Annotated in this window: 56 protein-coding genes (2 of these 56 only partly in view); 49 read left to right on the top strand and 7 right to left on the bottom strand. The window is 46.1% G+C overall.

Annotated features, from left to right (window positions below; genetic code table 11):
• The 45 genes from CBX98_RS16805 to CBX98_RS16585 form a co-directional block, all read left to right on the top strand.
• On the top strand, nucleotides 1-734 hold the 3' portion of the coding sequence (locus tag CBX98_RS16805; protein WP_006741693.1) for a flagellin. The gene continues 397 nt to the left of window position 1, outside the view; the window shows 734 of its 1131 coding nt (coding positions 398-1131); the start codon falls outside the window, past its left edge; it ends in the stop codon at nucleotides 732-734.
• A gap of 92 nt (nucleotides 735-826) precedes the next feature.
• Nucleotides 827-1261, top strand: coding sequence for a flagellar protein FlaG (flaG, locus tag CBX98_RS16800; RefSeq protein WP_048625857.1), 435 nt, complete (start codon nucleotides 827-829; stop codon nucleotides 1259-1261).
• Between the two features lie 21 nt (nucleotides 1262-1282).
• Nucleotides 1283-3274, top strand: coding sequence for a flagellar filament capping protein FliD (fliD, locus tag CBX98_RS16795; RefSeq protein ID WP_109169801.1), 1992 nt, complete (start codon nucleotides 1283-1285; stop codon nucleotides 3272-3274).
• Between the two features lie 3 nt (nucleotides 3275-3277).
• On the top strand, nucleotides 3278-3583 hold the full coding sequence (locus CBX98_RS16790; RefSeq protein WP_109169800.1) for a flagellar protein FliT: 306 nt from the start codon (nucleotides 3278-3280) through the stop codon (nucleotides 3581-3583).
• A 12-nt stretch (nucleotides 3584-3595) separates the two neighbouring features.
• Nucleotides 3596-4006, top strand: a complete 411-nt coding sequence (gene fliS / locus CBX98_RS16785; RefSeq protein WP_012841524.1) for a flagellar export chaperone FliS — start codon at nucleotides 3596-3598, stop codon at nucleotides 4004-4006.
• A gap of 289 nt (nucleotides 4007-4295) precedes the next feature.
• The gene (locus tag CBX98_RS16780) at nucleotides 4296-5762 is read left to right on the top strand and encodes a sigma-54 dependent transcriptional regulator (protein ID WP_006741695.1); all 1467 of its coding nucleotides are present in this window, start codon (nucleotides 4296-4298) and stop codon (nucleotides 5760-5762) included.
• A 197-nt stretch (nucleotides 5763-5959) separates the two neighbouring features.
• Complete coding sequence (locus CBX98_RS16775) at nucleotides 5960-6991, top strand: ATP-binding protein (protein ID WP_046875535.1); 1032 nt, start codon at nucleotides 5960-5962, stop codon at nucleotides 6989-6991.
• Nucleotides 6992-7027: 36 nt separating this feature from the next.
• Nucleotides 7028-8437 (top strand): sigma-54 dependent transcriptional regulator, encoded by a 1410-nt coding sequence (locus tag CBX98_RS16770; protein WP_046875536.1) that lies wholly within the window; start codon nucleotides 7028-7030, stop codon nucleotides 8435-8437.
• 122 nt (nucleotides 8438-8559) lie between these two features.
• Nucleotides 8560-8871: a flagellar hook-basal body complex protein FliE gene (gene fliE / locus CBX98_RS16765; protein WP_012841525.1), complete on the top strand. Its 312-nt coding sequence runs from the start codon at nucleotides 8560-8562 to the stop codon at nucleotides 8869-8871.
• A gap of 14 nt (nucleotides 8872-8885) precedes the next feature.
• Entirely contained in the window at nucleotides 8886-10628 is a 1743-nt protein-coding gene (gene fliF / locus CBX98_RS16760; protein ID WP_006741698.1) for a flagellar basal-body MS-ring/collar protein FliF, read from the top strand.
• Nucleotides 10621-11676 (top strand): flagellar motor switch protein FliG, encoded by a 1056-nt coding sequence (gene fliG / locus CBX98_RS16755; RefSeq protein WP_012841526.1) that lies wholly within the window; start codon nucleotides 10621-10623, stop codon nucleotides 11674-11676. Before fliF ends, fliG begins: the two co-directional genes overlap by 8 nt.
• Nucleotides 11677-11747: 71 nt before the next feature.
• On the top strand, nucleotides 11748-12548 hold the full coding sequence (gene fliH / locus CBX98_RS16750; protein WP_109169799.1) for a flagellar assembly protein FliH: 801 nt from the start codon (nucleotides 11748-11750) through the stop codon (nucleotides 12546-12548).
• Nucleotides 12549-12551: 3 nt separating this feature from the next.
• Nucleotides 12552-13871 (top strand): flagellar protein export ATPase FliI, encoded by a 1320-nt coding sequence (fliI, locus tag CBX98_RS16745; protein ID WP_006741701.1) that lies wholly within the window; start codon nucleotides 12552-12554, stop codon nucleotides 13869-13871.
• 6 nt (nucleotides 13872-13877) lie between these two features.
• Nucleotides 13878-14321, top strand: coding sequence for a flagellar export protein FliJ (gene fliJ, locus CBX98_RS16740; protein ID WP_012841527.1), 444 nt, complete (start codon nucleotides 13878-13880; stop codon nucleotides 14319-14321).
• A 183-nt stretch (nucleotides 14322-14504) separates the two neighbouring features.
• The gene (locus CBX98_RS16735; protein WP_109169798.1) at nucleotides 14505-16388 is read left to right on the top strand and encodes a flagellar hook-length control protein FliK; all 1884 of its coding nucleotides are present in this window, start codon (nucleotides 14505-14507) and stop codon (nucleotides 16386-16388) included.
• Between the two features lie 85 nt (nucleotides 16389-16473).
• Nucleotides 16474-16977 (top strand): flagellar basal body-associated protein FliL, encoded by a 504-nt coding sequence (fliL, locus tag CBX98_RS16730; protein ID WP_012841529.1) that lies wholly within the window; start codon nucleotides 16474-16476, stop codon nucleotides 16975-16977.
• A gap of 7 nt (nucleotides 16978-16984) precedes the next feature.
• Complete coding sequence (gene fliM / locus CBX98_RS16725) at nucleotides 16985-18031, top strand: flagellar motor switch protein FliM (RefSeq protein ID WP_006741703.1); 1047 nt, start codon at nucleotides 16985-16987, stop codon at nucleotides 18029-18031.
• 59 nt (nucleotides 18032-18090) lie between these two features.
• Complete coding sequence (gene fliN, locus CBX98_RS16720) at nucleotides 18091-18501, top strand: flagellar motor switch protein FliN (protein ID WP_012841530.1); 411 nt, start codon at nucleotides 18091-18093, stop codon at nucleotides 18499-18501.
• A gap of 1 nt (nucleotide 18502) precedes the next feature.
• Nucleotides 18503-18916: a flagellar biosynthetic protein FliO gene (fliO, locus tag CBX98_RS16715; protein WP_104969689.1), complete on the top strand. Its 414-nt coding sequence runs from the start codon at nucleotides 18503-18505 to the stop codon at nucleotides 18914-18916.
• Entirely contained in the window at nucleotides 18903-19772 is an 870-nt protein-coding gene (fliP, locus tag CBX98_RS16710; protein WP_006741704.1) for a flagellar type III secretion system pore protein FliP, read from the top strand. The genes fliO and fliP overlap by 14 nt, the downstream gene beginning before the upstream one ends.
• Before the next feature lie 24 nt (nucleotides 19773-19796).
• Complete coding sequence (fliQ, locus tag CBX98_RS16705; protein WP_012841532.1) at nucleotides 19797-20066, top strand: flagellar biosynthesis protein FliQ; 270 nt, start codon at nucleotides 19797-19799, stop codon at nucleotides 20064-20066.
• A gap of 8 nt (nucleotides 20067-20074) precedes the next feature.
• Entirely contained in the window at nucleotides 20075-20857 is a 783-nt protein-coding gene (fliR, locus tag CBX98_RS16700; RefSeq protein ID WP_005384463.1) for a flagellar biosynthetic protein FliR, read from the top strand.
• 3 nt (nucleotides 20858-20860) lie between these two features.
• Nucleotides 20861-21991 (top strand): flagellar biosynthesis protein FlhB, encoded by a 1131-nt coding sequence (gene flhB, locus CBX98_RS16695; protein WP_006741705.1) that lies wholly within the window; start codon nucleotides 20861-20863, stop codon nucleotides 21989-21991.
• 210 nt (nucleotides 21992-22201) lie between these two features.
• Entirely contained in the window at nucleotides 22202-24301 is a 2100-nt protein-coding gene (gene flhA, locus CBX98_RS16690) for a flagellar biosynthesis protein FlhA (protein ID WP_041853026.1), read from the top strand.
• 28 nt (nucleotides 24302-24329) lie between these two features.
• The gene (gene flhF, locus CBX98_RS16685; protein ID WP_012841533.1) at nucleotides 24330-25847 is read left to right on the top strand and encodes a flagellar biosynthesis protein FlhF; all 1518 of its coding nucleotides are present in this window, start codon (nucleotides 24330-24332) and stop codon (nucleotides 25845-25847) included.
• A gap of 14 nt (nucleotides 25848-25861) precedes the next feature.
• Nucleotides 25862-26749 carry a MinD/ParA family protein gene (locus CBX98_RS16680; protein WP_005380498.1) on the top strand — a complete coding sequence of 296 codons (888 nt, stop codon included), beginning with the start codon at nucleotides 25862-25864 and terminating at the stop codon, nucleotides 26747-26749.
• Nucleotides 26742-27476, top strand: a complete 735-nt coding sequence (locus CBX98_RS16675) for an RNA polymerase sigma factor FliA (protein WP_006741708.1) — start codon at nucleotides 26742-26744, stop codon at nucleotides 27474-27476. The genes CBX98_RS16680 and CBX98_RS16675 overlap by 8 nt, the downstream gene beginning before the upstream one ends.
• 45 nt (nucleotides 27477-27521) lie before the next feature.
• Complete coding sequence (gene cheY, locus CBX98_RS16670; RefSeq protein ID WP_017635949.1) at nucleotides 27522-27890, top strand: chemotaxis response regulator CheY; 369 nt, start codon at nucleotides 27522-27524, stop codon at nucleotides 27888-27890.
• A gap of 120 nt (nucleotides 27891-28010) precedes the next feature.
• On the top strand, nucleotides 28011-28751 hold the full coding sequence (locus CBX98_RS16665; protein ID WP_006741709.1) for a protein phosphatase CheZ: 741 nt from the start codon (nucleotides 28011-28013) through the stop codon (nucleotides 28749-28751).
• Nucleotides 28752-28760: 9 nt separating this feature from the next.
• A complete protein-coding gene (locus CBX98_RS16660; RefSeq protein ID WP_109169797.1) occupies nucleotides 28761-31001 on the top strand; it encodes a chemotaxis protein CheA in 2241 nt (746 codons plus the stop codon).
• 29 nt (nucleotides 31002-31030) lie between these two features.
• Nucleotides 31031-32143 carry a chemotaxis response regulator protein-glutamate methylesterase gene (locus CBX98_RS16655; protein WP_109169796.1) on the top strand — a complete coding sequence of 371 codons (1113 nt, stop codon included), beginning with the start codon at nucleotides 31031-31033 and terminating at the stop codon, nucleotides 32141-32143.
• 8 nt (nucleotides 32144-32151) lie between these two features.
• Complete coding sequence (locus CBX98_RS16650) at nucleotides 32152-32931, top strand: ParA family protein (protein WP_006741712.1); 780 nt, start codon at nucleotides 32152-32154, stop codon at nucleotides 32929-32931.
• Nucleotides 32921-34039, top strand: coding sequence for a chemotaxis protein CheW (locus CBX98_RS16645; protein WP_109169795.1), 1119 nt, complete (start codon nucleotides 32921-32923; stop codon nucleotides 34037-34039). Before CBX98_RS16650 ends, CBX98_RS16645 begins: the two co-directional genes overlap by 11 nt.
• Before the next feature lie 35 nt (nucleotides 34040-34074).
• Nucleotides 34075-34569, top strand: a complete 495-nt coding sequence (locus CBX98_RS16640) for a chemotaxis protein CheW (RefSeq protein ID WP_005380507.1) — start codon at nucleotides 34075-34077, stop codon at nucleotides 34567-34569.
• A 14-nt stretch (nucleotides 34570-34583) separates the two neighbouring features.
• Entirely contained in the window at nucleotides 34584-35078 is a 495-nt protein-coding gene (locus CBX98_RS16635; protein ID WP_046875563.1) for a DUF2802 domain-containing protein, read from the top strand.
• Nucleotides 35079-35364: 286 nt separating this feature from the next.
• Nucleotides 35365-35982, top strand: coding sequence for a cytochrome c biogenesis heme-transporting ATPase CcmA (gene ccmA, locus CBX98_RS16630; RefSeq protein ID WP_012841536.1), 618 nt, complete (start codon nucleotides 35365-35367; stop codon nucleotides 35980-35982).
• 1 nt (nucleotide 35983) lies between these two features.
• Nucleotides 35984-36652: a heme exporter protein CcmB gene (ccmB, locus tag CBX98_RS16625; protein ID WP_006741714.1), complete on the top strand. Its 669-nt coding sequence runs from the start codon at nucleotides 35984-35986 to the stop codon at nucleotides 36650-36652.
• Between the two features lie 109 nt (nucleotides 36653-36761).
• Nucleotides 36762-37505, top strand: a complete 744-nt coding sequence (locus tag CBX98_RS16620) for a heme ABC transporter permease (RefSeq protein ID WP_005394301.1) — start codon at nucleotides 36762-36764, stop codon at nucleotides 37503-37505.
• A gap of 11 nt (nucleotides 37506-37516) precedes the next feature.
• Entirely contained in the window at nucleotides 37517-37723 is a 207-nt protein-coding gene (gene ccmD, locus CBX98_RS16615; RefSeq protein WP_005380515.1) for a heme exporter protein CcmD, read from the top strand.
• Nucleotides 37720-38205, top strand: coding sequence for a cytochrome c maturation protein CcmE (gene ccmE / locus CBX98_RS16610; protein WP_005380516.1), 486 nt, complete (start codon nucleotides 37720-37722; stop codon nucleotides 38203-38205). The genes ccmD and ccmE overlap by 4 nt, the downstream gene beginning before the upstream one ends.
• The gene (locus CBX98_RS16605) at nucleotides 38202-40178 is read left to right on the top strand and encodes a heme lyase CcmF/NrfE family subunit (protein ID WP_053808770.1); all 1977 of its coding nucleotides are present in this window, start codon (nucleotides 38202-38204) and stop codon (nucleotides 40176-40178) included. The genes ccmE and CBX98_RS16605 overlap by 4 nt, the downstream gene beginning before the upstream one ends.
• A 1-nt stretch (nucleotide 40179) precedes the next feature.
• On the top strand, nucleotides 40180-40734 hold the full coding sequence (locus tag CBX98_RS16600; RefSeq protein WP_005380518.1) for a DsbE family thiol:disulfide interchange protein: 555 nt from the start codon (nucleotides 40180-40182) through the stop codon (nucleotides 40732-40734).
• Complete coding sequence (locus CBX98_RS16595) at nucleotides 40731-41216, top strand: cytochrome c-type biogenesis protein (protein WP_109169794.1); 486 nt, start codon at nucleotides 40731-40733, stop codon at nucleotides 41214-41216. Before CBX98_RS16600 ends, CBX98_RS16595 begins: the two co-directional genes overlap by 4 nt.
• Nucleotides 41216-42430 (top strand): c-type cytochrome biogenesis protein CcmI, encoded by a 1215-nt coding sequence (ccmI, locus tag CBX98_RS16590; protein WP_109169793.1) that lies wholly within the window; start codon nucleotides 41216-41218, stop codon nucleotides 42428-42430. The genes CBX98_RS16595 and ccmI overlap by 1 nt, the downstream gene beginning before the upstream one ends.
• A 216-nt stretch (nucleotides 42431-42646) precedes the next feature.
• Entirely contained in the window at nucleotides 42647-43420 is a 774-nt protein-coding gene (locus CBX98_RS16585) for an MlaA family lipoprotein (protein ID WP_005394290.1), read from the top strand.
• 75 nt (nucleotides 43421-43495) lie between these two features.
• Here CBX98_RS16585 and CBX98_RS16580 read toward each other — a convergent pair whose 3' ends face one another.
• The 4 genes from CBX98_RS16580 to CBX98_RS16565 form a co-directional block, all read right to left on the bottom strand.
• Nucleotides 43496-44824 carry an outer membrane protein transport protein gene (locus CBX98_RS16580; protein ID WP_046875549.1) on the bottom strand — a complete coding sequence of 443 codons (1329 nt, stop codon included), beginning with the start codon at nucleotides 44822-44824 and terminating at the stop codon, nucleotides 43496-43498.
• 309 nt (nucleotides 44825-45133) lie between these two features.
• Complete coding sequence (locus tag CBX98_RS16575) at nucleotides 45134-46393, bottom strand: outer membrane protein transport protein (protein ID WP_109169792.1); 1260 nt, start codon at nucleotides 46391-46393, stop codon at nucleotides 45134-45136.
• A 297-nt stretch (nucleotides 46394-46690) separates the two neighbouring features.
• Nucleotides 46691-47422 (bottom strand): DUF3379 domain-containing protein, encoded by a 732-nt coding sequence (locus tag CBX98_RS16570; RefSeq protein WP_109169791.1) that lies wholly within the window; start codon nucleotides 47420-47422, stop codon nucleotides 46691-46693.
• On the bottom strand, nucleotides 47415-47990 hold the full coding sequence (locus tag CBX98_RS16565; RefSeq protein WP_029836529.1) for a sigma-70 family RNA polymerase sigma factor: 576 nt from the start codon (nucleotides 47988-47990) through the stop codon (nucleotides 47415-47417). Before CBX98_RS16565 ends, CBX98_RS16570 begins: the two co-directional genes overlap by 8 nt.
• Nucleotides 47991-48708: 718 nt before the next feature.
• On the opposite strand from CBX98_RS16565, the gene fadI reads away from it, so the two are divergent.
• Nucleotides 48709-50016, top strand: coding sequence for an acetyl-CoA C-acyltransferase FadI (gene fadI / locus CBX98_RS16560; RefSeq protein WP_109169790.1), 1308 nt, complete (start codon nucleotides 48709-48711; stop codon nucleotides 50014-50016).
• Entirely contained in the window at nucleotides 50016-52127 is a 2112-nt protein-coding gene (gene fadJ / locus CBX98_RS16555) for a fatty acid oxidation complex subunit alpha FadJ (RefSeq protein ID WP_109169789.1), read from the top strand. The genes fadI and fadJ overlap by 1 nt, the downstream gene beginning before the upstream one ends.
• Before the next feature lie 62 nt (nucleotides 52128-52189).
• On the opposite strand, the gene CBX98_RS16550 is transcribed toward fadJ, so the two are convergent.
• Together CBX98_RS16550 and CBX98_RS16545 are read right to left on the bottom strand one after the other, a co-directional pair.
• Nucleotides 52190-52444, bottom strand: coding sequence for a hypothetical protein (locus CBX98_RS16550; protein ID WP_005397900.1), 255 nt, complete (start codon nucleotides 52442-52444; stop codon nucleotides 52190-52192).
• A gap of 168 nt (nucleotides 52445-52612) precedes the next feature.
• Nucleotides 52613-55390: an insulinase family protein gene (locus CBX98_RS16545; RefSeq protein WP_109169788.1), complete on the bottom strand. Its 2778-nt coding sequence runs from the start codon at nucleotides 55388-55390 to the stop codon at nucleotides 52613-52615.
• A 375-nt stretch (nucleotides 55391-55765) separates the two neighbouring features.
• On the opposite strand from CBX98_RS16545, the gene sixA reads away from it, so the two are divergent.
• Nucleotides 55766-56230 carry a phosphohistidine phosphatase SixA gene (gene sixA, locus CBX98_RS16540; protein WP_109169787.1) on the top strand — a complete coding sequence of 155 codons (465 nt, stop codon included), beginning with the start codon at nucleotides 55766-55768 and terminating at the stop codon, nucleotides 56228-56230.
• A gap of 99 nt (nucleotides 56231-56329) precedes the next feature.
• Here sixA and smrB read toward each other — a convergent pair whose 3' ends face one another.
• The gene (gene smrB, locus CBX98_RS16535; protein ID WP_046875553.1) at nucleotides 56330-56860 is read right to left on the bottom strand and encodes an endonuclease SmrB; all 531 of its coding nucleotides are present in this window, start codon (nucleotides 56858-56860) and stop codon (nucleotides 56330-56332) included.
• 63 nt (nucleotides 56861-56923) lie between these two features.
• Between smrB and prmB the strand changes: the two genes are divergently transcribed.
• On the top strand, nucleotides 56924-57671 hold the 5' portion of the coding sequence (prmB, locus tag CBX98_RS16530) for a 50S ribosomal protein L3 N(5)-glutamine methyltransferase (protein ID WP_005397909.1). It continues 185 nt past the right edge of the window; the window shows 748 of its 933 coding nt (coding positions 1-748); it begins with the start codon at nucleotides 56924-56926; the stop codon falls past the right edge of the window.

Genomic DNA, 57671 nt, shown 5'->3' with positions numbered 1-57671 from the left:
GTGGTAACAAGTTGCTAAACGGTACATACGGTACGCAATCTTTCCAAATCGGTGCAGACTCAGGTGAAGCAGTGATGCTTTCTATGGGTAGCTTGCGCTCAGACACTTCTGCAATGGGTGGCAAGAGCTACGCAGCAGAAGAGGGTAAAGATGCATCTTGGACTGTTGGTGAGAAAACTGAGTTCAAAATGAGCTACACCAACAAACAAGGTGAAGAGAAAGAGCTATCGATCAGCGCAAAACAAGGCGACGACATTGAGCAGCTAGCAACGTACATCAACGGTCAAAACGATGATGTAAAAGCGTCTGTTGGTGAAGATGGCAAGCTACAAGTATTTGCTTCTTCTCAAAAAGTTCAAGGTGATGTTGAGTTCTCTGGCAACCTAGCGGACGAGATCGGCTTTGGCGGCCCGAAAGACGTAACAGTGAAAGACATCGACGTAACAACAGTAGCAGGCTCTCAAGAAGCCGTGGCTGTTATCGACGGTGCGCTTAAGTCAGTAGACAGCCAACGTGCGTCACTTGGTGCTTTCCAAAACCGCTTCAACCACGCAATCAGCAACTTAGACAACATTAACGAGAACGTTAATGCGTCTAACAGCCGTATTAAAGATACTGATTACGCGAAAGAAACCACTGCGATGACTAAGTCGCAAATTCTTCAGCAAGCAAGTACTTCAATCCTGGCTCAAGCGAAGCAGTCTCCATCTGCAGCGCTAAGCTTGTTGGGCTAAGTGGTTGACCCAGCCTGAGGTAAACACCTTAGTGCTGGGGTACCAAAGCGATAGATTCTATCGTTAGCCCATAAGGTGGAAGGGAGATTGTAATGGATATATCCTCCTACGCATCGAACATCCAGCCTTACGGCACGCCAAGTGGCACAAAGTTTGCAAATAAAAATGGCAATGATATAGGCACGTCTAGCCCAGCAAATTCAAATGGTGAGGTTTCGCCGCAAAAAGCGAAAGACACCGAATACGACTTCTCTGTTCAAGCAGCGATCGAGATGGCAGAAAGCCGTCAAGAGCTGAACAAAGAAGAACGTGAAAAATTGGTCGCGCAAATGAATGAGTTTGTGACGTCCATAAACAAAGGAGTCGCGTTTCGAGTGGATGAGGAATCCGGGAGAGATGTGGTGACGATTTACGAAGCCAAAACGGGCGACGTGATTCGTCAAATTCCTGATGAAGAAATGCTAATGGTATTGCGTCGCCTAGCTGAGCACACAGCCAACAGCGGGTTGTTGACTGAAAAAGTGTAAGTCGTTTTTAGAGGTGATTTGATGAGTTTAGGCCCTTTGGGGATGTCTGGCGGCATGGATATCAATTCCATGGTCAGCAAAATTGTGGATGCCGAACGCGTACCAAAGCAGCAACGCATTGACAACGAGCGCACGACAATTAATGCCAGTATCAGTGCCTATGGGCGACTCAGAGAATCACTGGATACGATGAAAAATCTCATGGCGAACTTTCGTCAAGAGAAAGCGTTTGCCGTTCGTACTGTTGAAACGACAGACGACAATATCGTATCTGCTACGGCAACCACAGATGCTATCGCTGGCAAATATGCTATCGATGTGTTGCAGCTTGCCCAGAGCCACAAAGTCGCTTCTGACGTACTGCCAGAAGACGCAAAGTTTGGCCCTGGTAAGCTGCAGATTTCGCTTGGTGATGACACCTTCAACGTGAACGTTCGTTCGAGCTCCAAGCTCGCAGATGTCGTACGCGGCATCAATGGCTCAAAAGACAACCCCGGTGTTCGTGCATCTCTCATTAACGACGTTGAAGGACCACGCCTTATCCTTGCCTCAAATCTCTCTGGTAAGGATCATCAAATCAGAGTCAGTGTGGAGGCCGACAAAGGCAACCCTCTAAAATATTTCGAGTATCAAACACTTGAAGACCGTGTTAACGCGCTTGAAGAAGCTCGTTCAGCGGCGGAAGAAGTGTTAGGTCCTCTTCAATTCTCCGAGCAACCAGTAGAACTGGATGCAAACGGCAATCCTCTACCTCCAGAAGAGCAAAAAGCGGCAGAAAATGGACAAGATGATGGCTCCCAAGAGCCAATCTCTGCTGCGGGTGCAGAAGCCGCTAAAGCTGGGCAGGAAGCGATTGATGAAGCCAACCGACGCGCAAGTTTGCGCCCTGAAGACCGAATTCCAGGGTGGACAGAAACTGCGTCAGGCACTTTGCTGGATTCTTATGAAGAGCCAGAGCTCGAACTCGACGAGAAAGCAATAGAGAAGGCACCAGATGTTCCGGGTTGGAGCAATGCGGCATCAGGCACATTAACCGACTCTTACGTTACGACGAAAGAGGCCAAGCAGCTTCTTGAGCAAGAAAAAGCTGAAATTGAGCAAAAAACTGCGAGTGAAAAACAAGCGCTAGACGCAAAAGTTGAACGTGGTGAATTGACCGAAGAGCAAGCGAAAAAAATTCATCGCGCTAAGCTGGATCCTCAAGAGCGTGAACGTTTAGAAAAAATTGATGAAGCAGAAGCGAAAATCGCAAAAGCGCAATCTGCTTTTGAAGAATACCTTGGGATGACAGAAGTACAAGCAGGGCAAGATTCAGAAGTTCTGCTTGATGGAGTAGCAAAGCTTTCTAGTCACAACAATGTGATTGAAGATGCCATAGAAGGTGTTGATTTAACACTTAAAGGCAAATCAGAACCGAACAAGCCACCTGCTGAAATTGGCGTCGAATACGACCGTCAGAGTGTGCGTAACGACATCGAAAACTTTGTTGCGGCGTACAACTCGTTTTACCAAACGTCTCAAGCGTTGGCGAGTGTGGATCCGGTCACTGGTCAAAAAGGACCGTTGTCGGGGGACAGTACCGTACGCAGCGCAGACTCACGATTAAAATCGGTATTTTCCACTCAAATTGATAAAGCGCCTGAAAACCTAAAGTCATTAACTGAATTTGGCATTACTACCACGCGTCAAGGTACCTTAGAAATCAACTATGACATGTTGGATCGTCAGTTGAACAACAACTTCAACGAGCTAGAAAAGTTCTTCGGTGGCAACACAGGTTTTGCTAAACGAGTCGAAGACGCGATTCATGGTATTACAGGCATTACAGGCAGCATTCGTACTCGAGAAAAAAGTCTCACAGAACAAAATTATCGTTTGAGTGATGATCAAGCGGCATTAGATCGCCGCATGGAAAGCCTAGAAAAGCGCACTCACGCGAAGTTTACCGCCATGCAAGATGCGACTGGTAAAATGCAAGGTCAGTTAGGTGCCTTAATGAGTGCGTTGGGTTAATAAATGCAAAAAGAACTCATAGATATTAGTGATATAGATCAACTAATTACGCAAGAATTGGAAAAAGTCGACTTTAATACTGAAGAAATTCTTCGCTTGGTCGATATCAGGGAACGGTTATTGCAAAACCTGTTACCAATTATTCATCAAAATCCTTTGGTTAAGCAGGATGCAGAGTGGCAAGCGTTGCTTACTCGTACCAAAAGAATTGTCGAGCTGATGCAATCGGAAACGTCAAAGATCGGAAAAGAACTTCATAAGTTTCGTTATGGCCAGCGTTCGCTTCAGCAGTACAAAAAATTTATTTAAAAGAGGATTACTATGCGCGGTTCTTTGCAAGCATACAAAAAGGTATCAGTCGACAGCCAGCTAAGCGCGGCTTCTCCGCACAAAGTCATTCAAATGCTTATGGCTGGTGCGATTGAGCGCCTTATTCAAGGTAAAGCGGCCATGCAAGCAGGCAATATTCCAGCAAAAGGTGAGCGTTTAGGTAAAGCGCTAGACATCATCATTGCGCTACGTAGCTGTCTATCGATGGATGACGGTGGTGATATTGCTTCAAACTTAGATTCACTCTATGAGTTTATGATCACGCAAATTTCAGCTGCTAACCATCAAAATGATCCTCAACTGATCGACGACGTTATCGACATTATCCGTGAGATCAAATCCGCTTGGGACCAAATCCCGACAGAGTTTCATAATCTTACAGCAGCTGAAGTCGGTATTTAATAACCAAAACAACGCGTTAAGATATTAGAGGAATATATTTGTCAATTGCGCAACGAGTTGTGTAGCAAAGTTTCTATCAAGCTCACACCTCTTTATTGCTTGGTTGCCTTATTTTTATATTCAAATAAAATAGAAGCCATTAGTAGCCCTAATGGCTTTTTTTGTTGCTGATTTTCCTATTTTGTCTATCGTAAATTGAGTGTGGTGGTTCTGCCTTCTTTTAGCACCCAATTGCGCAAATCAAGGTTTGGCCGCAACGCACCTAAAATAAAGGCAATCATTCTTACTTATGCAAGGTTTGGCAAAGCTGCTTGTAATTGATGATGACGCATCAAGTCGTTTAAATTTAAGCAATATATTGGAATTTGTTGGAGAAAATTGCGAAGCGGTCAGTTCTGATCAGCTCAGCGATGTTGATTGGTCTAGCGTATGGTCGTGCTGTATTGTTGGTAACATTCCAGCAGGTCAAGCGGCGAATACGGTTATCTCTCATTTAAACAGCGCCTACCACATCCCACTTTTAGTCATGGGCCGATTTCCGTTGCCCGTGGATGATCTTCCAAATTTTGTAGGTGAGCTAGAACTACCTCTTAATTACCCACAGCTTAGTGAGGCGTTACGCCACTGCAAAGATTTTCTGGGTCGAAAAGGGGTCAATGTCGTTGCCAGTGCACGAAAAAACACGCTTTTTCGCAGCTTAGTTGGTCAAAGCAGAGGTATTCAAGAAGTTCGTCACCTGATCGAGCAAGTCTCAGACACTGAGGCAAACGTGTTGATCTTGGGTGAATCTGGTACCGGTAAAGAAGTCGTTGCGCGTAACATTCACTATCATTCGTCGTACAGCAGTGGTGCCTTTGTGCCCATTAACTGTGGTGCCATTCCACCGGAGCTTCTAGAAAGTGAATTGTTTGGCCACGAAAAAGGCGCGTTTACTGGTGCGTTAACGGCACGTAAAGGTCGATTTGAGCTCGCAGACGGTGGCACGATCTTTCTTGATGAGATTGGCGATATGCCGATGTCGATGCAAGTAAAGTTACTTCGCGTATTGCAAGAGCGCTGTTTCGAACGTGTGGGTGGCAATAGCACCATCAAGGTCAATGTTCGAGTTGTCGCGGCTACACACCGTAATCTAGAAAGTATGATTGAAGAAGGCACGTTCCGAGAAGACTTGTTCTATCGTTTGAACGTGTTTCCAATCGAGATGCCTGCGCTGAAAGAGCGCAAACAAGATATTCCATTGCTGCTGCAAGAGTTGATGACGCGTCTGGAAGCGGAGGGTGGCCAGCCTATCTGTTTTACCCCTCGTGCGATCAATTCACTGATGGAGCACAACTGGCCGGGTAACGTGCGTGAGTTAGCCAACCTTGTTGAGCGAATGATCATTCTGTACCCAAATAGCTTGGTCGATGTAAATCACTTACCAACCAAATATCGCTACAGTGATATCCCGGAGTTCCAACCAGAAAGTAATCCGTTTATTTCGGTTGAAGAACAAGAGCGTGATGTGTTCCAAGACATCTTCTCAGAAGACTTTAGCTTTGATGATCAAGACGATCTTGACCACAGCATGAACGCTCCGCAAGCGCTGCCGCCTGAAGGTGTAAATCTGAAAGAGCTGTTGGCTGATTTAGAAGTTAATATGATCAGCCAAGCGTTAGAAGCACAAGGTGGGGTCGTGGCACGAGCCGCTGATATGCTGGGTATGCGACGCACAACGTTGGTGGAAAAAATGCGTAAGTACAACTTACAACGCTAGGCAACGTTGAGATTTAAGACGATATCTAAATCATTTGGGCTATTTAGCATCGTTTTTCTGACACCAAAAACCGTTATCTGAGGGTGTCAACTTATTGTCGATGACTTAACGTCATGATAAATATAAAAAAATAGCTTGGTACGCTAATTGCTTACCAAGCTATTTTAGTTTTAGCGGCGATATTTCGACAGGCAGTAATGGATAACAACACCAACCAATCCCATTTAGATTCCGTAGAAAATCAGGTTGAGCGCTATAAGCAGGTGCTTGATGTGATGCCTGCCGGAGTGATTCTGCTCGACACGTACGGCATAGTGCGTGAAGCAAACCCAGAGGCGCACCGAATTCTTGAGATTCCACTGGTTAATGAAAAATGGTTCAACATTATTCAGGCGGTGTTTGATCCTCGTGAGGATGATGGTCACGAAGTTTCCCTGCGGAATGGTCGTAAAGTTCGATTAGCCATTTCGGCTTCTACGACAGGTCAATTGATCCTGATTACCGATTTAACCGAAACTCGCTTACTTCAAGCTCGTGTGAGTGATTTACAACGCTTGTCGTCGTTAGGGCGTATGGTAGCTTCGCTTGCTCATCAGGTAAGAACGCCGCTATCGAGCGCCATGCTATATGCATCCAATTTGGGAGCGCCAAACCTTCCACCAGCGACAAGGGATCGCTTTCAAACCAAATTAATGGATCGACTGCACGATTTGGAAAAGCAGGTTAATGATATGCTGCTTTTTGCTAAAGGTGGTGATAATAAAGTCATTAAGCCATTTACGATTGCTCAGTTGGTGGCGGAATATCAGCCGATGGTCGAAACCGCGCTAAAAAATAACGGTATTGATTACTGCCTAGAAGTGGAAGAAGAACAAACTGAGTTGCTAGGCAATGCGAATGCGATTGCATCCGCGTTGAGCAACCTTGTCATGAATGCGATTCAGATGTCTGGTAAAGAGTCGCAAGTCGATATTTTTTTCCGCCCGGTAAATGGCGAGTTGCGCATTTCAGTGCAAGACAGCGGACCGGGTGTACCTGAAGAACTACAAGCCAAAATTATGGAGCCATTTTTTACCACGCGTTCTCAAGGAACCGGGTTAGGGCTGGCTGTTGTTCAAATGGTTTGCCGTGCCCATGACGGTCGATTGGAACTTATTTCAGAGCAGGGTGATGGAGCCTGCTTTACCATGTGCATTCCACTAGAGCGAGTGCAACCAGAAGCGCAATAAGCAGCTTCTGGTAATAACAATTACTGGAGAATCAGAATGGCGCAAAGCAAAGTGCTGATCGTAGAAGACGATGAAGGTCTTCGTGAAGCCCTAGTGGATACTCTGGCTCTGGCAGGGTATGAGTGGTTAGAAGCTGACTGTGCGGAAGACGCACTACTAAAACTCAAATCGAATACTGTCGATATCGTCGTTTCTGACGTGCAAATGGCAGGTATGGGCGGATTGGCTCTGCTCAAAAACATCAAGCAGAATTGGCCTAACTTACCAGTACTGTTAATGACGGCGTACGCCAACATTGAAGATGCCGTGTCGGCAATGAAAGACGGCGCGATTGACTACATGGCGAAACCATTTGCACCGGAAGTATTGCTGAACATGGTCAGTCGATATGCACCGATCAAAAGCGATGACAATGGTGACGCGGTCGTTGCAGATGAAAAAAGTCTGCGCCTACTTGCATTGGCCGATAAAGTGGCACGTACAGATGCGAATGTTATGGTGCTAGGTCCGAGTGGCTCAGGTAAAGAAGTGATGTCGCGTTATATTCACAACGCATCAAACCGTAAAGATGGTCCATTCGTTGCGATCAACTGTGCGGCGATTCCAGATAACATGCTGGAAGCGACACTATTTGGTTACGAGAAAGGCGCGTTCACTGGTGCGGTTCAAGCGTGTCCGGGTAAGTTTGAACAAGCACAAGGCGGCACAATCTTACTGGATGAAATCAGCGAAATGGACTTAAACCTGCAAGCGAAACTATTACGTGTTTTGCAAGAGCGTGAAGTGGAGCGCCTTGGCAGTCGTAAGAGCATCAAGCTGGATGTACGCGTGCTCGCGACCAGTAACCGTGATCTCAAGCAGTACGTCTCAGAAGGCAACTTCCGTGAAGATTTATACTACCGCCTGAATGTGTTCCCAATTGCGTGGCCAGCACTGAACGAACGCAAAGGCGATATTGCGCCACTTGCCAAGCATCTTGCTGAGCGTCATTGCAGCAAGATGGGGATGCCAGTGCCTCAATTTTCAGCCGTTGCGGTAGAAAAACTGCTGCAATACCCTTGGCCAGGTAACGTTCGTGAGCTGGATAACGTGGTGCAACGAGCTCTTATCTTAAGTGAGAATGGTGATATCGACGCTGAGCACATCTTACTAGAAGGGGTGGATTGGCAAGATGCTAACAGCTTGCAACATGTGGTGCAAAATGCAGAGATGGTGGTACCTAATGTTAAGCCAGTCGCTCAACCTGAGAGTGTGAACCGTCCGGTATCTGGCGGGGAAGGCTTGGGCAGCGAGCTGCGTGACCAAGAATACGCCATTATTTTGGAAACCTTGGTGGAGTGTAACGGCCGACGCAAAGAAATGGCGGAGAAACTGGGCATAAGCCCACGAACCTTGCGCTACAAACTTGCCAAAATGCGTGATGCTGGTATAGATATCCCAAATTAACATGTGCAATCGCCATAAGACAAAAAGTGTAAGCAAACCGCTAACTAATGTCTTATGGCACGTTAATTGCTGTGTTAATAATCAGTTTTGTTAATAGTCAATCTTTTGGCTTAGAGGTGCTAATGAAAGTTGATGGTATTCAGGCAGAAATGCGCGCCATGATGGTAGAAGCAACCAATACTGCTCCTACTGCAAGTGGGGCGAAAGTTGGAGCAGATTTTAATGATCTCCTAACTAAAGCCATCAATAACGTGAACACACTTCAAAAAGCATCCGGTGACTTACAAACCCGTTTTGATCGTGGTGATGCCGATGTTTCCCTTTCTGACGTTATGATTGCTCGTAACAAGTCTAGTGTCGCTTTTGATGCGACGGTTCAAATTCGCAATAAACTCGTTGAGGCGTATAAAGACCTCATGAACATGCCAGTGTAATTTAGGTAATAAGTGTGGCAGACAAGTCTACAGATTTAACCGTCACTGAAGGCGGCTCAGATGGTGCACTGGTAGCAAGTTCCGACGTAGATGTGGAGAGTCAAAATCCAGATCTAGAGGAGCGCAGTGCGTCAAAATTTGATATGGCAGTGGGTGACCTTGATTTACTTCGTCAAGTTGTACTTGTGCTGTCAATCTCCATCTGTGTTGCATTGATCGTGATGCTGTTCTTTTGGGTCAAAGAGCCGGAGATGCGCCCGCTTGGAGCGTATGAGACCGAAGAGTTGATCCCCGTTTTGGATTATCTGGACCAGCAAAAAATCAATTACAAGCTTGATGGTAATACCATTTCTGTTGAATCGAGCGAATACAACTCGATCAAACTTGGCATGGTTCGCTCGGGCGTAAACCAAGCCACAGAGGCGGGCGATGATATTTTGCTGCAAGATATGGGCTTTGGCGTATCACAACGTTTAGAGCAAGAGCGCCTTAAACTCAGTCGAGAACGTCAGTTGGCTCAAGCGATTGAGGAAATGAAGCAAGTTCGTAAAGCGCGAGTCTTATTGGCGCTACCAAAGCACAGTGTTTTTGTGCGTCATAACCAAGAAGCATCAGCGTCCGTATTTTTGACACTGTCGACTGGTACGAACCTCAAACAGCAAGAAGTTGATTCTATCGTCGACATGGTGGCGAGTGCCGTTCCGGGAATGAAAACTTCCCGCATTACCGTCACAGATCAGCATGGTCGTTTGCTCAGTTCAGGCTCTCAAGACCCTGCTTCTGCTGCGCGTCGCAAAGAGCAAGAATTAGAGCGTAGCCAGGAACAAGCGCTGCGTGAAAAAATTGATTCAGTGCTATTACCTATTTTAGGTTATGGCAACTACACGGCGCAGGTCGATATCCAAATGGATTTCAGCGCGGTTGAACAAACTCGCAAACGCTTTGATCCCAATACCCCTGCAACCCGCAGTGAGTACGCATTAGAAGATTACAATAACGGCAATATGGTAGCGGGTATTCCGGGGGCGTTAAGTAATCAGCCTCCAGCGGATGCCTCTATTCCGCAAGATGTGGCTCAGATGAAAGACGGTTCTGTCATGGGACAGGGTTCGGTGCGTAAAGAATCCACGCGTAACTTTGAGCTTGATACCACCATCAGCCATGAGCGTAAGCAGACGGGGACGGTTGCTCGTCAGACAGTTTCTGTTGCGATTAAGGACCGTCGTCAGGTCAACCCAGATACGGGAGAAGTGACCTATACCCCGATGTCCGAATCTGAAATCAATGCTATTCGCCAAGTCTTAATTGGTACGGTCGGTTTTGACCAAGGCCGTGGTGATTTGTTGAATGTACTGAGTGTGAAGTTTGCAGAGCCTGAGGCTGAACAGCTGGAAGAACCACCAATTTGGGAGCACCCTAACTTCAGTGACTGGGTTCGTTGGTTCGCAAGTGCATTAGTGATCATCGTTGTTGTGTTGGTTCTGGTTCGCCCAGCAATGAAGAAATTGCTTAACCCTACCAGTGATGACGAAGACGAAATGTACGGACCAGACGGCTTGCCGATTGGCGCGGATGGTGAAACTAGCCTGATTGGCAGCGACATTGAAAGCAGCGAACTGTTTGAGTTTGGTTCAAGTATTGATTTGCCAAACCTTCATAAAGATGAAGATGTATTGAAAGCGGTTCGCGCTCTGGTTGCGAATGAACCTGAACTTGCTGCTCAAGTAGTGAAAAACTGGATGAATGACAATGGCTAACGATATCGTACCTCAAGATGACAACGCCGCGGGAATGCCAGTTGAGCTGGATGTCTCAACCATTACTGGCGAAGAAAAAGCAGCAATTTTGCTACTGAGCCTCAATGAACAAGATGCCGCTGGCATTATTCGTCACCTAGAGCCAAAACAGGTCCAGCGTGTGGGTAGTGCGATGGCTAAGGCGAAAGATCTCAGCCAAGACAAGGTGTCAGCCGTTCACCGTGCGTTTTTGGAGGACATCCAGAAATACACCAACATCGGCATGGGCAGCGAAGACTTCATGCGTAATGCGCTGGTGGCGGCTCTTGGTGAAGACAAAGCCAACAACTTGGTTGACCAGATCCTACTTGGTACGGGTTCAAAAGGCTTGGATTCGCTGAAATGGATGGACCCACGACAAGTGGCGAGCATCATTGTCAACGAACACCCGCAGATCCAAACCATCGTCTTGTCTTATTTAGAAGCAGACCAATCCGCAGAGATTTTGTCTCAGTTCCCTGAGCGCGTGCGTTTGGATCTGATGATGCGTATTGCCAACCTTGAAGAAGTTCAGCCATCGGCACTGGCAGAGCTGAACGAAATCATGGAGAAACAGTTCGCGGGTCAAGCTGGCGCTCAAGCAGCCAAGATTGGTGGCCTGAAAGCGGCAGCGGAGATCATGAACTATCTAGACAACAACGTCGAAGGTTTGTTGATGGAACAGATTCGCGATCAAGACGAAGACATGGCGACGCAAATTCAAGACTTGATGTTTGTCTTCGAAAACTTAGTCGAAGTGGACGATCAAGGTATTCAGAAATTGCTGCGTGATGTACCACAAGACGTGTTGCAAAAAGCACTTAAAGGTGCCGACGATTCTCTGCGTGAGAAGGTATTTAAGAACATGTCGAAACGAGCGGCTGAGATGATGCGTGATGACATCGAAGCGATGCCGCCAGTTCGCGTGGCGGATGTCGAAGCGGCACAGAAAGAAATCCTGGCGATCGCTCGTCGCATGGCCGATGCAGGCGAACTCATGTTGTCTGGCGGTGCGGACGAATTCTTATAATCTCTATTGCTCCGCGATTATCCTATTGCGGAGCGCCCTCACTTCTTAATCGAATACATAATAGGTAACCCATGGCTGGCGAAAGAAAACGTGGATTTATCCGTCCTGATGAAGATGATTCGATGATCGAACCACAACGTTGGGGGTTGCCTGATTACGGCGAGCCCAAAGCCAAGCAAGCAAAACAAACCGCGTTTAACTATGACCCGGGTTGGGTACCGAATCTTGAAGAGCCAGAAGAAGAGCAAGCACTTGAGCTAACCGAAGAGCAGATAGAGCTGATCAAGCAAGGCGCTTATCAGGAAGGTTTGTATCAAGGTCAAGAGGCAGGCTTTAAGCAAGGTTACGACAAAGGCAAAGAAGAAGGCCTGCAAGCGGGCCATACTGAAGGGCTGGAGCTTGGAAAAGCCGAAGGCGTGACCGCAGGTCAAGAATATATTCAGCAGCAAGTCGAAACCTTTATGAACTTAGCGAATCAGTTTGCTCAGCCGTTAGAGCTAATGAATGCTCAGGTTGAAAAGCAACTGGTGGACATGGTGCTCTGTTTAGTTAAAGAAGTCGTGCATGTCGAAGTACAAACCAACCCTCAGATTATTTTGGACACGGTTAAGCAGTCGGTTGAAGCGCTGCCAATATCAGGTCATCCCATTACCTTGCACCTGAATCCAGAAGACGTTGCGATTATTCGCTCAGCTTACGGCGAAGAAGACCTTGATTGCCGCAACTGGACGTTGGTTGCTGAGCCATCACTCAATCGAGGCGACGTCCAAATTGAAGCGGGTGAATCAAGCATTAACTACCGTATGGAAGAGCGCGTCAAAAGCGTGTTGCACAGTTTTTGTGGTGCAAACCGTCATCAAGAGGGTGAGTAATCCATGCAAGCATTGGCTGACCGTTTAAGAAACTACAAAGTTGAAGGCTTAACGACGCGCCCAGTTGCCTCTGGCAAACTGGTTCGAGTGGTTGGGTTAACGTTGGAAGCGACAGGCTGTCGCGCGCCAATTGGCAGTTTATGCTTAGTGGAAACCATGTCCGGTCAGATGGAAGCCGAGGTCGTCGGTTTTTCAGGTGATAACCTATTTTTGATGCCAAGCGAGCAAATTACGGGCATTTTGCCTGGCGCTAGAGTGACGCCATTAACCAGTGACGCTGGCTTGCCTGTTGGCATGGAGTTGCTTGGTCGAGTGATTGACGGGGTTGGTAATCCGCTTGATGGACTTGGCCCGTTGTATACCGATCATCGCGCCTCTTTTAATGCTGAGCCAATCAACCCGCTGGCTCGAAAGCCAATTTCAGAGCCACTTGATGTGGGCTTGAAAGCGATTAACGGATTATTGACGGTAGGTAAAGGTCAGCGTATCGGTCTGTTTGCCGGCTCTGGTGTGGGTAAATCGGTCACGCTTGGCATGATGACGCGAGGTACAACCGCACAAGTTGTTGTGGTTGGTCTGATAGGTGAGCGTGGACGCGAAGTTAAAGAGTTTATCGAAGAGATTTTAGGTGAGGATGGACGACGTCGCTCTGTTGTGGTGGCTGCGCCTGCCGATGCTTCACCATTGATGCGTTTGAAAGGCTGTCAAACCGCCTTAACCATTGCCGAGTACTTTCGCGATCAAGGTTTGGACGTTCTGTTATTGATGGATTCCTTGACGCGTTTTGCGCAAGCGCAGCGTGAAATCGCCCTTTCTGTTGGTGAGCCGCCAGCGACAAAAGGCTATCCGCCATCTGTGTTCGCCAAGCTACCTGCTTTGGTTGAGCGTGCGGGTAACGGAAGCGCCGAACAAGGCTCAATTACGGCGTTCTTTACCGTGTTGACCGAGGGCGATGATTTACAAGACCCGATTGCGGATGCATCGCGGGCAATTCTTGATGGTCACATTGTGCTGTCCCGTGAAATGGCGGATGCAGGTCATTATCCTGCGATTGACGTCGAAAAGTCGGTGAGCCGTGTTATGCCGCAAATCACCACTGAAGAACATGTTCTGATGTCGAAAGCCGTACGTCAGGTCTTGTCGATTTGCCGCAAGAACCAAGATTTGGTCTCGATTGGGGCGTACAAACCGGGCACCGATCCTGCTATCGATGGCGCGTTTACATTGAAGCCAAAGTTAGACGAATACTTACAGCAGAGCATGAAAGAATCGGTGCCATACGATATGTGCGTCAACATGCTTAGAAACATTTTGGGCGGGTGATAGCGCATGAACAATGCGATGGAGTTCCTACTTGAGCAGACTAAAGAGCGTGAAGATCAAGCCGTACTTGCGCTGAACAAAGCGCGCTCTGAACTTGAAGATTATTACCGTCAGGTTGAGCAAATCGAAAAGTATCGCCTTGATTATTGCCAACAGCTTATCGACCGTGGGCAGGCGGGCTTAACGGCAAGCGAATATGGGCATTTAAATCGCTTTCTCACCCAGCTAGACGAAACGTTATCTAAGCAGAAACAAGCAGAAAGTCATTTCAAAGAACAGGTAGAAAACTGTCAAGAATACTGGTTAACAGTACGCAAAGAACGCAAATCCTATGAGTGGATGATCGAAAAGCGTGAGAAAGAGAAACAGCTTGCTGAAGCCAAACGGGAACAAAAGCAAATGGACGAGTTTTCAACGTTGCTTTACAGCCGTCGAGCGAAGCCTTTTTAATGTTTAAAAGTTGATGTTGCTTCCACTTATAACACTCGTTTTGTCATTGCAGCAATGAGCTTGTTATTGGCGTAATTTTTGCAGATATCTTTGTAGATGATCATCCCAATAACCTAAATTTGCCACCGTGTGCAATTTAGCAGCGGCCTAGCGCTCGAAGCTGCTGATAATGAGAATTTCTATATGAATGTGAATTTGTCCAATGTGTCTGCGACGAGCAAGACCTCAGTGTCTGACTCTGCCGCACAAGCACCTACAGAAAATGCGGAGAACAAGGGATTTTTAGAAACCTTGACGGATGCGTTTTCAGGTTCACAAAAATCAGAAAAAGTAGCAACGAAATCACTAAACGGTGAAGACCAAAATAGTGCCGAGATTAACAAGCTTTCGTCTGGCAAAGCTGATAGTCAAGAAGTGGTCACAGACGTGGCTCAAGCGAGCAGTAACGACGCCGAAGAGTTGCTGGCGCAAGAAAGCCAAGATACTGCTATTCAAGAGCAAAGAAGCTCTGGCGACACTCTGACAGAGCATGCGAACACCATTCAAAGTGATGAAGCAAGCCTACTGGAAGCCAAACAAGGCGCGTACTCGCAAAATGATGCTGATGTCACTGAGAAAGTAGGTTCACTCTCTAACATACCTCCAGCTGCTAATGGCGCAAAAAGCGCGATGGGTGAAGGACAACAGCTGCTTGGTCGTATTGAACAAGCGAATCAAACCTTGAAAGCGAATAATGCATCCATCGATAGTGGCAAAGTTTTGCCTCAACGAGCGGGTTTAGAACACTTGTTCAACGGGCAAACAACAGACATTGATGAACTTGCTTTGAATGACATGCCATCAGCTCAATCGCTTGAACAAGTGCAGGCAATGGCCGGTCAAGGCTTAGAGCCAATTTTAGATAAGCATGGTCAACCTATCGATGTCGATAAGCTCTCGTCTGAGTTTGCTACTTGGCAAGGTCTGGCTAAACAAGTCAGTCACCCAACCGAGAAGGGCATGGTCAGTGGTGACGTTGCCAATGAACTATCGCCACTGGAGATGGGTTTGGATGGCTCTAAAATTGATGGGCTTCAGCGTGTTTCTTTGGATGAACTCGAACTCATAGATACCAAACTGGCGCAGGGAAAACCACTGACTCAGCAAGAAACAGAGATCATAGAAGGGTTGAAAAAAGGGACGGTCATTGCCGATATTCCTGAGCAAGATCTTGCCCAGTTTGTTGCGCTTCCTACTGACGTTAAACAGGTTCTCGCCGAGCAGCAAGTACAACATCATTTGGCTCGCCAGGCTACACCTATGGGGATGTCTCAGCAAGCCCTTAGTTTTGCGCCTCAATCAGCTCAGCCACAAGCTGTTCAGAGTACAGATAAAGTCGCATTATCTCCGGTGCCAGATGCGTTGGCCGCAGCTCATTTGCCGACGGCGCTTCAAGGCGTAAAGGACGGAGAGGTTAACCAGAAAGTTGTGAATGCCGCATTGACTGCTGGTGCACTTAAAGCGACAGCGGATAAGCAAGATAAACCAGAACTTCAACATGGTTTAGCAGGGCAGCTTCAGGCGATGGCGGGTCAACAAGGAACAAACGTGCAGCAACAAGCGCGTATTGATGCCGCGCAGCAAGCTCAGCTTCCGTTGCAACTGACCAAAGAGCTAGCCAATGAGCAAGTGGCGGAAAAAGTGCAAATGATGATGTCGAAGAACCTAAAAAACCTCGATATTCGTCTTGATCCACCAGAATTAGGTCGTATGCAAATTCGTATGACGATGAACAACGATGTGGCTAATGTGCATTTTACGGTGAACAACCCGCAAGCGCGTGACATCATTGAACAGACACTTCCTCGCTTGAGAGAGATGTTGGCGCAGCAGGGCATGCAACTGGCTGATTCTTCTGTTCAGCAACAAAACAGCGGGCAGCAGCAAGGTAGGTATGCTGCTGAGCAACATGGTCAAAGCGCTCAAGGCAGCGGTTTTTCTGGACAACCAGAAGAGAGCTTTGATGCTGACGTCAATCTGGATTTGAATGTGGCTTCAAAGCGTGATGGAATTAGTTTTTACGCATAACAGGCCGTTTAAAGGCAATAATACAAGGTTACCAAACGACTTCCTTAAGCATCTCGGTAACCTAAAAGAATAATAAGAGACAACAATGGCAGAAGAACAGTTACAAGGGGCCGATGCGCCGAAAGGAAAAGGTAAGTTACTTATCATCATAATCGCTGTTGTGGTATTGCTACTTGGCGGTGGTGCAGCAGCGTTCTTTCTCATGGGCTCTGATGAACCAGCTCAGGCTGAAGCGTCTCAACAGGTTCAAGCGAAGGCATCAGATGCCTCGCCCATTGCCTACGTGAATCTTCCTCAGGCATTTGTATTTAACGTTACTGGGGACCGTCGCGACAGACTGGTACAAATTAAAGCGCAGTTAATGGTTCGCGGCGCAGAGAATGAAGAGTTGGCGCGGTACCATTCGCCACTGATTGAGAGCTCTTTGTTATCAACGTTTGCTTCGGCGACGGTTGATCAGTTGCGTTCTCCAACGGGACGAGTGGAATTGCGCGATCGTGCTTCCGAAGATATCAAAGCAGCGCTAAACGCTGCGGTCGGTAAGCCAGTGATTGAAAAAGTACTGTTTACAGATTTTGTTATTCAATAGGTAAAACGTGACCGATCTATTAAGCCAAGACGAAATTGATGCGCTATTGCACGGGGTTGACGATGTTGATGACGTCGATGAACCGATAGAAAACGACAACGAAGGTGCCGTCAATTTTGATTTCTCGTCGCAAGACAGGATTGTACGTGGTCGAATGCCGACGCTCGAACTTATCAACGAGCGCTTTGCACGACACATGCGTATTAGTCTGTTTAATATGCTGCGTAAAACGGCAGAAGTGTCGATCAATGGCGTGCAGATGATGAAGTTTGGCGAATACCAAAACACATTGTACGTGCCAACTAGTTTGAACATGGTGCGTTTTCGTCCGTTAAAAGGTACAGCGTTGATCACCATGGAGGCTCGCTTAGTTTTTATTCTGGTAGAAAACTTCTTTGGTGGGGATGGTCGATTCCATGCCAAAATCGAAGGGCGCGAATTTACCCCAACGGAACGCCGCATCATTCAGCTGCTGCTGAAGATTGTATTTGAAGACTACAAAGAAGCGTGGTCGCCAGTGATGGGGGTGGAGTTCGAATATCTCGACTCTGAAGTAAACCCAAGTATGGCTAACATTGTCAGCCCGACAGAAGTGATTGTCGTGAGTTCTTTCCACATTGAGGTCGATGGTGGCGGCGGCGATTTTCATGTCGTTATGCCTTACTCCATGGTTGAGCCGATCCGTGAACTGTTGGATGCAGGTGTTCAGTCCGACAAGATGGAGACAGACGTCCGTTGGAGCTCAGCATTACGTGAAGAGATTATGGATTGTCCGGTTAACTTCCGCGTTAACTTGCTTGAAAAAGACATCTCTTTGCGTGATCTCATGGAATTGCAACCGGGTGACATCATCCCGATTGAAATGCCAGAACATGCGACAATGTTTGTGGAAGACCTGCCGACCTATCGCGTAAAAATGGGCCGTTCGGAAGACAAATTAGCGGTGCAAATTTCTGAGGAAATTGAGCGCCCACATGTAGTCAAAACAGATTTAGCTTTCTTGGGCAAAGACATCATGTCTGAGCTTGAGAATGAAGACGATATAGACGATTAAGATACCTTATTGAACAGACATGCTTTGGCATTAAATAAGGCTTAACACAGGATAGAAAAATGGAACCAAGTGACGATCAAAAGCTAGCAGATGAATGGGCAGCCGCTCTTGGCGAAGACCCGTCTGCACCTTCTGTTGACGTAGATGAAGTATTGGCCGCGCCACTGGAAGAGCTAAAAGACACTTCAAGCCCAATTACCGAAGATGAGCGTCGTAAACTCGACACCATCATGGATATTCCGGTGACGATTTCGATGGAAGTCGGTCGTTCACAAATCAGCATTCGGAACTTATTGCAGTTGAACCAAGGTTCGGTTGTTGAGTTGGATCGTCTAGCGGGCGAGTCATTGGACGTATTAGTCAACGGTACACTGATTGCGCATGGCGAAGTCGTGGTCGTGAACGATAAGTTTGGTATCCGTTTGACGGATGTGATCAGCCAAACTGAACGAATTAAGAAGCTACGTTAAGATGAGCTGCTCAATCAAAACGCGATTGACGCAAATCACTGGAGCACTGAGCTTAATGCTGAGTGCTCCTTATGCATTTGCTGCCGCACCAAATAATCTGGATCTTGCGACGACACTGGGCTCGCTTGTGCTTGTGATCGGCGTGATTCTTTTGTTGGCTTGGCTACTTAAACGTATGCAAGTGCCGGCGATGGGACAACAAAAAGGCTTGCGTATTGTGAGTCAGTTGCCAGTGGGCACCAAAGAAAGAATCGCCGTAGTTCAAGTGGGTGAAGAGCAGTTTTTGGTTGGAATTACCAGCCAATCAATCCAAACGTTAGCCAAGTTAGATAAGCCACTGAAAGAGGAAGAGTTGGCGACCAATGCTTTTGCGACTCAATTTAGCCAACTGATCAAAAAACATGACAAAGGGTAACCCGATTCGTTTGCTCCTGAGCACGTTGTTGCTTTTCGTCGGCGTGCTGTTTTCTTCATTTTCGTTTGCTGAGGCAGAGGAGTCTGCTCTGCCTGACAACTTGGCTGATGGAAGTAGCGTCACTGTTCAGGCGATGCAAAGTGATACTGGCGCCAGTCGTGCTATGTCCGTTTCTAGTGGTGGTGGCATCCCTGCGTTTACCATGACCACGAACCCAGATGGCAGTGAAGATTACTCGGTTACGCTACAAATCCTAGCGTTAATGACCATGCTTGGCTTCTTGCCAGCCATGGTGATTTTAATGACGTCGTTTACTCGAATTGTTGTGGTGATGTCGATATTGCGTCAGGCAATGGGTTTGCAACAAACGCCGTCTAATCAGGTCATCATTGGTATAGCGCTGTTTTTGACCTTCTTTGTTATGTCTCCCGTCCTGAACGAAATCAACGATAAAGCCGTTCAGCCTTATTTGAACGAGCAAGTCACGGCTCGAGAAGCATTTGATGCTGCACAAGCGCCAATGAAAGCGTTCATGCTTAAACAGACCCGAATCAAAGACTTGGAGACGTTTGTAACCATGTCAGGAGAGCAAGTTGAGAACCCAGAAGATGTGTCGATGGCGGTGTTGATTCCTGCTTTCATCACCTCGGAGCTAAAAACTGCATTCCAGATTGGCTTTATGCTCTTCTTGCCGTTTTTGATTATTGACCTCGTGGTAGCGTCGGTACTGATGGCAATGGGTATGATGATGTTGTCACCAATGATTGTTTCGTTGCCGTTCAAGTTGATGCTGTTCGTATTGGTCGATGGTTGGAACTTGATACTTTCGACACTCGCGGGCAGTTTTGCCCTTTAGATAAGCGCAGATAGAGGATAAGACATGACACCAGAAATGTTTGTCGAGCTTTTCCGTGAAGCACTTTGGATGGTGCTTATCATGGTCTGCGCCATTATCATCCCAAGTTTGCTTATCGGCCTTATTGTTGCGATTTTCCAAGCTGCGACTTCCATCAACGAACAAACATTGAGCTTCTTGCCGCGTTTGATTGTCACGCTTTTGGCTCTAATGCTATTTGGTCACTGGATGACGCAAATGTTGATGGAATATTTCTATGGCTTGATTGAGCGCTTACCTCAGGTGCTTTATTAGAGGCGCCTATGGAGTACCCCACTAGCGTTGTCTTAGATTGGATCGCAAACTATTTCTGGCCCTACGTTCGTATCTCTTCCATGCTGATGGTGATGACGGTAACTGGGGCTCGATTTGTCTCACCACGAATCCGCCTTTACCTCGGGTTAGCCATCACTTTTGCAGTCATGCCAGCGATCCCTGCAGTGCCTCAAGACATTGAGTTGCTCTCGTTTCGGGGTTTTATGACCATTGCCGAGCAAATGATCATCGGTATTGCGATGGGTATGGTCACTCAATTTATGATTCAAACTTTTGTCTTGTTGGGACAAATATTGGGTATGCAGTCAAGTTTGGGTTTCGCTTCTATGGTTGATCCCGCAAATGGTCAGAACACGCCATTGCTTGGTCAGCTATTCATGTTTTTGACGACAATGTTTTTCCTTGCCACCGATGGGCACTTGAAAATGCTGCAACTGGTCGTGTTCAGCTTTAAAACACTGCCGATTGGCTCCGGCTCGCTCAACGCGGTTGATTTCCGTGAAATGGCAGGCTGGCTTGGTATTATGTTCCAAACGGCACTGAGTATGTCTCTATCTGGCATTATTGCACTACTTACCATTAACTTGTCGTTTGGTGTAATGACCCGTGCCGCACCACAGCTGAATATCTTCTCGCTTGGTTTTGCTTTTGCTTTGATGGTGGGCCTATTACTTTGTTGGTACATACTGGCTGGCCTTTATAGTCATTATGAAATGTTCTGGACAGTGGGTGAGGCGCAGATTTGTCGACTCATTCGCTTGGAGTGCTAAGAATTGGCAGAATCAGACGGTCAGGAACGCACCGAAGAAGCCACGCCCCGACGGTTACAACAAGCCAGAGAAAAGGGGCAGGTTGCTCGGTCTAAAGAACTTGCATCAGCATCTGTACTGATCGTTGGCGCCATTTCACTGATGTGGTTTGGCGAGGCGTTAGCACGTTCATTGTTTTCCATCATGAGCCGTTTATTTGATCTTCAACGAGAAGAGATTTTTGATACGGCAAAGCTATTTGACATTGCTTTAGGGGCGATGACCGATTTGTTGTTCCCTCTATTTTTGGTGCTAGCGACATTGTTTACTGCCGCCATGATTGGTGCTGCGGGTGTGGGAGGAATCAGTTTTTCTGCTCAAGCCGCTATGCCAAAGCTGTCGAAAATGAATCCGCTTAGCGGTTTAAAGCGGATGGTCGGAATGCAAAGCTGGGTAGAGTTGATCAAATCAATTCTTAAAGTGGTTTTGGTTACTGGTGTCGCGATCTATTTGATCCAAGCATCGCAGGCGGATCTAATTCAATTAAGTATGGATGTGTATCCGCAAAACATCTTCCATGCTTTAGATATTCTGCTGAACTTTATCTTGTTGATCAGCTGTTCACTGTTGATCGTGGTTGCCATCGATATTCCATTTCAAATCTGGCAGCACGCTGATCAGTTAAAAATGACCAAGCAAGAAGTCAAAGACGAATATAAAGAAACCGAGGGTAAGCCAGAGGTCAAAGGACGCATTCGTATGCTGCAAAGAGAAGCGGCTCAACGTCGTATGATGGCAGATGTTCCTCAGGCTGATGTTATTGTTACCAACCCAGAGCACTTTTCGGTTGCGCTTCGTTATAAACAGAAGACAGACCGTGCGCCGGTAGTGATCGCTAAAGGCACCGATCACATGGCAATGAAGATTCGAGAAGTCGCCCGAGAGCATGACATCACAATTGTACCTGCTCCGCCACTTGCTCGTGCGCTGTACCATACTACCGAGCTAGAACAAGAGATCCCCGATGGATTGTTTACTGCGGTGGCTCAGGTTTTGGCATTTGTATTCCAGTTGAAGCAATACCGAAAGCGAGGTGGTCAGCGCCCCAAAATTCAGGATTACGATTTGCCAATCCCGCCAGAACACCGGCACTAATGCTAAAAGAAGCCTAATTCTAAAAAGGCTAATTTAATCAGATATTAAGCTCTACTTGAGTGTTTAGTCATTATTTTGGCGTTAATTATGGTACATAGCTTGCTTAAAACGCCTTAATTATCAACCATACCTAAACTTTTAGGCCAAAGCGGTCGCGTATTAATAGTAAGAGCTAACGTGACGCTTCAATCGATTGAGATCTCTCGTAGTATGAAGTTAAGCCTGCCATTTGCAGATAAATTGCCACGAATCCCTCAGCGTGAAATGCCAGCTATTGGCGCGCCGGTGATGGTTTTGGCCACCTTAGCGATGGTGGTGCTGCCTATTCCAGCCTTTTTGCTGGATATGTTCTTCACCTTTAACATCGCGTTGTCGATGGTGGTGTTGTTAGTGACCGTTTACACACGTCGTCCGTTGGACTTTGCCGCTTTTCCGACGGTACTGCTGATCGCGACTTTGTTGCGTTTGGCACTGAACGTTGCCTCGACACGTGTCGTCTTACTGCATGGTCATGAAGGCGGCAACGCGGCAGGTAACGTAATTGAAGCGTTTGGTAATGTCGTTATTGGTGGTAACTACGCGGTCGGCTTAGTGGTTTTCCTTATCTTAATGATCATCAACTTTATGGTGGTGACCAAAGGTGCGGGTCGTATCTCTGAGGTAAGTGCTCGCTTCACCCTTGATGCGTTGCCAGGTAAGCAGATGGCGATTGATGCGGACTTAAATGCCGGATTGATAGACCAAGAACAGGCAAGAGTTCGTCGTTTTGAAGTGACCAAAGAAGCGGATTTCTACGGCTCGATGGATGGTGCCTCGAAGTTCGTAAAAGGTGACGCGATTGCCGGTATTTTGATTCTGTTTATCAACATCATAGGCGGTCTGTCGATCGGTATGGCGCAGTATGGATTGGGTTTCGGTGAGGCAATTGAAATCTATACTTTGCTGACGATTGGTGACGGCCTAGTTGCACAGATTCCATCGCTATTGCTGTCGATTGCAGCGGCGATGATGGTGACACGTCAAAACACCGATGAAGACATGGGTGAACAGCTGGTCTTCCAGATGTTCGACAACCCAAAAGCACTGATGATTACCGCAGCTATTCTCGGTGTGATGGGCATCGTACCGGGCATGCCACACTTTGCGTTTTTGAGTCTGGCGGTCGCAGCTGGCGCGGCGGCGTATTTCATCGATAAACGCCAAAAGCAGAAAGCGAAAGAACCGGCTTTACCAGCGAAAGCTGACGAAGGTGCAGAGCCTTCATCACAACGCGAACTATCTTGGGACGACGTCCAGCCAGTCGATATTATTGGCCTAGAAGTGGGTTACCGCTTGATTCCGCTAGTGGACCGAGACCAAGGTGGAGAACTGTTAGAGCGCGTAAAAGGTGTGCGTAAAAAGCTATCGCAAGATTTTGGGTTCTTAATCCCTGCGGTTCACATACGTGACAACCTTGAACTGACGCCAAACAGCTATCGAATCACATTAATGGGGGTTGCGGTCGGCGAAGCTGAGATTCGTCCGGATCAAGAGCTAGCGATTAACCCAGGTCAGGTGTATGGCATGATTGATGGCGAGCCAACCATTGACCCTGCATTTGGACTGGAAGCCGTATGGATTCGCGAAGATCAGCGTGAGCATGCTCAGGCGTTAGGTTATACGGTTGTTGACTCATCGACAGTATTAGCGACGCACCTGAGCCAGTTATTGACTAACAACGCATCGCAGTTGATTGGTCATGAAGAAGTAGAGAATTTATTAGAAATGTTAGGACGCAGCGCACCTAAGTTGGTTGAGAACTTTGTTCCTGACCAATTACCATTAGGTGTGGTGGTGAAAGTCCTACAAAACTTGTTAAACGAGGCCATCCCAATCCGCGATATTCGCACGATTGTTCAAACTTTGGCTGAGTACTCAAGTAAGAGTCAAGAAGCTGACATATTGACGGCAGCAGTTCGAATTAGTCTAAAACGTCTAATTGTTCAAGAAATCAATGGTATAGAGCCTGAGCTGCCAGTGATTACTTTGATACCTGAGCTGGAACAAATATTGCATCAAACTATGCAAGCATCAGGAGGCGAATCCGCGGGGATTGAACCGGGGCTCGCTGAACGATTGCAGTCTTCACTGAGCCAAGCGACACAGGAACAAGAATTGAAAGGTGAGCCAGCCGTTCTGCTTACTTCCGGTGTATTACGCTCGACGTTGGCGAAATTTGTGAAGAACACAATACCTAATCTCCGGGTACTGTCTTACCAAGAAATCCCGGATGAAAAACAGATCAGAATTGTGCAAGCCGTGGGTAACTGATCTCACGCATCATTAATGGATTCATAGTTTGAAAATAAAGCGATTTTTTGCCAAAGACATGAGAACGGCGCTGCTCCAAGTGAAAGAGGAGTTAGGCGCGGAAGCGGTGATCATGTCAAACAAGAAAGTGGCTGGTGGGGTGGCGATTGTTGCGGCGATAGATAGTGAATCTAACCCGTCTCAAGCAAGCGCAGCGTCACAACAAAATCGCGGTGCTTCTCAATCGAATCGCTATAACGAACATCGTCAAATGTCATCGTCTTCTGCTGATCGTTATCAAGATCGTCATTTAGATGAAGATAAAATTAGCCTGAACAGTAATAACAGTAACAACGAAAAAACAGGCTCGATGACGCAGCGATTCGCTAACATGCTTAAGCAATATAGTGGTGGTGCAGCAGATGCTGACGATCATGTAGCGGAAAATGAAGATTCGCTCTCTGCTTTATTGCAACGCCAGAATAAGCATCGCGACGGCTACAACCAAGAAAAGCCAGCGCCATATCAACCAGATTCACCTTTGGCGAAGTTAATCGCACAAGATAATCGATTTGAGCGTCCAACGCCGAAGTTGGATCCGACACGCTATGATCGCCGCCGTCCAAGTGATGAGCGAGAAGAGTCTGCAGATGAGCTGGAGAGTATGCGCGAAGAGATGACGTCAATTCGTCGTCTTTTAGAGCATCAAGTATCTGGCCTGATGTGGCAGGAAGTGGAACGTCGAGAGCCGCTCAGAGCAATGCTGATTAAGCGCTTAGAGCGTATGGGCGTTTCTCCGGAGTTAGCAGACCAAATGGCGTGCTATATCCCGGAAGATACAAAACCAGCGCGAGCGTGGAAAGCGCTGTTGTCGCTGGTGGCGGATCAAATCAATATTCCTAAACAGGACATTTTAAAACGTGGTGGTGTGGTCGCACTGTTAGGTCCGACGGGGGTGGGAAAAACAACCACCGTTGCGAAGCTCGCAGCACGTGCCGCCATGGAATACGGTGCCGACAATGTGGCCCTTGTGACAACAGATACATATCGCATAGGTGCACATGAGCAGCTCTCAATTTACGGAAGAATCATGGGTTGTCCCGTAAGAGTTGCTAAAGATTCTAACGAGTTAGCCGATGTTATATATCAGCTAAGAAACAGAAGACTGATTTTGGTCGATACGGCAGGGATGGGGCAACGAGATGTCAGGCTTTCTGAGCAGCTCGATACTCTAATGCAAGAGAGCGGAGAAGTGATTCACAGCTACCTTGTTTTGCCAGCTACCGCACAACGTCGCGTTCTACAAGAAACGCTGGATCACTTCCGACGCATACCACTTTCGGGTTGTATTATGACGAAGCTTGATGAGTCATTAAGTCTAGGCGAATTCATCAGTGTAGTGATTCAAAACGCAATGCCAGTGGCTTACATCGCTAATGGTCAGCGCGTGCCAGAAGACATTGTGATAGCGCAACCAAAATATATGCTTGCGAAAGCAAATGAACTGTTAGAGAAGTCGACAGAGAACGAACCTCACTTTTGGAACAGTGACAGTGAAGGACTCTAAGGCGGCGGACTACTATGACTGAGAATATGATACACGATCAAGCAAGCGGCCTCCGTCGCTTAACACAACCATCGTTGACCAAAGTGATTGCTGTTACTGGCGGCAAAGGTGGTGTGGGGAAATCAAACGTAACACTGGGTCTGGCGATTTGTATGGCTCGCCAAGGCAAGAAGGTGATGGTTCTCGACGCTGATTTAGGTCTGGCCAATGTGGACGTGATGCTCGGAATTCGTGCAAAACGCAATCTAGGACATGTCTTAGCGGGTGAATGTGAGCTAAAAGATGCGATTGTCGAAGGGCCTTATGGTATAAAGATAATCCCTGCAACTTCTGGCACACAGAGCATGACAGAGCTTTCTCACGCTCAACATGCTGGACTCATTCGAGCATTTGGTAGTCTTGAAGACGAAATGGACGTCCTGCTGATAGATACCGCCGCAGGCATTTCTGACATGGTAATCAGTTTTTCGCGAGCAGCTCAAGATGTCGTTGTGGTTGTGTGTGATGAACCAACTTCAATCACCGATGCATATGCGTTAATTAAGCTGTTAAGTAAAGAACACCAGGTCCAACGCTTTAAAGTTGTAGCAAATATGGTCAGAAGCTACCGTGAAGGGCGAGAATTGTTTGCAAAGTTGACGCTAGTCACAGAGCGATTCTTGAATGTCAGCCTTGAACTCGTAGCATGTATTCCATTAGATGATAAAGTACGACAGGCTGTAAAAAGACAAAAAATTGTCGTTGATGCGTTCCCTCGCTCACCTGCCGCTTTAGCTATTAGCTCACTAGCAAACAAAGCGTTAACGTGGCCACTACCGAAAACACCAAGTGGACACTTGGAATTTTTTGTGGAAAGGTTGCTAAATCGTACCGAATTCGCAGAGGACCCTTTTGGTGAATAAAGCGATAACCTATGACCAACATGGCAAGTTTAATAGCCAGCAAGCGTTTATAGAGCGCTACTCAGTGTTGGTTAAGCGCATTGCTCACCACCTATTAGGCCGTTTACCGCCGAGTGTTCAGGTAGAGGATTTAATTCAGGCCGGCATGATCGGTCTTATCGAAGCTCAGCAGAATTATGATGGTTCTAAAGGTGCGAGCTTTGAAACTTATGCAGGTATCCGTATTCGTGGCGCAATGTTAGATGACATGCGCAAAGGCGATTGGGTACCGCGTTCTGTTCATAAAAATAATCGAGAGATTAACCAAGCGATTGCGGAACTGGAAGGCGAATTAAATAGAGATCCTACTGATTCTGAAGTAGCCACGCATCTCGGTATGACACTGGATCAATATCATAGTGCTCTGACCGATATCAACTGCTCAAAATTAGTCGGTATTGAAGATTTAGGCGTTTCTGATGATGTGATTTCACCTGCAGATGAAACTGATGACAGTAACCCATTCAAAGGGGTTGCCGATGAATCATTTCGAAAAGCACTGGTTGAATCAATAAAACAGATTCCAGAGCGTGAAGCTTTGGTTCTTTCGCTTTATTATGATGAAGAACTCAATTTGAAAGAAATTGGCGATGTGTTAGGCGTAAGCGAATCTCGCGTAAGTCAAATACTGAGTCAAGCGATGCAACGTTTGCGCACCAAGCTCAGTGCGTGGACACAAAATGACTAAAAACACTGATTTTACGATTCAGTGGAGGCAATTTTGAATAAAAACATGAAGATCCTTATTGTTGATGATTTCTCAACAATGCGCCGTATTGTTAAAAACCTGCTTCGTGACTTGGGTTTCAATAACACTCAAGAAGCGGACGATGGTTTAACCGCATTACCAATGCTGAAAAAAGGTGACTTCGATTTTGTTGTAACTGACTGGAACATGCCAGGTATGCAAGGCATCGATTTGCTTAAACACATCCGCGCGGATGCAGAACTTAAGCATTTGCCAGTTCTAATGATCACGGCTGAAGCGAAGCGTGAGCAGATCATTGAAGCTGCTCAAGCAGGCGTAAACGGCTACATTGTTAAGCCATTTACTGCTGCAACATTAAAAGAAAAATTAGATAAAATTTTCGAGCGTTTATAACTCTCTCTTTTTCTCTTTGTTATTCGAGTCATTCATACCAATTATTAAATACCTATTAAATGACTCGTTTAGCGTTTTTAAAGTGATAAGAAGAACTAAACGTAAAAGGGTCTATTCAGAATGATCTCACTAGAGCAGGCGAAGTCACTCGTTCAAATGCTAGAAAACGGGGAACAAGACCAAGCCAATATGCTTGTTGCCTCGATCTACGAAGGTGCCGAGAATCCAATGCTGCAAGAAATTGGAGCCTTAACTCGAGACCTTCACGAATCACTCAAGCAGTTCAGTCTCGATCAGCGCATGACCGAAATTGCGAAAGACGAAATCCCTAACGCAAGGGATCGTCTTAATTATGTGATCGAGAAGACAGAGCTAGCAGCCAACAAAACGATGGATGCAGTCGACTGCTGCCTTCCTATCGCTGACAACCTGCATGATTGCCTTCAGAAAGTTCGTCCTCAATGGAATGAACTCATGCACGGGCGCATCGAATTAAGCGAATTCAAAGCACTTTGTCACCGAATCGACGAGCTATTAGTTCAAGTCGAAGGTGATAGCACTGAGTTGCGTGGTCAATTGACCGAAATTCTCATGGCGCAAGACTTCCAAGACCTAACTGGCCAAATTATTCGCCGCGTAATTACGTTGGTAAATGAAGTAGAAGGCCGCTTAGTGGAAATCCTAACCGTATTCTCTGGAAATAAACCTGAAGAACACATTCAAGTTTTGTCAGAACCGGCAGATAAAAAGAATACACAAACAAGCGAAGCCGAAGGCCCGATTCTTCATCCAGAACTGAGAGAAGATGCGGTTTCATCGCAGGACGAAGTCGATGACTTGTTGTCCAGTCTTGGATTTTAAAGGTAACGTATGAGCTACGATTTAGACGAAGATATTCTTCAGGACTTTCTCATTGAGGCTGGGGAAATTCTCGAACTGCTTTCTGAGCAGTTGGTTGAATTGGAAAATAACCCAGAAGACAAAGACTTACTTAATGCAATTTTCCGCGGGTTTCACACCGTAAAAGGCGGTGCTGGCTTCCTGTCTTTGGCAGAGCTAGTCGATACTTGTCATGGTGCGGAGAACGTGTTCGACGTTTTACGAAACGGCCAACGCACGGTCACGCAAAACTTAATGGATACGATGCTAAAAGCGTTGGATACGGTCAATACCCAGTTCCAAGCCGTTCAAGATCGTGAACCATTGGAAGCTGCGGATCCTGCCCTTCTTGAAGAACTTCATCGTCTATGTAAACCTGAATCAGAAGATGAAGTCGCTGCAACCGTGGTTGAAGAACCAGTGGTTACTCCTGAACCTGTCATTCCTGAGCCTGTTATTGAAGAACCTGCCGCGCCAGCGTCAAGTGTCGGCTCTGTTGATGAAATTACCCAAGACGAATTCGAAAAGCTGCTGGATGAACTTCATGGTAAAGGCTCAGCTCCAGGCGCTTCAGAACCTGCGACACCAACAACGCCATCAGAGCCCCCTCAATCAAGTGCGCCATCAGTTGAAAGTGGCGATATCACTGACGATGAATTTGAACGTCTACTTGACGAACTTCACGGCGTTGGCAAAAGTCCATCAGCGGCAGAGGCTGCAGCATCTGCACCAGTAGGACCTCCTAAAGCGGCAGAACCAGCTGCGCCAGTTGCATCGTCAGCAAATCAAGATAGTGACTTAATGACGGACGAAGAGTTCGAAAAGTTACTCGACGAGCTACATGGTGCGGGCAAAGGTCCCACGTTGGAAGAACTGGATATGGCAACGAAGCCGGCATCAGCAAACGTAGAGGAAAGCCCTGCGAAACCTGAGCCTGCGGTTAAGCCAGCACCAGCACCAGCAGCGCCAACTCCGGCTCCAGCACCAAAACCAGAATCTAAACCTGTCGCGGTGAAAGAAGAGGCGAAAGCGCCAGCGGTTAAAAAGCCTCAGGCCGAGGCAACCGTTCGTGTCGATACCTCGACGCTTGATACCATCATGAACATGGTTGGTGAGCTTGTATTGGTCCGAAACCGTCTATTAAGCCTTGGTTTGAACAGCGACAATGAAGAAATGTCCAAAGCGGTCGCCAACCTTGATGTCGTAACGGCGGATCTGCAAGGCGCGGTAATGAAAACGCGTATGCAGCCAATCAAGAAAGTATTTGGCCGTTTCCCACGCGTTGTCCGTGACTTGGCGCGCAACTTAAATAAAGACATCGTGCTGGAAATGCGCGGTGAAGAAACCGATCTCGATAAAAACCTTGTAGAAGCATTGGCCGATCCATTGATTCACTTGGTTCGTAACTCGGTTGACCACGGTATTGAAATGCCAGACGATCGCGCGAAAGCAGGTAAATCACGCACAGGTAAAGTGATTTTGTCTGCATCACAAGAAGGGGATCACATTGAGCTATCCATCGTAGATGATGGCGGCGGTATGGACCCGAACAAACTGCGTGGTATCGCGGTTAAGCGCGGCATGATGGACGAAGATGCGGCGGCCCGTTTAACAGACAAAGAGTGCTTCAACCTTATCTTTGCGCCAGGTTTCTCAAGTAAAGATAAAATTTCTGACATCTCTGGCCGTGGCGTTGGCATGGATGTGGTTAAGACGGCGATCAACACCTTAAATGGTTCAATCGATATCGATTCTGAGCTAGGGAAAGGCACTAAGATCACTATCAAAGTACCACTGACGCTTGCGATCCTACCAACACTGATGGTTGGTGTTGGCGGTCATCCGTTTGCGCTGCCACTGGCATCTGTGAGCGAAATTTTCCACTTGGATCTGAGTCGCACAAACGTGGTAGATGGTCAGTTGACGATCATTGTGCGTGAAAAATCTATCCCGCTATTTTACTTACAGAACTGGTTAGCATCCAAATCACAAAACGTCGAAGAGCGTACTGGTCACGGTCATGTGGTTATTGTACAGATCGGTAACCAGCGCGTTGGTTTTGTTGTGGATACGCTTATTGGTCAAGAAGAAGTGGTTATTAAGCCACTCGATAATCTATTGCAAGGCACTCCGGGCATGGCTGGTGCAACAATCACTAGCGATGGCCATATTGCATTAATTCTAGATGTGCCTGATTTACTTAAGCGATATGCTGCGGCTTCACGCCTTTAAGCAAAGCTGACGTTATTAAAAGGAATAAGATGGCGATTAAAGTACTAGTCGTTGATGATTCGAGTTTTTTTCGACGTCGCGTGAGCGAAATCATCAACTCAGAATCGCGCCTAGAAGTGATTGACGTTGCGGTAAATGGCAGAGAGGCGGTTGAGAAAGCCAAATCTCTTAAACCGGACGTCATCACGATGGATATTGAAATGCCAGTGATGGATGGCATTACCGCTGTACGTGAAATCATGGCAGCGGCTCCAACGCCAATCCTAATGTTTTCGTCCCTGACTCATGACGGGGCGAAAGCCACGCTTGATGCGCTTGATGCGGGCGCATTGGATTTCTTACCGAAAAAGTTTGAAGACATCGCACGTAACCGCGAAGAAGCGGTGTCACTGCTTCAGCAACGAGTTATTCAGATTGCTTCGAAGCGCGCTTTTATGCGTCGACCAATCACTCGTGCTGCTGCGAGTACCAATGCGGCAGCTCGTCCACTAGGTTCAAGAACGGCTTCGCCAGCGACTCCAGCTCCTGCTCGACCGGCTGCGGCAAAGTTCCGAGCCTCTGGTAAGAAGTATCAACTGACCGCAATTGGCACGTCGACTGGTGGTCCGGTTGCTTTGCAAAAAATTCTGACGCGTTTACCGATGAACTACCCGCATCCGATCGTGTTGATCCAACATATGCCAGCAACCTTTACTGCTGCATTTGCTAGCCGTTTGAATACCTTGTGTAAGATTCAAGTGAAAGAAGCCCAAGACGGCGATGTCTTACAGCCTGGTGTGGCATACCTTGCTCCAGGTGGTAAGCAAATGATGGTGGATGGTCGAGCGGGGGCTGCTCGTCTTCGTATCATTGATGGCGGCGACCGCATGAACTACAAACCATGTGTGGATGTGACTTTTGGTTCTGCAGCCAAAGTATACGGTGACAAAGTACTCTCTTTAGTGCTGACTGGCATGGGTGCAGACGGTCGTGAAGGTGCTCGTATGTTGAAGTCTGCAGGCTCAACTATTTGGGCTCAAGATGAAGAAAGTTGTGTTGTTTATGGTATGCCCCAAGCTGTTGCTAAAGCAGGCATTTCTTCAGAAGATTTACCGCTTGACCGCATTGCAGAACGCATGTTGGTGGAAGTTGGCCTAGCGTAGGATTCATCATGATTGTTTGGAGTGTAGCTAACCAGAAAGGTGGCGTGGGTAAAACCACCTCAACAGTGACATTAGCGGGTTTGCTGAGTCAAAAAGGTCATCGCGTACTGATGGTCGATACTGACCCTCACGCATCACTGACTACCTATCTTGGTTATGATCCTGACGCAGTAACTTCGAGCCTGTTTGATTTATTCCAGTTGAAGACATTCTCTCGTGAAACGGTGAGGCCGTTAATCCTAGAGACAAAACTGGAAGGGATGGATATCATTCCCGCGCATATGTCCCTTGCGACGCTTGATCGTGTCATGGGGAATCGCAGTGGGATGGGGCTGATCTTAAAACGAGCTCTACAAGCGGTCTCACAAGACTATGATTATGTGTTGATTGACTGCCCGCCAATTCTTGGTGTGATGATGGTGAACGCACTGGCCGCCAGTGACCGAATTTTGATTCCCGTTCAAACCGAGTTTTTGGCGATGAAAGGCTTGGAACGCATGATGCGCACGTTAACCATTATGCAAAAGTCTCGTCCGGGTGGTTTCAAAGTGACTATCGTTCCAACGATGTATGACAAGCGCACCAAAGCGTCTTTGCAGACATTGATGCAACTGAAGAAAGATTACCCAAATCAAGTATGGACCTCTGCGGTGCCGATTGATACCAAGTTCCGTGACGCTAGTTTAAAGCATTTGCCAGCATCACATTTTGCATCTGGTAGTCGTGGTGTGTTTGCGTATAAACAGTTACTGATTTACCTGGAGAGGTTAGCGTTCGATGAGCAGTAACGACGTGCTTTCCAGTGAACAAGCGCTTGATGACTACTTTAATGCGCTACTGGGTGATGAGGCTGAAGCAACGACTCTTGAGGAAGAGCTTGACTTGCTGGCTCAAGAAATATCATCTGCAGAGCCAGAGCCAGAGCCAGAGCCAGAGCCAGAGCCAGAGCCAGAGCCAGAGCCAGAGCCAGAGCCAGAGCCAGAGCCAGAGCCAGAGCCAGAGCCAGAGCCAGAGCCAGAGCCAGAGCCAGAATTGCAGTTTCAATACTCGGAGCCGGAAACTTACCAGTTTCAAGAAGCGTACCCGCCAGAATTGGAAGCCCCAAATCTGGAAGATGTGCAAAGGTTATTAAGTCAGCTTGAAGCAAGCAACCCTGTAGCCGAGTTAGATATTGATAGTATTCTTGAACAAAATACGATTGATATTGCAGCAGAAATAAAAGCGGCTGAGCCAGACGTACAAACCGTTAGTGAGGCGCCCGAGTTACAAACAGTTGAAGAGATACAAGACTGGGTGATTGATGCGCCAGTTTTTGAGGAAACTCAGCCAGAACTGGTTGAACCTCAATCGGTGATTGAGCATGATGTCAATATAGAATCGAACGTTGATACCGAGCTCGAGACACAAACAGGTTCCGAAATACCAACTGACTGGGAAAGCACGAAGCGAAGTGAAGATTTTCAAGTGCTTTACTTTGATGTGAATGATGTCACGTTTGCCGTACCGCTTGATGAGTTAGGTGGTATTCATCGCATCAGCGAGCTTAACCATTTGATAGGAAAGCCCGCCTGGTATTTGGGGCTACAAACAAATCGTGAGCAACAGTTTGATGTCGTCGATACCGCGAAATGGGTGATGGCAGATAAGCTTCGCGATGACAGTTACAAAGATAATTACCAATACGTTGTCATGCTTGGAGAGAGCATGTGGGGGCTGGCCAGTAACCAACTAATGGGGACGGAAACGCTCAATATCGACAAGGTTCGCTGGCGTGAACAGGCGGGTAAGCGCCCTTGGCTAGCGGGCATGGTAAAAGAAAAAATGTGCGCCTTAATTCATGTCCAGGCGCTCATTGACATGCTAAACGCCGGTTTAGATGTCAAATCACTGAATTAGATTTAAGTCGGGAACGACATTAACGAGGATTAACTATGTCTCAAGCTTTTGAAGTAGAAGTGAAGAAAGATGCATCGAATGACGAAGTTCTTCAGTGGGTGACGTTCCAGCTAGAAGAAGAAACGTACGGCATCAACGTAATGCAAGTTCGTGAAGTACTTCGTTATACTGAAATTGCACCCGTTCCAGGTGCGCCAGATTATGTTCTGGGTATCATCAACCTGCGTGGTAACGTGGTTACTGTTATCGACACGCGTTCGCGTTTCGGCCTGATGGAAGGCGAAGTTACAGATAATACTCGTATTATTGTGATCGAGTCAGAGCGTCAAGTGATTGGTATTTTGGTAGATAGTGTGGCAGAAGTGGTTTACCTACGTTCTTCTGAAATTGACACGACGCCTTCTGTTGGTACTGATGAAAGCGCGAAGTTCATCCAAGGTGTGAGCAACCGTGACGGCAAACTTCTTATCCTTGTGGATTTGAACAAGCTCCTAACGGATGACGAATGGGACGAGATGGCTCACCTATAATGGGCTGAATAATGATGGCTGAAGAGACTCTTTTATCTGTTCCATTCCTTGCGGGTGGCGTCGCTTTTATCGTGTTGGTGTTGGTTGTTTTGCAACTGCGCATTCGCTCGGGGTTGCAAAAGCAAGTAGACCAGCAACGAGCACAGTCTCGACATGTAGATAAAGAAGTACAAAAGTTGAGTAAGCAGTTACTCGAAGTGCGTTCGGTTGTCGTTGGTCTTGGACAAAAAGTAACGGAACAACAAGACATTATTCAGCACCTAAACGAGAGAATTCGTGAACTCGAGCACGCTGATACTGATGGTCGCTTGTACAGTCGAGCTTCTAAAATGGTACAGCTTGGTGCAGATATCAATGAGCTCATTGAAGAGTGTGAACTGCCAAAAGCTGAAGCGGAATTGATGCTTTCACTACAGAAAAAACTGGCGGGAAAAGAGAAAATTCCACCACTAAGCGGTCAGCCATCAGATGATGCAGAATACCCGACGCGTGGACGTCGTCGACGCTAAAGGTTTTAAAGCGATAAAAAGAGGCGATAAGCCTCTTTTTTTGTGTTCGGTTACTAATTATCTTTTTGCAATACAGCCCTAGGTTACCTTGAGCTCTCTTCATTCTTAGCACTCGCTCCCCAAGTTAAAATGAGAGCTTATAACTACTTATAGTTAATTTTATTAAAGTGTGACGATTAATTAACAAAAATACATGAACTTACATACATCCCAGCCCTCTTATCCTGTTTTGTCATAACTAAGCTGTGCTAATATAGCGCTTCGTTCATTTTTTAGTTGAAGCTCTATGTTAGAAGTATCTAACCTGACAGCGATCCGTGATGAGAGGGTCCTGTTTGAAAACCTGCAGTTTGAAATTAAGCCTGGTGAATTGGTCCAGATAGAAGGGCGCAATGGTACTGGCAAAACTACGTTACTACGTATTGTGACAGGTTTAGGTGATAGAGAAGAAGGCATCATTAAGTGGAAAGGAGAAGAGGTTGAAAAATCTCGTGATGTTTTCCATCAAGATCTGCTGTTCTTAGGGCATCAAACTGGAGTGAAACGAGAGCTTACCGCACTAGAAAACTTACGTTTTTACCAATCTATTCAAAATAACCGCTCTTCTGACGAAGAAATCTTCACTGCTTTAACTCAAGTTGGTTTAGCTGGTCGAGAAGATGTGCCTGTAGCACAGCTTTCCGCAGGTCAGCAACGACGAGTGGCACTAGCAAGGTTATGGCTCAGTAAGCAAATTTTATGGATTTTAGATGAACCGTTGACCGCCATCGATAAGCAAGGCGTCAAAGTGCTTGAATCTTTGTTCGCAAGTCACGCTGATAATGGCGGTATTGTCGTGTTGACTACGCATCAAGATATGTTTTCGGACAGCCCGAAACTTAGAAAAATAAAGTTGGGTGATTGATATGATTCCATCTATGACCACCATCATTCGCCGCGAGCTATTGATAGCATTTCGCCGTCAGGCAGACATTCTGAACCCGCTTTGGTTCTTTATTATTGTTATTACTCTGTTTCCTCTTAGTATCGGGCCTGAACCAAATTTGTTAGCACGTATTGCAGCGGGCATTGTTTGGGTTGCCGCATTGCTATCCGCCTTATTATCATTAGAGCGTCTATTTCGTGATGATTTTCAAGACGGTGCATTGGAACAAATGATGCTAATGCCGATTCCATTGCAACTTGTAGTGGTTTCAAAGGTCATAGCACATTGGTTGTTAACAGGGTTACCTCTGATCCTAATTAGCCCATTATTGGCGGTTTTACTTTCGCTCGATTTCAATACTTGGCTATCTGTTGTACTAACCTTGATGATCGGTACACCGACACTAAGTTTTATTGGAGCTATTGGTGTGGCTTTGACGGTTGGGTTGCAAAAGGGGGGCGTTCTTTTGAGTTTGCTTATTCTTCCGCTCTACATCCCAATTTTGATTTTCGCAACATCAGCAATTGATGCCGCCGCGCTTGGTATGGCGTATAACGGTCAACTAGCAATTTTAGGTGCGATGCTAATGGGAGCGATGACGTTAACGCCTTTTGCCATTAGTGCCGCATTGAGAGTTAGTGTTAACTAACTCAATAAAGTGCCAATGAAGCGGCGCTTGATCAAAGAATTATTATTAAAGCACTGCTACGGTCTCAACCCTTTAGACAGTGTCCCTGAAGTAAGAGTGAGAACAAAACATGTGGAAATGGCTACATCCTTATGCCAAGCCAGAAACCGCTTACCGTTTGAGTGGTAAGTTTCTGCCTTGGTTTTCTGTATTGGCCCTCGTATGCTTATCGGTTGGTACGGTTTGGGGGCTTGCATTTGCGCCTTCAGATTACCAACAAGGTGACAGTTTCCGAATCATCTACATTCATGTCCCATCAGCTATTTGGTCTATGGGCGTTTATATGTCGATGGCGATTGCGGCATTTATTGGCTTAGTATGGCAAGTACGTCTATCTGATATGGCGGCGCTTGCGATGGCGCCGATTGGTGCGGTATTTACCTTCATTGCTCTACTTACTGGTGCCGTTTGGGGTAAGCCAATGTGGGGCACTTGGTGGGTATGGGACGCCCGTCTTACTTCAGAATTGATTCTTCTATTTCTCTACCTTGGTGTTATTGCGCTTTATCACGCGTTTGACGATCAGAAAACAGCCGCAAAAGCGGCGGGTATTTTAGCGATCGTAGGCGTCGTGAACCTACCTATCATTCACTTTTCCGTAGAATGGTGGAACACGCTTCACCAAGGCGCGACGATCACGAAATTTGAACAACCTTCTATTTCATCCGACATGCTTTGGCCGTTATTGCTAAACATCTTTGGCTTTGCGTTCTTCTTTGGTGCAGTGACGATGGTACGTTTTCGTAACGAAATCATCAGTAAAGAAAGTCACCGCCCTTGGGTGCGCAAACTCGCAACAGAACAAACTCAGTGAGGTAATTGATTATGCATTTTGAATCTCTGAGCGACTTTTTTGCCATGGGTGGCTACGCATCATACGTATGGAGTGCGTTTGGTATTACTTTCTTATCCATGCTGATTCTTCTGATCACTAGCCTTCGCCGCGGTGATGCATTATTGAAAGAAGTGAAAGCAAAAATTGACCGTCAAGCTCGTATCGACGCAGCGAAGAACATGGAGAACACCTTATGAACCCGAGACGTAAAAAGAGGCTAGGTATCGTACTAGCGATCTTTATCGGTATTAGTGCCACCATTGGTTTGATACTTTATGCGCTTAACCAAAATATGGACCTTTTCTACACTCCAACGGAATTGGTTAATGGTAAGCCAGATGGCACCAAGCCAGAAGTAGGCCAGCGTCTGCGTATTGGTGGTATGGTGGTTGTGGGCTCGGTTCGTCGAGATCCTAATTCTTTGAAAGTGAGTTTTGACCTGCACGATGTCGGTCCTAAAGTGACGATTACTTATGACGGTATTCTTCCTGACTTGTTCCGTGAAGGGCAGGGTATTGTGGCTCAAGGTGTACTGAAAGATGCCACGACAGTTGAGGCATTTGAGGTCCTAGCGAAGCACGATGAAGAATACATGCCACCAGAAATTGCAGAAGCGATGAAGAAAACGCATGAACCGCTTCAATACAGCACCGAACAGAAACAAGGAAGCGGCCAATGATTGCTGAAATCGGTCACTTTGCTCTCATTCTTTCGCTTGCAATGGCTGTGCTGCTGAGCGTATTGCCATTGTGGGGAGCATCGAATAATAACACCATGCTCATGAACACAGCGCGACCGCTATCTTGGTCTATGTTCCTGATGCTGTTGTTCTCTTTCGCCATTTTATGTTGGGGATTTTATACCAACGACTTCACGTTACAGTATGTAGCGAGCAACTCGAATAGTCAGCTTCCTTGGTACTACCGTTTAACCGCAGTATGGGGTGCACACGAAGGTTCACTGTTGCTATGGGTTTTAATCCAAGCTGCTTGGACTGTCGCTGTAGCGACATTCAGTCGTGGTATGCCGCAAGAGTCGGTTGCACGTGTACTTGCCGTAATGGGCATGATCTCAGTGGGTTTCCTACTGTTTATCATCTTAACGTCAAACCCATTCTTACGTACGTTGCCTTTCTTCCCGGTTGACGGACGTGATTTGAACCCTCTGCTTCAAGACCCTGGTTTGATTGTTCACCCGCCAATGCTTTACATGGGCTACGTTGGTTTCTCGGTTGCCTTCTCTTTTGCGATCGCATCCCTAATGACTGGACGCCTTGATACGGCTTGGGCCCGTTGGTCTCGTCCTTGGACAACCGCTGCATGGGTATTTTTAACACTCGGTATCGCACTAGGCTCTTGGTGGGCTTACTACGAACTTGGCTGGGGTGGCTGGTGGTTCTGGGACCCAGTAGAAAACGCATCATTCATGCCTTGGTTAGCGGGTACCGCATTAATGCACTCTCTTGCCGTGACAGAAAAACGCGGCACATTTAAAGCGTGGACGGTACTATTGGCAATCTCTGCATTTTCGTTGAGTTTGTTGGGCACATTCTTAGTCCGTTCCGGTATTTTAGTATCGGTGCACGCGTTCGCGTCTGACCCGTCGCGCGGTATGTTTATTCTAGGTTTCTTAGTTTTCGTTATCGGTGGTTCTTTACTGCTGTTTGCCGTGAAAGGGGCGGCAGTGCGTGTACGAGGTAACTTCGACTTAGTCTCTCGTGAAAACGCGCTCTTAGCCAACAACGTATTACTTATCGCAGCACTTGTTGTGGTGTTAGTGGGGACACTGTTGCCGCTCGTACATAAGCAGCTTGGTTTGGGGTCGGTTTCTATCGGTGCGCCATTTTTCGACATGCTGTTTGCGTGGTTGATGATGCCATTTGCTTTCCTACTTGGTATTGGTCCACTTATCCGTTGGAAGCGAGACAATTTATCTAAACTTGTGAAACCAATGCTCATTTCAGGTGTGCTTGCTTTCGCCTTGGCTGCGGTATGCGTGTTCCTGTTTGCCGACTTCTTCTCAACCATGGCTTACATTGGCTGGGTAATGGCGATTTGGATTATTGCAATGCATGGCTTTGAACTATATGAGCGTGCAACGCACCGTCATAGCTTTAGTGAAGGCGTTCGCAAGCTGCAGCGTAGCCACTGGGCGATGATGTTGGGTCATGTTGGTCTGGCGGTATCTGTTATCGGTATTGCGATGGTACAGAACTACAGCATCGAGCGTGATGTACGTTTAGCACCTGGCGAACATTTCCAAATTCAAGGTTATGATTTCTACTTCTCAGGCCTGCGTGATAAAGATGGTCCAAACTACGATGGCTACATCGCGGATTTTGAGATCACACATGATGGCAAATACGTGAATACGCTTCACGCTGAGAAGCGCTTCTACCGTACGGCTAAGTCTATGATGACTGAAGCTGCCATTGACCGTGGTATTAGCCGCGACTTATACATTGCAATGGGTGAACGTTTAGACGACAACCGATCTTGGGCTGTTCGTATTTACTATAAACCGTTCGTTCGTTGGATTTGGGCTGGCTCTTTGATTATGGCATTAGGCGGCGCACTAGCGATTTCTGATAAACGCTACCGCTTCCGTAAATCGCCGAAGAAAAACGCGAAGTCAAAAGAGCAGGAGGCATAACATGAATAAGAAAATCTTATTTATTCCGCTTGTCGCTTTCATGATTCTAGCGGGCATTTTCGCAACCCAATTAATGCGTAACCAAGAGGGCGATGATCCAACTAAATTGGAGTCGGTTTTGGTTGGCAAGCCAGTTCCTGAATTTCATTTAGAAGACCTGGCTGAGCCTGGAAAACAGTACGACCAATCAATTTTTAAAGGTGAACCGTTGCTCTTGAACGTTTGGGCAACGTGGTGCCCAACGTGTTATGCAGAGCATAAATACCTAAACGAATTGGCGGGTAAGGGCGTTAAGATCATCGGTATGAATTACAAAGATGATCGTAATAAAGCAATAGGTTGGCTGAATGATCTCGGCAACCCGTACTTGATCAGCCTATTTGATGGCAGTGGTATGCTTGGCCTTGACCTTGGCGTTTATGGTGCTCCAGAAACATTCATTATTGATGCAAATGGTGTGATTCGCTATCGCCATGTAGGGGATGTAAACCCACGTAATTGGTCAGAAACACTGGAGCCGCTTTACAACAAATTGGTTGAGGAGGCGAAGCAATGAGAAAGCTGATCCTTGCAGTTTTTGCTGCCATGACATTATCTCTTGCTGCTCACGCGGCCATTGAAGTGTACGAGTTCGATAACTTGGAACAAGAACAGCAGTTCAAAGAGCTAAGCCATACGCTCCGTTGCCCTAAATGTCAGAACAACACGATCTCGGATTCTAACGCTGAACTTGCTCAAGACTTACGCCATAAGGTGTACGAAATGACCAAAGAAGGTAAGTCCAAAGATGAGATTGTTGATTACATGATCGCCCGTTACGGTAACTTCGTGACTTACAACCCACCATTTACGGTCGCGACTGCGATTTTGTGGCTAGGGCCACTCGCTGTAGTGCTGGGTGGTTTTGGTTTGATTGTGCTTCGCAGCCGTAAATCTAAAGTTAAGGTAAAAGCGAGCAGTGACGAGCAATGGGATGAGCAAAAAGAGGCTCGTTTAAAAGCATTGCTTGAAGAAGAGAACAACGGAGATAAGAAGTAATGACACTATTTTGGATTTCCACCGTTGCTCTTACGCTTATTGCTTGTGCGCTGGTGGCTTTGCCGCTGCTTAAACAAAAAGCGAACAATGATGATGTGTTACGCGATGAGCTCAACAAGGCATTTTATAAAGACCGACTATCTGAGCTTGCAGAAGAAACTGACGAAGGCCTGGTTGAAAGCGAAGACGAACTGATTTCTGATCTAAAGCAGTCTCTCCTTGACGATATCCCTGGTGATAAAGCGCAAAAAGAAACCAAGGTTTCCCCAATCGCGGTTTTAGTTCCATCGGTAATTCTGACGGTGGTGCTGAGCTATGGTTTGTATTATAAATTTGGCGCGTCAGAAGATATTGTTCAGTGGCAAGAAGTGTCTGCTAATCTACCTGAGTTATCGAAAAAGCTGATGTCGGCTTCTTCTGAGCCGTTGAGCGACGACGAAATGGCGGACTTGACTCTAGCCCTTCGAACTCGCTTACATTACCAGCCGGAAGACTCGACAGGTTGGTTACTGCTAGGTCGTATTGCGTTAGCAAATCGTGATGTCACGACTGCTATCGATGCGATGGAAAAGTCATATCGCCTAGAGCCCAAAGATCCTGATGTGATGTTGGGTTATGCACAAGCTCTGATGCTGTCTCAAGAGGAAATGGATCAAGCGACGGCTCGCTCATTACTTGGCAAGCTGATGCAGCAAGACTATGTCGATCTGCGTGTGTTTTCTTTGTTAGCGTTCGATGCGTTTGAGCGTCAAGACTTCCCGGCAGCCATCAAGTACTGGGGAATCATGCAGCAAATGATTGGTCCAGAAGATAGCCGCTACGAGATGTTGTCACGCAGTATTGAGAGTGCTCGTAAGCAAATGGGCGAAGCGGTTTCACCGGATAAGAGTGTAGCTGTGACAATTGATGTGGCACCAAATGCTCAGTTGGATCCAAACGCAGTTCTCATTGTGTCAGTACATCGTTCTGATGGCTCCCCAATGCCTGTGGCTGCTGCTCGTTATCCGCTAGGTACTTTCCCTCGCACAGTCGTATTAGATGATGGCAATGCCATGATGCAAGGGCAAAAGTTATCTTCACTCGATAAGCTAATCGTCCGTGTGCGTGTAGATTCTGACGGTAACGTAGCAACGCGTGATCAAGATTGGCACGGAGAAAGTGACGTCGTTGAATTTGGCGCACCAGTAGAAGTGACCATTGATCAGCAGTATTAATTGTTAACATCTGTCTCTGAAACATGACAACGAGGTAGAGTCAGTTGCCTTTAGTGGTATGACTCTAAACGATCGAGTAGAATACCGAAGGCCAGCGATTGCTGGCCTTTATTTATTCCCATATCTGAGTCATCTTTACTATGTATCCTGCTCAACATACGTACAATGGTTAATCGGGGTGACTTAGGTACATTAATAGTCGTTATGGAAAATAAAATGTATAACAAGGGTAAATCTACCTTCTTGTTACTGCTTGCAGTTGGACTGGTTGGCTGTTCAAGTGCGCCTGATGAAGCAGTAACAGGACAAGAAACAAATCAAACGACTTCTGATGTGTATGACCCGTTGGAAGGCTTTAACCGAACCATGTGGGAAATCAACTACGAATATTTAGATCCGTATTTGGTTCGTCCTGTATCACTTGCGTATGTGGAATACACGCCAGTTCCTATTCGTTCCGGTATCGCTAACTTCTTGTCGAACTTAGATGAGCCAGCCAGCATGGTTAATAACTTAGTCATGGGTAACGGCACGAAAGCCGTGGACCACTTTAACCGTTTTTGGATTAACTCGACGTTTGGTATTTTCGGTTTATTCGATATTGCAAGTGCCGCGGGTATTACGAAATACGACGAGAAAGCGTTCAGTGATGCAGTAGGCCACTATGGTGTTGGAAATGGCCCTTACTTCATGATTCCAGGTTATGGCCCGTATACCTTACGTGAAGTGACAGATACCGTAGATAGTACGTATTTACCCCTCTCTTACCTCAACTTCTGGGCGAGTTTGGGTAAGTGGGCGTTTGAAGGCATGGAGAAGCGTGCTTTATTAGTACCGCAAGAAGCACAGTTAGACTCGTCGCCGGATCCATATATTCTTACTCGCGATGTTTATATTCAGCGTCAAAACTTTAAAGCAGAAGTTGAAACGGTGGAAGAAGTTAACATCGAAGAAGAAGAGTATTTAGACGAATACCTAGAAGACTTTTAAGCGCTGTTCTTTACAATATACAAATAAAAAAAGGCTTAGCTGATGCTAAGCCTTTTTTGTATTTTTGCTGTTTGGTTAGAAACGGTAGTTTGCTTGAACACCGATTAGCCAAACATTACCCGTAGTTTCGCCTACGAATTGGCCGCCGACTTGTTCTGCAGCGTCGTCTGACTTGTAACCACGAGACTCAACGATTGGTGCGTCTTTCGCGAAAATATAGGTGAAGCCAGCGTCTAGGCTGAAGTCTTTTGTCCAATCGTACGTTGCACCAATACTTAGCCAAGTACGGTCAGTTTCTGGAATAGTGATCGTACGGTTTTTGTCGCTTACCGCTGAAGTATCGTATGCAATACCAGTACGTAGCGCTAGCTTAGGATCAAGCTGGTAAGTGGCACCAACAGCAAAGCGGTAGTTATCTTCCCAGTTTTCTACTTTAACCATATGCGTGCCAGCGGTATCTAGGCGTGCTTCCAATTTCTCGAAAGAGCTCCAATCCGTCCAGTTAAAGCTTGCGTGTAACGCAAGTTGGTCTGTTACTTGGTGGAAGCTTGCCAACTCAGCCGTTGCAGGCAGGTTTAGGTACATGTAGCCGTTGTCACGTAGTTGTGGAAGCTCAGAAGTACCGAAGCCAAAACCTAGACCTTCAGCATGGCCTTCAAGCTTCAGTTCAACTTCAGATTTGTACGCGAAGCCGATACGGTTATTTTCATTGATCTGCCATGCAGTACCAACTTGCCAGCCCCAAGCGGTATCGTCACCTTCCATGTATTTTAGAGCGGTACCTTGAGGAACACTGATAGGATCGCCAGTTAAAGGGTGCTTTCCTACAACGTTATTCTTAGGAGCTGCTGCGCCAAAGCTGCCTTCGCCGATGATGTAACGGATACCACCACCAACGCTGATTGATTCATTGACTTTGTAAGCTGCGTTTAAGTTCGCTTCCATTGTCGTTACGCTTGCTTCGTTACCGAAGTGTGATGCACCAAAGCCTTTACCTAAATCGGTTTCCATACCGTAGTTGGTGCCAAATGCCAAACCAATCGCGAATTTCTCATTGTATTGGTGTGATAGGTAGAAGTTTGGAATGATTGCATCATGTGCGAAATCATCTGAAGATGCAGAAGAAGTACTACCGTGGAAGTTTACATCACCTTCAATATCAATATTTGGGTTCACATAGATTGCACCAACGGACACTTGAGTGCCTTCCAAATAAGTTAGCATTGCTGGGTTACGCCATTGTGCACTTGCGTTGTCAGCCATTGCTGCTTCACCAGCATATGCTCGACCTAGGCCTGTTGCAGAATATTCAGCAAGTTGGAAACCTGCTGCGTTAGCCATGCCCGTTGTGCCAAGTAGGCTTAATGCCACTGCTGTTGATAGAAGAGTCTTGTTGGTTTTCATTCGAATGTTCGCTGATTTGTTTATAACGTGGGACGAAAGTTTAAAGGTAGAGTTTTTACTTTAGAAATGAAAATCCAGCATAAGCAGTCATTTGGAATATTATGCTTTCAAGTGTTATTTGGGTGGTTTAATAATCTAACTGTGAAGGGCTTGTAAATGGAATTCAGCGAACAGCTGTGCGTCCTAATTGTGAGATTTAGATACACGTGTTCACTCAAATTGAGTGGGCAATAAATCGCAGATATGAAAAAAGGCTGGAAATCCAGCCTTTTATATAAAGTATTTTTCTACTAACTAACAGCGAAGCGCTTAGAAGCTACGGCTGTATTGTAAGCCGAATAGAATTGCGTCAGCATGAGTTGTTGCTGTTACACCGGTAGAAAGACCAGGAGCTAATTGAGTATTCTCATTAACTTTTACATCTTCACCTAACAAGTATGTGAAGCCAAAATCGATGTTTGATCTATTATCAATATGGTAAGAGAAACCTGTTGAGAACCACTGGCGATCTGAATCTGGTACCGAGATAGACGTTACTTTATCTTGAGCGCTTGTGTCGTACATGTAACCAGCACGAAGTGTCCAGTTGTTGTTTAGGTAGTAAGTACCACCAATTGCGTAGTGCCAGCCATCTTGCCATTGATAGTCTTTCGAGTAACCACCTTTAAGTAAACCCTGATTTAGGTTCTCAAAATCAATTTGGTCGAAATCTTTCCAACCGATGTATTGGATGCTGTAGTGTACAGCAAACTTAGTGTCTTGGATTTTGTGGAAACCAGAAAACTCGGCCATATCTGGTAGAGGTAGCGTGATTTCCTGACCTTTGTCGTCTTTTGCTGTAAATTCAGGGCTGTAACGATACGCTAGACCAAAACGGTTGTTTTCATCTAGTTCGTACACAGTACCAACGTTGAAACCAACAGCCCAACCATCAGCTTTATCTACGTCCAGAATTTTTTGACCGCCAACCCGTGGGACTGAAGAGCTAGTTGTACGCTTCATTGTGCCTTGGCCGTAGATTAAATCTAAACCAGCACCAAAGCTCCATTGTTCGTTTAAACGGTAAGAACCCGCAAAGCCAAAGTTGAAGCTTTTTACATCCGTAAGACCACCGTACTCGGTTGCGGTATAGTTATCTGAAAATTCAGTTTTAGTGCCGAAATTAGAGTATGCGTTTACGCCCCATGCAAACTTGTCATTTACTGGAACGATTAGGTGAATGTTTGGAGCTATTGACGTATCACCCACATCATCAGTGTCAGCAACATTTACAGTACTAGAACCCAAAGGAGTATTAACGTTATATTTCGCATCTTTCACTTCAATCATTGAAGTAATGCTTTCGAAACCTAGCGAAAGTTCCATTTTATCAAATAGAGCCATTGCTGCTGGGTTACGAGCCATTACCGCGGCGTTATCTGCGATTACTGCATCACCAGCAAATGCACGGCCGATGCCAGTTGCTGATTGAGCGTTGATTTGGAAACCCGCTGCCATCGATTGACCTGAGGCAAAAGCTACCGTTACTGCTAGGAGAGTCTTTTTAAACAGACGCGTGTTCTGAGTCATTTGTTTTTCCTTATTAGATTCGTCTCTTTGGACGATAAATTGAGCTTTTGCTCAGTGGCGCAGATAGTAGTATCAATAGTTGCTTGGACAAATCCGACCATTGAATAAAATTGAATAAAAATGAAAGAAATGATGTCTAAAAGACGGGAAATTGCACTTAAAGTGCATAAATTAGAGTTTAAGCTCTAAATGCAATAGTGGCGGTGAATGTTTTGTGGCCTATTTATACAAAAATGCCGCTAAATAAGATCATTTAGCGGCATTTAACTTTTCGAATGCTGGAAATCGTCGAAGTTATTACATCGGTTTAATCATTGATGCAAGAGTCGTAGCGATAGCATCAATATTTTCACCTTCTTCACCGACTAAAATTAAGCTTGAACTCCCGACGGGCTGAACGATTCCGGTCATGCCATCCTTACTAAAGTCGGTACTTTGTTCGCTTGGAATACCAGTAATAAATAACGTTACTTTACCTTTTGGACCTTGGAATACCATATGCACCGCATTGGATTCGCCAAAACCGCAGTGGTTTAGGTAGTAAACGTGATATGGAAAGCTTTCACTAAACTGGTAATGAAATGGCGACATTTTCGCATTAATTTGCGAGCTCGGTACATCCTCATCAAGATAACGAACAAAAGGTTCTTCATGAATAACGTGTTTCATCGCGGTATCCGCTAAACTGGCTTGTGCTGGAGAAACCAAAACATTTCCCCAGTTTACTTGACCAACTAATAATCCTGCGGTGAACGCAATAGAAGCGGCAAGTGCCATTGCTTTGCGCACAAAGTGTGGTCTGACGACCTTCTCTTCATCAAGTGCACTCGACGTCTGACTAAATAAAATCTTATCAGCGAGATCTTCAGGTACATCCACATTCATGGCTTGTTTAATTTTTACGTCGAGATCCAAAACGTCATCAACAAACTTATTGTTGGTGTCGCTACCAGCTAAAGCTTGCAGAATCTCTTCATCCTTTTGTTTTGGATCCGACAAAATACGACGACGAAATTCTAAATCATCCATTCTTTTGTCCTCTCTTAGTATCTTGAGAATCCAACATCTCTTTGAGTTGATTACGAGCGCGAAATAATCGAGTCATCACTGTATTTTTATTTAAATCAAGAATGTCGCCAATCTCTTCTCCGCTGAAGCCACCGACAACTTGGAGAAATAAAGGCTCGCGGTATTCAACATCGAGTTTCATGATCTGCGCTTGCAGCCATTCTTGCTGATGATGTGGGTCATCGCTGACTTTAGCATCATTGCCGTAATCATCGATATCAACTAAATCAAATTGTTTACGTTCGAAGCGGCGCGCATTTTCTCGTCTCAATATGGTGATGAGCCAAGACTTGGCTGCTTTTTCATCCTGGAGACTATCGAGTGACTTCCAAGCTCTAAGACAGGTTTCCTGAACTAGATCTTCCGCTATCGCTTTATCTTTGCACAACCAGTATGCGTAGCGATATAAGTCACGATGGTATCCTCGGACGAGCGCTTCGTATTTTCTTTGCTTGTCCATATCAGAGTTGACCGGACTGTTGGAATTTTTCTTTCCAAACATTTTTAATATGGCCACAGGAGCCTCCATCCTCGCTCTGTGAGTTTTTTATTTGTTCTGAGCATGACTTTACTTTTCAATAGCCTCGCGGTTTCGGTTGAGCGTGTGTCGTAGATAACCTCTGACACAATAAGCTATGTGGTTACTTAAAAGTGTATACGCAAATGCCAAATATCATCGAACATGAATTGGTAAAGATTGTTAACAATATCATCATTAGTAATCAATGGTTTGGATAAGTTCATTCGATGGGACATAAAAAGAGACTGCTAGCGGTGAATTTTTGAATAGGTTTGCATCGCTGAGCCTTTTAGATGTGCTTAAAGCTCGTAAAATCACTATAAAATTGATCTATTTCAAAATATCAAGCAGTGAAGGGGTTATAGTACATCTTGTCATCTCGTTAGTCATTGCGACTAACATGTTGAGCAAGATGACACTTCCTTTTGAAGGCTGACTTTACTTTCTCCTAATCAGGAAACTGATTAATTTTCAATTGGCGTAAGTTAATTGTTTTATAGATATTCCGACCACACAGTTATGTGTGGTTTTTTTTTGCTTCGATTTTACCTTCCATATACCTCTTACCGTTTTAACTCTCTATAGTTAATCATTATTAATCGCATAAGAATCAAAGAAGTAGAGTAATTGATCTACTTGCTTCACGTTTATTTAAACGCATGTTTGATAAATTTAACAAATTCATTACAATGCATCAGGTCAGACCTCTTGTATTTAAGGAGAAACAATGGGCAAGCAGGAAGTAAAAACACGCAATGGTGAGCGTGTCGCTATTGTCGCGGGGCTTCGAACTCCCTTTGCTCGTCAAAGCACGGAATTTAGCCAAGTGCCAGCGGTCGATTTAGGGAAAATGGTAGTAAGCGAAATGCTTGCTCGAACAGATATTGATCCGAAGCTAATCGAACAAGTGGTATTTGGACAAGTAGTACAAATGCCTGAAGCGCCAAACATCGCACGAGAAATCGTGTTAGGTACCGGTATGAACATCCATACTGATGCTTACAGTGTGACTCGAGCGTGTGCGACGAGTTTTCAAGCGGCGGTTAATGTCGCAGAAAGCATCATGGCGGGAACCATCGATATTGGTATTGCTGGCGGTGCAGACTCTTCTTCCGTCTTGCCTATTGGCGTCTCTAAGAAACTGGCCGCTAATCTGCTTGCTCTAAGTAAGACAAAAACAATGGGTCAGAAGCTTAGCATCCTCAAAAACTTGAGCTTTAAAGACCTTATGCCAGTGCCTCCTGCAGTAGCCGAGTACTCGACGGGCTTGTCGATGGGACAAACTGCGGAGCAAATGGCGAAGACGCATGGTATTTCTCGTGCAGAGCAGGATGCACTTGCACATCGCTCTCATACGCTGGCTTCCCAAGCTTGGAAAGAAGGTAAGATCCAAGGTGAAGTGATGACGGCTTTTCCCGAACCATACAAAAAATGGATTTCGGAAGACAACAATGTCCGTCACGACTCAACCGTAGAAGGGTACGCGAAACTTCGACCTGCCTTTGATCGCCAGTATGGCAGTGTTACGGCAGCTAACAGTACGCCACTGACTGATGGTGGTGCGGCAGTGATGTTGATGCGCGAAGGTAAAGCGAAAGCGCTTGGCATGGAGATTCTTGGCTACATCCGCGGCTACGCATTTTCAGCGATCGGTGTGGAAAAGGACATGCTGATGGGACCGACTTATGCCACAGCGAAAGTGCTAGAAAATACAGGCTTGGAGCTGTCTGATCTGACGTTGATCGACATGCACGAAGCGTTTGCTGCGCAAGCATTGGCGAATGTGAAGATGTTTGCTTCAGATAAGTTTGCTCAAGAAAATCTAGGTCGTTCGAAAGCGATCGGTGAAATTGACATGGATAAGTTCAACGTGCTTGGCGGATCAATTGCTTATGGTCACCCATTTGCTGCGACTGGTGCACGTATGATGACGCAAACCCTACGAGAGCTAAAACGCCGTGGCGGTGGTATTGCATTGAATACCGCATGTGCTGCTGGTGGTCTTGGTGCGGCAATGATTCTGGAGGTTGAGTAATGAGCGAGCAAAAAGCATTTAGTCTAAAGGTTGATGAGCAAAATATTGCTTGGTTAGCGATTGATGTTCCTAATGAAAAAATGAATACGCTGCAGGTGGCTTTTGCTGATGAAATGAAAGAAATCTTTGCTCAGCTAAAAGACGCCAGTGGCATCAAAGGGATGATCATTCATTCCCTAAAACCGGACAACTTCGTCGCGGGGGCCGATGTTCGCATGCTAGAAGCGTGCACGACCGCAAGTGAAGCAGAAGCATTAGCGAGGCAAGGTCAAGAGCTATTCCAGCAGCTATCGGACTTACCATATCCTGTGGTTGCCGCTATTCACGGTCCATGTTTAGGCGGTGGCTTAGAGCTTGCTCTTGCATGTGATTATCGTGTTTGTACGGATTCAGATAAAACGCGTTTAGGCCTACCAGAAGTACAGCTTGGATTGCTGCCAGGTTCTGGCGGTACGCAGCGTTTGCCGCGTTTGATTGGCCTGTTACCGTCACTGGACTTGATCTTAACGGGTAAACAGCTTCGCGCAAAGAAAGCTAAAAAGCTGGGTGTGGTTGACGCCTGTGTCCCAGACACCATTTTGCTCGACGTAGCTAAACAGTTTATCGACAAAGGTAAAAACAAGGGTACGAAAAAGCTATCGACGAAAGAAAAAGTGATGTCGGGTAGCGGGTTAGGGCGCAAGTTTGTGTTTGAACAGGCAGCGAAGAAAACCAATCAGAAAACTCGTGGTAACTATCCAGCAACGGTCGCGATTTTAGACGTTATTCAGCATGGTTTAGAGAAAGGTTTCGCCCAAGGACAAGAGCTTGAAGCGAAACGCTTCGGTGAGCTTGTGATGAGCTCAGAGTCAAAAGCGCTTCGTTCTATCTTCTTTGCGACAACGGAAATGAAGAAAGAAAATGGTACGGATGCGAAACCCGCGCCAGTTCATAAAGTTGGCGTGCTTGGCGGTGGCTTGATGGGCGCAGGAATCAGCCATGTGTCTGTTGCAAAAGCGAAGGTGCCTGTCCGCATCAAAGACGTCAGCAACGATGGCGTTCTAAACGCACTCAACTATAACTACAAGTTATTCGAGAAACAGCGTAAACGTCGCATTCTATCAAAAGCCGATCTGCAAGCGAAAATGTTGCAACTGTCTGGCGGTGTCGACTTTACCAGCTTTAATCATATTGATGTCGTAATTGAAGCCGTTTTTGAAGACTTAGATCTTAAACAAAAAATGGTGGCGGATATTGAAGCGAATGCCAAGCCGGAAACCATCTTTGCGACTAATACTTCTTCGTTACCAATCCACAAAATTGCAGAAAAAGCGGAGCGTCCAGAAAACGTAGTGGGTTTGCATTACTTCAGCCCGGTAGAAAAAATGCCGTTGGTGGAAGTGATTCCGCATGAAACGACCTCAGATGAAACCATTTCAACAGTCGTTGCACTTGCTAAAAAGCAAGGTAAAACCCCGATCGTAGTGAAAGACAAAGCGGGCTTTTACGTGAACCGCATTCTTGCGCCATACATGAACGAAGCGGCGCATATTCTGCTGGCTAACGAACCGATCGAAAAGATTGATACGGCGTTGCTTGATTTTGGTTTCCCTGTCGGCCCGATTACCTTACTGGATGAAGTCGGTGTCGACATTGGCGCGAAGATCATGCCGATTCTAGTCAACGAGTTAGGTGAGCGATTCAAAGGCCCTGACGTGTTCGATATCTTATTGAATGACGGTCGCAAAGGACGTAAGAGCGGGAAAGGTTTCTACACTTACAAAGGTAAGAAGAAAGAAGTCGATAAATCTATCTACAAGCTGCTTAAGCTCGATCCTGAATCTAAGCTGAGCGATAACGATATTGCGTTGCGCTGTGTACTACCAATGCTGAATGAAGCGGTACGTTGTTTGGATGACGGCATCATTCGCTCGCCACGTGATGGTGATATTGGTGCAATATTTGGCATTGGTTTCCCTCCATTCTTGGGCGGTCCATTCCGTTATATGGATCAGTTTGGCATTAAAGAACTGGTTGAGAAAATGAATGAGTTTGCATCGAAGTATGGCGATCGTTACGCACCGTGTGATGGTTTGCTTACTCGAGCTGGAGAAGGAACCACATTCTATTAAACGTTGCTTCGATAAAGAAAAAGGCTTGCCAGTGGCAAGCCTTTTTCATAAATAAGAAATAGTTACTTCTTCTTGTCTTTCTTATCTTTATTGTGGCCTTTACCTGGGTTGTCGTCCCCGTGAACGCTGCTGTTGCCTTTGTTGTCTTTATCTTTCCACTGTTTTGAAGAGCAATCATCTGATTTGATAGAAACATTGTCTCCGCTTAGGCGGACACAGTCGTTACTTAGCTCAAAGCCATCACCTTTCACCGAGATTTCAGCGTGTGCAGATGCCAGTGGCAGTAAAATAGCCGCAAGTAGTAGTGCTTTTTTCATGATTACCTCATTAATTTATTTTTAGTGTGGTAATTAGAGCATAAGCCGCAATGGCGTAATTTCAATTTTCTGCCAATTATGGTGTCGATTCTATTTATGAGACCCACAACCTCATTGGTTTGTAGGTATATACTTACTAATCGATAATTTTATTACTGCGCAATTAGATCATCCTAAGCCGCAATCTTTTGGCCTAAGTTGGAACTCTTCAATCGATCCAATTTCTTGCCCTAAGTGGATGCGCGGAGCGTCCGAATGCGATTGTCCTTGAGAGTGCATGACCAATCGGTTTGCCGTGCGAGGTTTCAACTCATTAACGACAAAGCGAATCATGTCTGCTCGGGTCAATTTCTTCAGTTCAGAAAGTACCTTGTCACGTTGGTTAAACTCGGTGTCTTTGTTTCCTATTGCAACCCAAAGACGCTGAGCACGACCTCGCAGTGTGGTGTCCGGCGTCGCTATTTGATTCCACAAGCCGCGCTTACTGCTATGCCACTGGTAATCGTTCAGTTCTAACAGCACCATATAAAAGGCATTTAAGAACTCATCGATTGAGGTAACCAGCTCGGCAGGTGCTGCATTGGGTGACTGCACATAAAGCACAATACCCGGATGACGATTAAGTGGCATATTGCCAGTGCCCACCATGTAACCTAATTGCTGTTTTGTGCGGATCTCGTGGAAAAATGTTGCCGACATGAGATGGTTCGCCAATGAGTATAGAGCAATGCTACGAGGCTCAATATCCTCACACTGGTGGTAAATAACGACCGCCGAATCTTGCTGGTTGCAATGTACTTCACGTTGAAAACTGCCGTTTTTTCCTAGCATGATGAGTGGGCGGAGCGCCTCTTCATAACGCTGCTCTTTTACTCTTAGGGCATCTTTTAAGGTCGTCGCCATGTCATGCGCTTGTTGACGCTGCCAATCTCCGTAAACAAACATTTCAACGTGCAGCTCTGCAAGAATTGATTCTACGAATACTGAGAGTTCATCGACTTCGATTTCTTCTAGCGCTTCGACTAAGGTTGCGAAAGGCGGGTTATTGGGTTGAAGTAGCCCTGTAAGTGCGTTAAACAGCTGTGAAATAGGACGATCTTGTGAAGCATTTCTCCAGTTACGTAACAGTTGCTGCTTGATGGTTTCAAAGCGTGCAGGGCTGAAATCTCGAGAAGCAAAACGGTGCAGGATCATTTCCAACAATTGAGGTAGTTTTTGGCTGAACCCTGAGAGGGTTAAGGTAACCCCGCCTTGGTGAGCATACATGTTGTAACCCATCCCTGCGATTTCTGCTTGATAGGTTTCTTTTGCTAGCGAATCGAGGAACATCTCGACACATAGGCGCGTTTTGACAATGTTCTTCGGTGATGCAACAGCATGAGAGCTGTCTATAGCGACATATACAACACCTTTTGGCACGCGAAATTCATCGTCTTGTAAATGCCAAAGTCGGAAGCCTTCGAGATCTTCAATTAACTCTGGTAGTGAACCACCATTTTCGAACGGCATGGGATCGAGATCGTAGCAAATATAAGGGTTCTTTTCTGGTAAGACGAACTGCCAGCTTGGATCGATTTGTTGATAGAAGCGGCGTTGCTCATCACTAAAAGGCGTGACGGAATACGGAGTAAAGTACCATTCGGCAGTACGGTTGTATTCCAGTCCTTTTGCAATCAGGGTTACGCGGACATTATCGATGGTTAAGTATTGCAGCAACGAACGCTGCAGTTGTTCATCATAGCCCGCCATTTTGTAGTCGCCATAAATGGTATCGTCTGGCTGATAATGCTGCATATTGATAACAAGATGGCTAACCAAATCCATTGGTCGAGATGGTTCCTGGAAACGAAACGCCGACTCAAGCACCGCTTGTTTTTCGAGATAGCGCCATTCATCTAGGCCGTCTTGTTTGATCATCGAGAGGTATTGAAAAACCGCTTGGATGATGTCGTCAACGTGGTTGAGACCCAGCGGGGTGAGTGTGCAGCTAACCGTAAAATCTCGATAGTTGCTACCACTAGCGCCGCCTCCCGCAGAAAGCGACGTAATCCAGCCTTCATTTTTTAGCTGGAGCATTAAGCTGCCTTCGCCTTCATAGCCGAGTAAATGCGCGAAGTAAGAGAGTGGTTTCAAGCCGTAGTGCTTATCCATCCCTGGCATTGGGAAGGTGAGAATGAGTTTTCGAAATTCTTTGATTGGTTCAACTTGAACTAAAATCCCGGTACTTTCTTTGGTGCTAATGGGGACATCAATCGATTTTCCACGAAGGTGGTGATTTGGGATATTGGCAAACATGGCTTCTACCCACGCTTGCTGATCATCGAGCGACTGTGGCCCAAAGAGCGTCAACGTCATGAGATCGGCAGAGTATTGAGAGTGGTGAAACTCGACAATTTCGTCGCGGATGGACTTACCCTCTCGGTCACCTAATGTATCTAGGTTGCCGACTGAGAACTTAGAGAAAGGGTGCTCTGGATTGATGACTTCTTTATTGACTTGATACAGGCGGCGAGAATCGTCATTAAGTTTGAGTTTGTATTCGGAGTCGACAGCCTGGCGTTCTTTGTCTAAAGCTTCTTCGTTAAACAATGGTGCGGTAAAGAATTGGCTAAATCGATCTAAGGCATTTTCAAAGGCATTCGGAGTAACATCAAAAAAGAAACAAGTGTGTTCAGTACCCGTCCAAGCGTTATTTGTTCCTCCATGCTGGCTAATATAACTTTGAAACTCGCCCACTTTAGGGTATTTTTCCGTACCCAAAAAAAGCATATGTTCTAAATAGTGTGCCAGACCTTGGCGATCTTTTGGGTCGTCGAAGTGTCCAACGTTCACTGCTAGAGCTGCTGCTGACTGTTGAGCTGTCTCGGAATGAATCAGCAGTACACGCAGATCATTGCTCAAGGTAATGTAGCGGTATTGATTTGAATCGTTAGGACTTAGATGCACGATGCGTCTCCAGATTTCGCATTACAGTAATTATGAACCCCTAGCTAGGGGGCGCAAAGTTTGCGTTTCGACAAATACTGCTTGCCGTATTTTTGTTATTCGTAGACTTCTGCACAGGCCCATCGCGTTTGCGTATGGGGAAGAACTGTTTGAATGAATGCTCTGAACTCATAGCACAGTTAAATACTGTGATGAACTGAGTACATTCTTTTTAATAGATTGTTAAGAAAGTCGCTATCTTTAGCAAGCGAATTGGTATAATGAACAGATAATTATATCAGTATTTTTGTTTCGTCATTATTAAAGTTAGCCCCGTCTATCTAATAAAGATAGCAGTCAACCTTTTGGTAGCGTTAGCTATCCCTAGGAAATAACATGAAAATATTCATCATGCGTCACGGCGAAGCCGAGCATTTTGCAGATTCAGACGCAGCCCGACAATTGACCCCAAGAGGCCGAGTCGAATCAGAAGCGGTTGCGAGAGCCTGTAAAGAACAAGGTTTTGCGCAATTCGATAAAGTGTTGGTGAGTCCGTACATTAGAGCTCAACAAACTTGGCAAGAGGTCAGCGAGTATTTTGCTGCAAAAAGCATCGAAACTTGTGAAGATATTACACCTTACGGTCAATCTGAGCATGTATTTGATTTTGCAAGTGCATTGATTGAAGTGGAAAAACTAGACTCGCTTCTGCTTGTCTCTCACTTGCCTTTGGTTGGCTATCTCACTTCAGAGTTTGTAAAAGACATGGCACCACCGATGTTTCCTACATCAGGTCTAGTGTGTATTGAATACGATCTACAAACGCAAAACGGTGAAGTGCTGTGGCATATTACGCCATAAGCATCGAAACCAAATAAGCATTTAAACATTAGATATCCAGAGTTAAGAAAGGCAGGAAATTTCCTGCCTTTTTGTTTAATTGCTTCTACAGTGAGCTAGTTACTTTTCTGGAATCGAGAGCAAAACTAACAACGCACCATCACCGCCGAATTCTAGTGGCGCTTGGTGGAAAGCCATTACGTCTGGGTGTTGTGCTAACCAAAGTGGCGCTTTCTGTTTCAGGATGTGTTTACCAATGCCATGTTGCACACACGCACAGTGAATCTCGTTTTTGACGCAGTAGGCGATCATCGCACCAAGTTCGCGTTTAGCTTCTTGTTGTGTCATGCCGTGCATATCGAGGAATACGTCCGGTACATACACGCCGCGACGCAGACGTTTAACTTCATAAGTGGAGACGTCGTCACGTGCATAACGAGTTGGGCCATCTTCATTTAAGAGAGGGACAAACTCGTCGGAGAAGTAAAACTCAGAATCACTCGCTTCACGGTTGGAGCGCTTGATTTCTTTTTGCTTAGTATTTTTTTTTGGTTGCTGGATTATGGTATCCTGTCGCAACTTTTTTACGCCCTGTACTGCTTCCTGAAACAAGGCGAAATCGTCATCGTGTTCGGTGTCTTTTTTGCTCATTAGGTAAACAATTTCATTAATAAACTTTTATTGGCAGTATTGTAGCGCTTTTCGGAGGCAATTTTGGATAAGATTTTTGTAGAAGAAGCGGTATCGGAGCTGCATACCCTTCAAGATATGATTCGTTGGACGGTAAGCCGCTTTAACGCAGCGAACCTGTTTTACGGTCATGGTACTGATAATGCGTGGGATGAAGCGGTTCAGCTTATCCTGCCAACCTTATACTTGCCGATTGATGTGCCTCCGCACGTATTAAACTCTCGCCTAACGACCAGCGAGCGTCTGCGTATTGTTGAGCGTGTAGTAAAACGTATCAATGAACGTACACCAACTGCATACCTAACCAACAAAGCTTGGTTCTGCGGTCTTGAATTCTTCGTTGATGAGCGCGTACTTGTGCCACGTTCTCCAATCGGTGAGTTGATTCAAGCAGAATTCCAACCTTGGTTGGTGGAAGAGCCTGCGCGCATCATGGACCTATGCACAGGCAGCGGCTGTATCGCAATTGCATGTGCTCACGCGTTCCCTGAAGCTGAAGTGGATGCGATCGACATCTCTACAGATGCTCTACAAGTGGCTGAGCAAAACGTACAAGATCATGGCATGGAGCAACAAGTGTTCCCAATTCGCTCTGACTTGTTCCGCGATCTACCAAAAGAGAAGTACAACCTGATCGTGTCTAACCCCCCATATGTGGATGAAGAAGACATGAACAGCCTGCCAGACGAGTTCACACACGAACCTGAGCTTGGTTTAGCCGCCGGTACGGATGGCCTAAAACTTGTGCGTCGTATTCTTGCAAACGCACCAG

The organism is Vibrio sp. T9 (assembly GCF_003123985.1).
GTDB lineage: Bacteria > Pseudomonadota > Gammaproteobacteria > Enterobacterales > Vibrionaceae > Vibrio > Vibrio diabolicus.
The sequence above is the reverse complement of the archived record's forward strand: the minus strand, read 5'-3'. Positions and strand labels throughout refer to the sequence as shown.

Bases quoted from the DNA above. Each gene is read 5' to 3' on its own strand.
- ccmA (WP_012841536.1), top strand. From the start codon at position 35,365: ATGTTAGAAGTATCTAACCTGACAGCGATCCGTGATGAGAGGGTCCTG.
- CBX98_RS16770 (WP_046875536.1), top strand. From the start codon at position 7,028: ATGGCGCAAAGCAAAGTGCTGATCGTAGAAGACGATGAAGGTCTTCGT.
- fliJ (WP_012841527.1), top strand. From the start codon at position 13,878: ATGAACAATGCGATGGAGTTCCTACTTGAGCAGACTAAAGAGCGTGAA.
- CBX98_RS16620 (WP_005394301.1), top strand. From the start codon at position 36,762: ATGTGGAAATGGCTACATCCTTATGCCAAGCCAGAAACCGCTTACCGT.
- ccmD (WP_005380515.1), top strand. From the start codon at position 37,517: ATGCATTTTGAATCTCTGAGCGACTTTTTTGCCATGGGTGGCTACGCA.
- ccmE (WP_005380516.1), top strand. From the start codon at position 37,720: ATGAACCCGAGACGTAAAAAGAGGCTAGGTATCGTACTAGCGATCTTT.
- CBX98_RS16575 (WP_109169792.1), bottom strand. From the start codon at position 46,393: ATGACTCAGAACACGCGTCTGTTTAAAAAGACTCTCCTAGCAGTAACG.
- CBX98_RS16600 (WP_005380518.1), top strand. From the start codon at position 40,180: ATGAATAAGAAAATCTTATTTATTCCGCTTGTCGCTTTCATGATTCTA.
- fliE (WP_012841525.1), top strand. From the start codon at position 8,560: ATGAAAGTTGATGGTATTCAGGCAGAAATGCGCGCCATGATGGTAGAA.
- ccmB (WP_006741714.1), top strand. From the start codon at position 35,984: ATGATTCCATCTATGACCACCATCATTCGCCGCGAGCTATTGATAGCA.
- CBX98_RS16595 (WP_109169794.1), top strand. From the start codon at position 40,731: ATGAGAAAGCTGATCCTTGCAGTTTTTGCTGCCATGACATTATCTCTT.
- CBX98_RS16550 (WP_005397900.1), bottom strand. From the start codon at position 52,444: ATGAAAAAAGCACTACTACTTGCGGCTATTTTACTGCCACTGGCATCT.
- fliN (WP_012841530.1), top strand. From the start codon at position 18,091: ATGGAACCAAGTGACGATCAAAAGCTAGCAGATGAATGGGCAGCCGCT.
- CBX98_RS16780 (WP_006741695.1), top strand. From the start codon at position 4,296: ATGCAAGGTTTGGCAAAGCTGCTTGTAATTGATGATGACGCATCAAGT.
- fliP (WP_006741704.1), top strand. From the start codon at position 18,903: ATGACAAAGGGTAACCCGATTCGTTTGCTCCTGAGCACGTTGTTGCTT.
- fliD (WP_109169801.1), top strand. From the start codon at position 1,283: ATGAGTTTAGGCCCTTTGGGGATGTCTGGCGGCATGGATATCAATTCC.
- CBX98_RS16580 (WP_046875549.1), bottom strand. From the start codon at position 44,824: ATGAAAACCAACAAGACTCTTCTATCAACAGCAGTGGCATTAAGCCTA.
- ccmI (WP_109169793.1), top strand. From the start codon at position 41,216: ATGACACTATTTTGGATTTCCACCGTTGCTCTTACGCTTATTGCTTGT.
- fliQ (WP_012841532.1), top strand. From the start codon at position 19,797: ATGACACCAGAAATGTTTGTCGAGCTTTTCCGTGAAGCACTTTGGATG.
- fadJ (WP_109169789.1), top strand. From the start codon at position 50,016: ATGAGCGAGCAAAAAGCATTTAGTCTAAAGGTTGATGAGCAAAATATT.
- fliO (WP_104969689.1), top strand. From the start codon at position 18,503: ATGAGCTGCTCAATCAAAACGCGATTGACGCAAATCACTGGAGCACTG.
- flaG (WP_048625857.1), top strand. From the start codon at position 827: ATGGATATATCCTCCTACGCATCGAACATCCAGCCTTACGGCACGCCA.
- cheY (WP_017635949.1), top strand. From the start codon at position 27,522: ATGAAGATCCTTATTGTTGATGATTTCTCAACAATGCGCCGTATTGTT.
- CBX98_RS16790 (WP_109169800.1), top strand. From the start codon at position 3,278: ATGCAAAAAGAACTCATAGATATTAGTGATATAGATCAACTAATTACG.
- CBX98_RS16735 (WP_109169798.1), top strand. From the start codon at position 14,505: ATGAATGTGAATTTGTCCAATGTGTCTGCGACGAGCAAGACCTCAGTG.
- fliG (WP_012841526.1), top strand. From the start codon at position 10,621: ATGGCTAACGATATCGTACCTCAAGATGACAACGCCGCGGGAATGCCA.
- CBX98_RS16570 (WP_109169791.1), bottom strand. From the start codon at position 47,422: ATGGATGATTTAGAATTTCGTCGTCGTATTTTGTCGGATCCAAAACAA.
- CBX98_RS16585 (WP_005394290.1), top strand. From the start codon at position 42,647: ATGTATAACAAGGGTAAATCTACCTTCTTGTTACTGCTTGCAGTTGGA.
- sixA (WP_109169787.1), top strand. From the start codon at position 55,766: ATGAAAATATTCATCATGCGTCACGGCGAAGCCGAGCATTTTGCAGAT.
- fliL (WP_012841529.1), top strand. From the start codon at position 16,474: ATGGCAGAAGAACAGTTACAAGGGGCCGATGCGCCGAAAGGAAAAGGT.
- CBX98_RS16665 (WP_006741709.1), top strand. From the start codon at position 28,011: ATGATCTCACTAGAGCAGGCGAAGTCACTCGTTCAAATGCTAGAAAAC.
- CBX98_RS16640 (WP_005380507.1), top strand. From the start codon at position 34,075: ATGTCTCAAGCTTTTGAAGTAGAAGTGAAGAAAGATGCATCGAATGAC.
- fliS (WP_012841524.1), top strand. From the start codon at position 3,596: ATGCGCGGTTCTTTGCAAGCATACAAAAAGGTATCAGTCGACAGCCAG.
- fliR (WP_005384463.1), top strand. From the start codon at position 20,075: ATGGAGTACCCCACTAGCGTTGTCTTAGATTGGATCGCAAACTATTTC.
- CBX98_RS16655 (WP_109169796.1), top strand. From the start codon at position 31,031: ATGGCGATTAAAGTACTAGTCGTTGATGATTCGAGTTTTTTTCGACGT.
- flhA (WP_041853026.1), top strand. From the start codon at position 22,202: ATGAAGTTAAGCCTGCCATTTGCAGATAAATTGCCACGAATCCCTCAG.
- CBX98_RS16650 (WP_006741712.1), top strand. From the start codon at position 32,152: ATGATTGTTTGGAGTGTAGCTAACCAGAAAGGTGGCGTGGGTAAAACC.
- CBX98_RS16605 (WP_053808770.1), top strand. From the start codon at position 38,202: ATGATTGCTGAAATCGGTCACTTTGCTCTCATTCTTTCGCTTGCAATG.
- smrB (WP_046875553.1), bottom strand. From the start codon at position 56,860: ATGAGCAAAAAAGACACCGAACACGATGACGATTTCGCCTTGTTTCAG.
- CBX98_RS16635 (WP_046875563.1), top strand. From the start codon at position 34,584: ATGGCTGAAGAGACTCTTTTATCTGTTCCATTCCTTGCGGGTGGCGTC.
- CBX98_RS16775 (WP_046875535.1), top strand. From the start codon at position 5,960: ATGGATAACAACACCAACCAATCCCATTTAGATTCCGTAGAAAATCAG.
- CBX98_RS16645 (WP_109169795.1), top strand. From the start codon at position 32,921: ATGAGCAGTAACGACGTGCTTTCCAGTGAACAAGCGCTTGATGACTAC.
- CBX98_RS16565 (WP_029836529.1), bottom strand. From the start codon at position 47,990: ATGGAGGCTCCTGTGGCCATATTAAAAATGTTTGGAAAGAAAAATTCC.
- CBX98_RS16680 (WP_005380498.1), top strand. From the start codon at position 25,862: ATGACTGAGAATATGATACACGATCAAGCAAGCGGCCTCCGTCGCTTA.
- fliH (WP_109169799.1), top strand. From the start codon at position 11,748: ATGGCTGGCGAAAGAAAACGTGGATTTATCCGTCCTGATGAAGATGAT.
- fadI (WP_109169790.1), top strand. From the start codon at position 48,709: ATGGGCAAGCAGGAAGTAAAAACACGCAATGGTGAGCGTGTCGCTATT.
- CBX98_RS16660 (WP_109169797.1), top strand. From the start codon at position 28,761: ATGAGCTACGATTTAGACGAAGATATTCTTCAGGACTTTCTCATTGAG.
- fliI (WP_006741701.1), top strand. From the start codon at position 12,552: ATGCAAGCATTGGCTGACCGTTTAAGAAACTACAAAGTTGAAGGCTTA.